This window comes from Sphingobacterium sp. UME9, assembly GCF_014170215.1.
Taxonomy (GTDB): domain Bacteria; phylum Bacteroidota; class Bacteroidia; order Sphingobacteriales; family Sphingobacteriaceae; genus Sphingobacterium; species Sphingobacterium paramultivorum.
This window is the reverse complement of sequence record NZ_LZZP01000003.1, coordinates 1,095,758-1,153,428: the sequence shown is the minus strand read 5'-3', so window position 1 is coordinate 1,153,428 and position 57,671 is coordinate 1,095,758. Positions and strand designations below refer to the sequence as shown.

Genomic DNA, 57,671 nt, shown 5'->3' with positions numbered 1-57,671 from the left:
CAGTGGAACCCATTCTTCATTTATTTTTTCGTAGAGTACAACGGTGGGGGATTTTACATCATCGAAATTTTTGGAATTACGTTTAAATTCGCGGGTAATTCTAAATGTACGGTCTTCAAAATTGACAAAATCAAGCTCGATATAAGATCGATTGGACTTGAGATTCATCATGTTATAAGCGCGTTTATCCCGTGCATTCAGGCGTTCCGTTTCTCCAAATAAGGCGTAGGTAATCGCTTCCAATATCGATGATTTACCGGAGCCTACAGCACCGAAGATACCAAAAAGCCCCGCTTGAGAAAGCGCGGTAAAGTCGATCGTCTGACGTTCTTGATAAGAGTATATCCCCTCTAGAGTTAGCTTTAATGGAATCATGGATTAAGAGTTTAGGATTTCGCGAAAAAGATCAAGGATGTCATCATTGGGCGCCTGATTGCCATTCTTGGATTTGAAATAATCGTTGAATAAGGTCGACATGTCTTGTGTAAGATTTATTTCTTTGTTGTCCAGAAGCGCTTGCTCATCTTGTTTAACGAGCGGAATGAGATAGATTATTCCCGAATGGCTCTGATAGATTCGTTTACGGTCCTCGGCTTTTAAGAAGGTTTCTGATTTCAGCGTGAGCTCCACCAAAGCATCGGGGTTTTCAGACAACCAGGATATGCACAGTTCAATATCGTCGAACGATTTTCGGATCAGCGGTTTACCCTGAGTTAGTGGAATGCGCTCAACACTTGCTTGCTCGCCGGCCGATACATTGACCAGCGCAACGTATTTTGCTTGCCCAGCCTCCGAAAAACTATAACATAGAGGGGAAGATGCATAAACCACCGGTTTTTCGGCAGAACCGATATTTTTATACCCGTGAAGATGCCCTAATGCGGTGTATTGGACCTGTGGTGGGATGGCCTCTGAATAGATTAAGTCTGCATTGCCAATTTTGACCGGTTTTTCGCCGTCAGGCTCCTCTAAAAGTGGACTGCCCAATTTATTCATGTAAAGATGTGCCGTCAATATATTCACGCCTTTATCATCGCAATAGGTATTGGCTATTTTTTGCCAATTTGCTGCTAAGACCTCATTTAATTTACTTTCTTTCTCTTCGCCTAGATATTGTTTTAAGCGTATTTCATTGGCATAGGCTGTATGAAGAATACGAATCGGGTAGTCAAATTGCGGTAAGCTCAATTCAATGAAGCCCGTATCTGACTGTAAAACGGTGAAACCATCTGTTGCGAAAGGGGTAACCACAGCATGCGGATGCCCGATTAGGATGATGCCCGACGCTCGTGCCAAAGGATCGGGCGCGTCAATCAAATGGGGGGAATCGTGATTGCCCGCGATTGCTATTACTGGGCGTATACCATTCTTGGTAAGACGCATGATTGTTCGGTAGAATAGCTCGATGGCTTCCACACCGGGATTGAATGCATCGAACAGATCTCCCGCGATGATCACGAGATCCACGTTTTCCCGGTCTGCGATATCAACGATTTCATCCATGACCAGTACCTGTTCATCTATCCGGGAGAAACTGTCCAATCGTTTTCCTAAATGCCAATCGGCGGTATGCAATATTTTCATGTGAGAGCTTGGATATTTTGCGCAATGTTACAAACTAAGATAAATTTGGCATGAAATGCAATTATAATTGGATGGAATCTTCGAAATGATCAGTTTGGGCCAATATGGGATGAAGTCTTTGCTTTGTGCTAAAGTGTAATGCTGTCGCAGTTGAAATGTTAAAACATGTTAAATGCGTGCCATAAAAGTCATTTAATTGTATTTTTAGTGCTCCAAAATTAAGCTAGATAGTCATAGACAAGAAATATGCGAAAAGTTTACCTGTATATCTGTTTTTTCTTTATGCTGTTGATGCGCGTAAACGCGCAGGAAATACACGCTATAAAAGGAGAAACTGCTTATCCTTTTTTATTGAAAGATGCCGCACCGGATTCTTTGGAGTCTGAAAAACAGCCTGTATTTGTGTTTTTGCATGGAAGAAGTTTGTCCGGGACAAATTTAGATCGTGTAAAGCGTTATGGTGTATTGTATGCCATCAACAAAGGGCAGGAGGTGCCTGGGATAATTGTTGCGCCACAGTCCCGGGGAGGATGGGATCCGGACAAAGTAATCGAAATTATTGACTATGTTATTGAACATTATAATGCTGACCCCGACCGTATTTACGTTTGCGGCATGAGTATGGGGGGCTATGGTACCATGGATGTGGCTGGTAAATATCCCGAAAGGGTGGCTGCTGCAGTAGCAATATGTGGCGGCGGATCGAGTCAGTATGCATCTAACCTGACGCAGGTGCCGATATGGCTTCATCATGGTACCGCTGATCGTGCCGTGCCAATTTCGGAATCCAGAAAAATTATGAATGCGATCAAAAGAGAAGATCCGGATGCAAATGTGAGCTTAAATGTGATAAAAGGGGGGACGCATGGAAGTGTGGAGCGATTGTTCCATGATGATGCAATTTACAATTGGATGTTGAAATTTAAGAAAAAGCATAAATCTTAGAATCGTGTTGGTCCGGTAGCGGTGTATCGAAAGACAATTTATAAATAAAAAAAGCCTGATGAAGTATTTCCATCAGGCTTTTTTTATTTATTAGCCTTCGTGATCAAATGCAGGCGGTCTTTTTTGAAATTGCGCCATCAATATATTGGGTTGATGGATCAAGTGTGTCTTTGTGAGATACTCGGAGTTGTCGGCATAAATAAACAACAACGTTCCATCTTTGATGGTGTTAATGATAGGGCCTGCAAATTCCCTTGGTACTGCGGGGCAGCCGTAGCTTTTACCGAGTCTGCCTAAGTTTGCTATTGTTCCTGTGCTACAGTAATCGGCGCCATGCATCACAACATATCTTGCTTTTGCATTGTCATTTATACCTTCTTCAAGACCATTTAATACCAAGGAGTAACCATTCTCGCCGTTGTACGTGTTTTCTGTTGTGAAGAACCCTAAAGAACTTTTAAGTGACTCCTGTTGATTTGAAAAATTGACAGCATAGTTTTCTCCGCTATTTTTTCCATGCGCAACCAGTGTGTTGAAAAGTACTCTTTTGTGCGCAAGGTCGAGTACCACAAGCCTTTTTTCCGTTGATGCCAATGAAAAGTCAATGACGGTCATGATGTCCTTGTTGTGGATCGGAAGTTCTTTTCTGCCTTCCATTGCTTGACGAAACGCTTCGTATTTTAATACTTTGCCTAGATTCATTTCATCATACAACGAGTCAACTTCGGTGCGTTGACGTTCGACATTGATACGATGAGTGCTGGTGGTTTGTTGATCTGTTGTTTTTAATTCTTCTTGTGAAGACAATGCTGTATTGAGTGCCATCAAAAGAAACATAAACGTATTTCCCATTCTTCTCCCTTTTCTGTGTAGATGTTTACAAAATTAATTATTAAAGTTAATACATATTTGATTTACAGAATGTTAAATATTGTTAATCAATAACAACGACCAGTGAAGCGAGGTCTTTTGACCGTTTATAGACAAATTGAGCGTGAGATGACGCATTTCTGACGCACATATGCGACTTGGGTATTGTGCCTAGGCTCTCACTATATTCGATAATGCTACCATTGGGATTGTTGACTGGAACTCCATGTATATAGGCCCCGGCGGTAAATCGGGTGGCATAAGGTGCGAATCCGGCGTAAGTTTTGGTGCCGTCTTCATAATAAAACATCTTGGATTTGTGTTCCTGGACAACAAAGAGGCCTATTGGTGTTTCCTGGGCATGGGGAGGTTTGTGCCGACCACTCGTCACGGGATTCATGCTTCGGACAAGCCATTCGTTTCCGACTTTTTCCAAGGTGCAGATATTTTGGTTCTTCACATCGACGACATTGATGATCTTGAACTGCACGGTATCGCTAATAATACGCAGATATCTTTTGGGAACCGTATATTTTCCTTCGAATGAAATACCTTCAATCGGAATTCGAGCTATGCTGTCGGGGCCTTGTATGCGGACGAGCCAGCCGTCGCGACCGTAACGAACAGCTTTGGCGCCGTTAAGATCGTAGAGTGGTGCCGCTTGATAGCGTTCGACATTGAAACTGTCAGATACGCGTTTATAAGAGTCCCGTTTATAGTCCTGTATTGTTGGGGCTTCGCCTTTTTCATTTTGATAATTCTGTAGAACCCCATACAGCGATGGTGTCTGTTGAAAATTTTCGATAAAGGCCAGGCGTTCTTTGATCTTTTCCCATTGAAAACCGCGTGTGGTGTCTTTGTAAGGATAGCTGTCTTCCAGGGTGTATTTGTTGTAAAGCAGCTCTTTTTTTAGAATAATATCCTCAGCGGTAAATATTTTTTTCTGCTCAACCTGCTCTTTAGGTGGAGTAGGTTTTTGCTGCTCAGTTTGCTGATTGGTTTTTGCTGTGTTTTTCTTGTCCTGCTGGCATCCCGGCAATAGAAACAATATGCTTAGTATTAAACAGGTTAATCTTCGATTCATATATGGAAGTATAGATTATCGTTTTATTCCTTAAACTTAGATAATTAGTTTATTATTTGCAATTTTATTGCAGTTGAAGGAAATAGAATTGCTGTTAAACCTTACTATTCGTTTTGTGAACTGTAACAGATTTTTAATGATGAGGTGTTTATTGGGGTAAAATTTTATTTTAAAGAGCTGTCTTGAATGCAGAGGAGATATTTCTTCGATGATGGATAAAAAGTTAGTTTTGTGATCTGAAATAAATGATATGGACAAAATTGTTATTTGCTCGGCGGTGATGCTTGCTCCGGAAGGAGATTTGCTAATGGTTCGTAAAAAAGGGTCTAGCTATTTTCAGCTACCTGGGGGGAAGGTAGGGCCGGAAGAAAGCCGTGAGCAGACCTTAATTCGTGAACTGAAAGAGGAGCTTCGGTATGATGTGAGCAGCATGGAAATAAGCTTTATTGGTAGCCACAGTACACAGGCTGTAAATGAGTTAAATACGGAGGTCGTGGGCTATATCTATTTAATTAAACTGGCAGAGCGTCATGCATTTGAGGCTTACGAAGAACTGGAAGAAGTGCTGTGGATCAGTAGAGCTGATTGGCAAAGTTGCCAATGGGCCCACCTGGCATCCGAGTTTGTTCTACCAAAATGGCTTTCGGGTGATTTTGATCGTTAAATCGTGTAAGGTAAACAAATTAAACCTTTGTTTGTTAGAGTTTTATATAAACTATAAATAAATAAAGATTATGGAAAATCAGCTTTTAAAAGGGGCGAAGGACTTTTTTGACGAAGGGGCGGTCGCTCAGATAGGGCAAGTTTTAAATCAGGATAAAGAGGGGGTAAAGCAGGGTTTGAATGTAACAATTCCCGCCTTGTTTTTAGGTTTAAGCCAACATTCCGATTCCGGTAGTGGGATTTCGGCGATACTTGAAAGGGCTAAGCAGCACTTTGCGAATTTTGATTTCCAGGAGCTTCTCGGTAGTGTAAGCAAAGCAGATGGGCCCGCAGCGGATCCTGCTGTGAAAGGTGAGAATGCTCAGGGTTTATTGGGATCAATATTTGGTGGCGGTCTGGATACTGTTTTGAGTACTGTTGCCGGTTATTTGGGGTATGATGGCAGCTCCATTGGGAAATTAATGAATTTTTCTTTGCCAGCGATATTCTCCAGTCTAACAAATAAGGGCCAAAATTGGGATTTTGATCGTATCGGTCATGTTTTGGAGGAAAATAAAACCGCTTTTGCTGCTGCTGTTCCAGCTGGGTTAGGCTTAGGCGCCTTTGGGAAGCTTTTTGATGGTGCACATTTTTCTGCGCCGGCAGAATCCGCGACTGAACATGCAATTCCTGCTGATGTCGCCAAGGAGGTGGATAGTCATAAGTCAACATTCATTAATCCGGCAAATGAACTGGAAGCACATAAAGAGCCCTTGTCATTGCCAAGAGCGGAAGATTCCAGGGCAGCAATCGCTGGAGCCGGTTCTGGAAGCGGCTCCGGCGGCGGTTGGTGGAAGATTTTAATCGCCCTGGTCGTATTGGCTGCGCTTTGGTTTTTATTTGGAAAAGGCTGTAGTGGAAGTAAGCAAGACGGTGCTACCGACACCAGTGTAAACAATACAAAGGTAGAGTCAGATACTATGAAAACGGGTTCCAGTATGGTGGAGCGCGAGCCGACGGAGGTCATCTTACCCAACGGTGTCAAACTCGCTGCTTTTAAAGGCGGGATAGAGGATCACTTGGTCCAATTTTTAAAATCCGATTATAAATCGATGGGCGAAGATTCCCTGAAAAATACCTGGTTTGATTTCGATAACTTGAATTTCAAAACAGGTACAGCCGAGGTATTGCCTGAAAGTCAGGTACAATTAAGTAATCTTGCTGCGATATTAAAGGCTTTTCCTGCAGCTAATATTAAAATCGGTGGATATACAGACAAAACGGGCAATGAGGATTTTAATAAAAAGTTATCGCTTGAGCGGGCAACAGCTGTAAAGGATTACCTGGGTAAAGAGCAGCTTTCCAAACAGGTGATAGGTGCAGAGGGTTACGGCTCACAGTTTGCCAAGTATATGGCAGATGCGCCCGAATCCGATCGTATTATGGATCGTCATGTTTCGGTAAGTGTTCGATAATTGCTTTTTGCAACGCAGCTAGACCGCTTCGAAAATAAAAGGAAAGAGCAGATTCCACTGGAATCTGCTCTTTCCTTTTATGTGTAATGTAATGCTATTTAGAAACTGTAGACACAGGCCAATAGAAATTGTCCTGCAGATTTGGTCGGGCTTAGGTCATTCTTGATGAATCGTTCGGTATTTCCTTTGTCAATTCTGATTTCGGGAATAAATTTGAATCCATGGTAATTGTATTCTGCGGTCAAGGTGGTTGCGAGAATATTGGAACTAGGGATTCCATTTTCTTCCTCTTTATGCGTTTGGAAAAACTCTTCGCGTAATCCTAGTCCAAAATGTTCTGAAAAATGAATTCTTGGATAAAGTGCTACTCCAGAGTAACCCCCACCATCTCTCTTTTTATAATTTGTAGCATTTAAACCAAGAAAAAATTTGGGGGTGAAGTCATAATTAGCTACAAGATCGACCAATGTTCCAGAACTGTAATTGGTTTTACCGCCAGCAGAGGATCCTGTTAGAAAATTGAGATAAAAGCTGCTTTTATCGTTGGGGGTATAGGCCAGTTGTGATCCGACATGTGAAACTCCATTCATATCTTGATAGACATTCCAGTCGTTAAATAGTCCGACCATTAAAGCCACTTTGTCTGAGAAACTATAAGTAGCTTTTAAACCAGCGTCTTGAAATGGACCGGCACCGAATAAATAAGAAGTTGAATAATGGAAATTGTAGGTTGGTGATATCACTTCAAAACCCACAAATGTTCCCATGAAACCTGCAGTAAGATTGAGTTTTTCGGTCAGATCATAGCCTACATATAGATTTTGGATATGGAAACTGTTTTTGTCATCGCCGGCCTGGCCATCACCATTCATAATGGATCGATACTGCCCTCTAGGGCCAAAAGACAATTCTCCGACAAATGATGCTTTTTTAAACTTCTTTTTTACAGCCAAATCCACCATCCCAATAGAGACGGAGTTGTTGTCTTCGGTGAAATAGGTGTTGATGTTAGGTTTGTTTTGAAAATCATATTTCCAATAGGTATCCACTGATCCGGATATTTCTACTCCTTTTTCTTTGGTTTCTTCTTGTGATGTCGCTGTTTTTATTATAAATAATGATAAAAAGATGATTGTTAGAAGTTTTTTCATGTTTTTTTTGGTTTAAGTTTGATTTGTTTGATTTTTTAAGGCTTAATTCTTTTGTTTTGTATGTTTTGTATTGGTTTTTGTTTAAAAATTAATTGGTAATTATGGTTTTTGTGTTTGTTTCTGTGAAATTATGTAAAAAAAATCATAAAAAATAAAATAACATAGTATTTTTTTAACAAAAAGACTTTATATTTGAAAAAATTATAAGGGAAAGTAGGTTTTTGTTTTGTTCTTGTATTTTTTTAACAATTTTATTAATATATTGAAAACACTAATCAGTTTAAACAAATGAAAAAAATTATTCCACTCATTGTTCTAGTTCTTTTAGGAGTATTGGGACTTGTATTTCCGTCCATTGACTTGTCTGACTTAAACAAGGCAGAATTTGATACGGGAGATACGGCCTGGTTGTTAACTTCTTCTGCATTGGTGTTGATTATGACACCTGGACTTGCGTTTTTTTATGGCGGTATGGTTAGCAAGAAGAATGTAATTTCAACGATGATGCAAAGCTTTATATGTATGTGTTTAATGACAATCCTCTGGGTCATTGTTGGCTTCAGTTTGGCTTTCGGTGATGATATCGGTGGTATTGTAGGCGATCCGCGTACATTTTTTATGATGAAAGGTACATTAGGGAATGTTGCTTGGGGAGCGCTTCCCACTATACCTTTGGTTTTGTTTGCGATGTTTCAATTGAAGTTTGCGATTATCACACCAGCATTGATCACGGGGGCTTTTGCTGAACGTATTCGTTTTAATTCATTTATGCTATTCATTATTCTGTTCAGTATTTTTATTTATATGCCATTGGCACATGCTACTTGGCACCCTGAAGGTATATTGGCAAAATTTGGTGTTCTTGATTTTGCCGGTGGTACAGTTGTGCACATGTCGGCCGGTTGGGCAGCATTGGCAGCAGCGATTTATTTAAAAGGACGTAAACTGCAAATTCATAATCCGGCGCGCATAAGCTACGTGATATTAGGTACAGCACTCTTGTGGTTTGGCTGGTTTGGATTTAACGCAGGTTCTGCTGGTGGAGCAAATTCTTTGGCAGCTTACGCTTTTGCGACCACGACCACAGCATCAGCCATGGCCGCTATGGCATGGATATTTGTTGATATCATACGTGGAAAGAAACCTTCAGCAATGGGGGCATGTATCGGTGCCGTTGTTGGTTTGGTTGCGATTACACCAGCTGCTGGTTTTGTCAGTATTCCACATGCGATGATCATTGGTTTAGTTGGCGCGTTGGTTAGTAATCTGGTTGTATATCTGAGAAGTAAAACAAGTATCGACGATACGTTGGATGTATTTCCTTGTCACGGGGTAGGTGGCATGGTTGGTATGGTACTTACCGGTGTGTTTGCCCATCATAACATTAATCCTGTTGTTGTGGACAATGGTCTATTTTTTGGCGAAACGAAATTGTTTTTTGTTCATATGGTTGCACTATTTGCGGTGTCATTTTTTGCCTTCGTTGGTTCACTTGTGCTATTGAAGATCACCGATATTATAGCTCCATTGCGCGTCGAAGAGACAGATGAAGAGCTTGGTTTGGATGTTTCTCAACATGCAGAAGCATTGTAAACTAGTCGCAGCATAACGCATAGTTTATCCCAAACAATCTACTGCTTAGCGGTACATTGTTTGGGATATTTTTTGCATTTTTGTCCTGCCAGGAGAGGAGTGTATGATGTTATGCGCTATTTCCAGTAATTGTGCCTCTAAAAAGATTTTGATGACTACTGAGATAAAAGATACTTTGCGTTCTGATTTTGAAAAAATGATGCGTTATTGCCTACAGAAAAATGGTGATTTCGGTTTTAACCTGTTTGGCGACTATGCAGTATCCGTATTAAATTTCTATGTCGGGAGTTCAATTTTGCTGCTCAACGAAAAACGTGCAGGTGCCCTGTTCCTTGTAAATCTTTACAATGCAGGTATCAGAAATGCAATCACGCCGGAAGATGTTGAGGAGATAGCTGATGTACTCACACAGGATAAGACGTTAAACTACCAGCTGTTAGCTCCGATCTTCGACTAATGTTTGGTCCATACGAGATCACCGGTTTCATAGCCGCATTGCAGGGCATAGGTTAAAAATTCATTTCTGATTTTATCTGGAATCTCCGTCTCACGGCTCAGAATCCACATATAGTCTAGATTGTCACCAAAAATGAGTGCGTATTTATAATCAGGCGTAATTTTTACAATATTATACCCACTGTAGAAAGGACCAAAGAACGAAACTTTAAGTGCGCCTTCATTGGGGCTGTTGACAAATTTGGCTTTTCCGATAGACTGTTTCCAGCGTTCTTTGTCTTCGGAGTACCCTTGGTTATTGACACGTATCGTACCATTTTTATTTTTGCTATATTCCGCGGAAACTTGACTTAAGCCTTTTTCCCAATAGAAGTCGAGTCTAGCTATTTCAAACCATTTTCCAAGATATTTATCCAAGTCAAAAGGATCCACGACATCAGGTCGCGAGATGACGGGTTTAAAGGCATTATAGGCCACAGCCCCAAGTGCTATGCCAGTTAATAGTAATAGTGATTTTTTCTTATTCATGTTCATCTTCGAATATGTTTATCGTTAAAACAACAATTTTGATACCAATAAGGTTTAGACATACCGAGCTATTTTGCTAATTTTGTTGACTAAAAATTTGTATCGGTGTATTCAAGGGAAGAGATAAAACAATTAAAACAGTTATTCTGGACGAAGTTTGGGCAATTTATGGCTTTACATGCATCGGCAGATGGGGAGAAAGCAAATTGGATTAACTACAAGACAGGTATTAAGCATTTATACTTCAAAATGGATGCGGATAAGAAGGTGGCAACTATTGCGATACAGTGGTCCCAATCTGATGCTGGGCTCAGGGCATTAATGGCAGAACAATTTCTTCAGTTTAAAACGTTGTTGCAGGATCTTCTTGAAGAAGAGTGGATTTGGGACATGGACGGAATGGACGAATATGGAAAGCCGATTTGCCGGATCTATACAAGCTTATCCGGTTACAGTGTTTTTAAAGAGGATGACTGGGCCAAGCTCATTTCTTTTTTTAAGCCTAGAATAATTGCTTTGGATGAGTTTTGGTCTTCGGCGAAGTATACGTTCGATATTTTCAAATAATTAACATTCAGTATAGTAAGATGGGTTATTACAGGTTTGATTCCGCTTTTCAAATCCAGTTGGTGGGAGCGAACGGCGTTTTTCTAACAGGTAGGAGCTTCGTCATCATTTAAAACAACAATCTAATGAAAAAAATGATCAAGGGTTTGCTGGCAATGGCATTATGTTTTCAGCTTTCGTCGGTATTTGCGTGGGGGACAACAGGGCATCGTGTCGTGGCTGAAATTGCGGAACGCCATTTGACTAAAAAAGCCAAAAAGAATATTGGAAAAGTCATTGGACAGCAAAAGCTGGCCTATTGGGCCAACTGGGGAGATTTTATCAAATCAGATCCCAATCCTGAATTTAAAAAACTGGGGAATTCCCATTTTATAAATTTAAACTCAAATTTACCCTGGGCCGATTTTCAGTTGGGTTTAGAAAATTCAGCTGATGAGAATCTGTATAAGACAGCGCTCCGTATTGAGAAGTCCTTTGCAGATAAGACTATTCCAATGGATCAACAAAAACAAAACCTGTATTTCTTGATCCATATTCTGGGCGATGCGCATCAACCCATGCATGTTAGCCGTGCAGAGGATCAAGGTGGCAATAAGATTGAAGTAAGCTGGTTTGGAAAAAAATCAAATATCCACCGTGTTTGGGATAGTGATTTGGTAGACAATGAGAAATATAGTTATACCGAGTTTGCAACTGTTTTAGATGTGAATAACAAAAAAGAGAATGAGCAGCTGACGGCTGGAGAGCTCGCTAACTGGTTGTATGAATCAAATCAATTGGCTGAAAAGATTTACGCTGACGTAGCCAATAACGCCAATTTATCGTACTCCTATGTTTATCAAAACAAGGATATTATGGAGCAATGTATGCTAAAAGGTGGCTTAAGGCTAGCTAAAGTATTAAATCGAATTTTTGGTTAATATTGCGGCTACCGCAAATTGTTGGAAAGGCGTATCATGAAACGATACGCCTTTTTTGTGTTAGTACGTCGTTGTGATCAAATTGATTTTATGCTTTTCATTTAAACAATGTCCCTAGATTAGTTGTTTCCTCTGTATTAAAATCAATTTCAATGACTATCCCGCAATTATTTAAAAAAATTGTTCCCTTTGCCAAACCCTATCGTCAGTTGATTATTTATACCTTGTTATTAACGGTAGTGGGGTCTTTTGCTGCGCAAATAAATGCTTTTATTTTACGGTATACCGTCGATCAAATTAATGACCTGATGGTCGCCAAAGAACCCTTATCAAAAGGCATGTATCTAGTAGGCATGATCAGTATTATTTTGTTAATTAAAGAAATAGTCTATGCTTTTGTTCAGTTTGGTCAGAAATTTTACGGAGAGAAACTTCGAATTTATATCGCACGGGACTTCTCTCAATCCATTGTAAACCGCATTTTAACCTATAAGTTAGCCTTTTATACCTCAACCGATAATGAAAGTGGAAAATTGGCTACCCGGATAGATGCCGGTATTAGTTCGTTGACACGTTTGGTCCAAAATTTCTTTATTGATATTCTGCCTTTGTTTGCAAATGCAATCATTGCATTAATCTGTATGTTCTACGCTAATGTATATGTAGGTCTGGTAGGGGTGGCTGTTATTCCTTTGTATCTTTATATTAGTCAGACCCAAGCCTCCAAGTTGACAGGCTTTAGAAGGCAGATGCGCAATTACCGGGAGTCGAAAAATAACCGAATCATTAGTTTGATCGATTCAATTTTAGTAATTAAATCATTCGTTCGGGAGCCAGAAGAAGCTAAACGTCATGAAAAGATCCAATTTGAAATGACTGAGAATCAAATGGAAACTCGAAAAACGAGTTTTCTTTACGACAGCATTAAAAATTTTGTCGAACAGATTGCTGTTGTCATTATCATTGTTTTAACGGCTTATCTTGTTCTCTCTGGCCAAATCACTATTGGTGCGATTATGTTTCATATCATGTTATTTAATAACGTTTCGGCGCCAATACGTCAGTTGCACCGTATTTATGATGAGGTAAACGATGCCCTGATCTATTCAGAATCTTTCTTCGAAATTTTGGAATCTGACGAGCATATTGAATCAAAAGGTGATTATAAGCCAGCACATATTCAAGGACATTTGGCGTTGCGGAATGTTTTTTTTGAATATCCAAATGGAACCGTTGCTTTAAAGGACGTGAATTTTGAGATCAAGCCGAATGAAATAACGGCTTTAGTGGGGCTGAGTGGGGCCGGGAAAAGCACGATTATCAACTTATTGGACAAATTTTACGAACCCAGCAGCGGCCAAATTTTTTTGGACGGGGTGGATCTGGCAAAGTACGATACAGCGTTTCTCCGTCGACATATCGGTATGGTATTGCAGCGTAATCATATTTTTAAAGGGACTATCTTTGAAAATATTGAATATGGTAAAATGGGAAGTTCTAGGGAAGAAATCATTGAAGCAGCCAAGAAAGCCTATATTCATGAGCAGATTATGGATCTGCCCAAGGGTTACGATTCGGATGCGCAGTCACTATCAGGGGGCCAACAGCAGCGGATCGCCATAGCCCGTTTGTTTTTAAAAAATCCACCCATTATTTTTCTCGACGAGCCTACGGCTAATTTGGACGCCATCGCGACCGAACAGATTAAAAATAGTTTGGATGCCATAAAGAAAGATCGTACAGTAATTATCGTTTCCCATAGTATCTCTCAAATCATCGATTCCAATGCCATTGTGGTCATGGAAAAGGGAATGGTGGTAGAGAAAGGACAACATGAAGATCTATACGCACATAAAGGAACCTATTATGATATTTTCTCAGCAATGGCCAACAGTTTAAATCTGAGTAAAATAAGCAGAACATTACAATCAGATGAAAGGTGAGCGTATTATTAACTTGTGCGACTATGTAAAATCATGCCAATAACCACCATGACAATACCAATACAGGAATATACATTTGGAAGCGCCGCCTGCAGGATAAGAATTTCGCCAACCAACGTAAAAATAACTTCCATGGCCTGTGTTGCCTCTACAGCTGCCAATGCTTTATGGTCCTGATGAACGAAATCGGTAGCTGAGAAAAATAAAAGTGTTGCAATCACTCCTGAAAAAATGGCTACCAAAAAGGTTTGGAAAAGTTGACTATCAGTAGGTAGGCCATTATCAAAATAGCCAAATAGGCTCAGGATAATCCAAAATGGCATACTACAGAGTGTCATGCCGAGTGTACGTTGAAAAGCATCCAATCTATTGTTCGATATTTTCATCATTTTACGGTTGCCTAAGGGGTAGGCAATAGCGCCGATCAATACAGGGATGGTTCCCAATAACATTGTGTTTAAAGAGGTTGACTGGGCCTCTGAAATTTGCATCAAAAGAATACCTAAAAAAATAAGGATGGAGAAGAGGAGTGAAGCTTTTGATATGCCTTTTCGTTGCCCTTTCTTATCGAGCAGCGGACCAATGAACATGCCGGCTATAATAGTGAATTCGAAGGTGCTGGCTACGAGCCAAGATGGTCCATAATTTGCGCCATAGGTAAGTGCTGCATAGAATAGCCCGAATCCGATAGTGCTCCAAAGAAGCCATTGCCAAAGGTTGGATCTGATTTCTTTGAGTAAATCGATGAGGTTTCCTCTTATGGCAACAATGAGAAGTAATATTGGGAGCATCCAAATAAAACGTAAAGAGGCTGTCCATTGCCAACTTCCGCCGGAGATTGCCATAATACGGTTTAGAACGAAGGTGCTAGCAAAAAATAGCGCAGCTAGCGTTCCTAAAAAAAGTGCATTTTTTTTATTCTTTTTTATTGTAAATTGGATTGGCATAAATAAAAGGAGTGCGATGTATACTTAACTTTGTGAAAGTAAGCAAATGTCCGTTCAAATGGAAATGAAACAAAAACTAATTGATTTTTATCGCGATTTTCTCATTTAAAATTCCTTATTTTGCCTAATCAATAAAACAAGTAGTAAGAAAATTAATCAAGATGATTATACAACCAAGAACTAGAGGTTTTATTTGTTTAACCTCGCATCCACAAGGGGCTGCGCAAAACATTAAAAATCAAATTGAATACGTGAAATCCAAAGGTGAGATCGCGAATGGTCCAAAGAAAGTATTGGTAATCGGTGCTTCTACTGGATTTGGTATTGCATCTCGGATTTCTGCAGCATTTGGTTCTGGAGCTGCTACAATCGGTGTATTTTTTGAAAAACCTGCAGCAGAAGGCAAGCCAGGAACTGCTGGATGGTACAATTCGGCAGCTTTTGAGAAAGAAGCCCATGAGGCGGGATTATATGCCAAAAGTATCAATGGCGATGCTTTTTCGGACGAAGTGAAAAAACAAACTATTGAGCTTATTAAAAAGGATCTAGGACAGGTTGATTTAGTGGTTTATAGTTTGGCATCACCACGCCGTACGCATCCAAAAACGGGCGTAGCACATGCTTCTGTTTTGAAACCTATACAAGAGCCTTTTACCAATAAAACGGTGGATTTTCATACGGGTGTAATTTCAGACATTACCATTCAGCCTGTTGAAAATGAAGAAGATATTGCGAATACCGTAGCTGTTATGGGTGGAGAAGACTGGAAGTTTTGGATCGAAGATCTTAAAGCTGCTGGTGTGTTAGCTGAGGGAGCAAAAACAGTTGCCTATTCTTACATAGGTCCTGAACTTACTTATCCAATTTACCGTAATGGTACAATTGGTCGTGCAAAGGATAATTTAGAAGGAACAGTGCCTGCAATAAACGCGATTTTGAGCGATATTAATGGTGTATCCTATGTATCGGTGAATAAAGCCTTGGTTACACAATCAAGTTCAGCTATTCCAGTTGTTCCTTTATACATTTCTTTATTGTATAAAGTCATGAAGGAAAAAGGCATTCACGAAGGTACAATTGAACAAATGCAACGTTTGTTTGCTGAGCGACTTTATACCGCTGACGGAAAGGTATTGCTTGATGACAAAGGTCGTATCCGTGTTGATGACTTAGAAATGCGTGAAGATGTTCAGGCTGAAGTTGCAGCATTGTGGGAGAAAGCAACAACTGAAAATTTAGCCGAAATTTCAGATATTGAAGGTTACCGTAACGAGTTTTTCAATTTGTTCGGTTTCAATTTCGACGGTATCGATTACAACGCTGATACCAATGAAGTTGTTGGAGTACCGAGTATTGAAGGTTAATTTTAACGGATATACCTACAAAAAGAGCGGTGAATGTATAAACATTCACCGCTCTTTTTGTAGGTATATCTTTGATGCTATGATTTATGTTTAGGGGAGACTATGGTGTCAGCTCACGCCGTTTTTGATAGAGTAGGTTGCCAACAACGGCAAAACCAATGGAGACCATAATGGTACTAAATGGGTATATCGCTGTCATACCCATATTATTGGCCACAAAGCCAATTAAAGGGCCTGTGATTCCTAGTGAAATGTCAATAAATAGCCCGTAAGCAGCCAGAGCAGAGCCTTGTTGACTTTGATCTACCCGCTTAATGGCTTCGACACCGAGCGCTGGAAATACAAGTGAGAAACCAAAACCCGTTAATGCGGCGCCCAATAGGGTCCACAATGGATCCATAGCCACAGCAATAACCGTGAGACCTAATGTTTCAACGAAAAGACTCACTAAAGCAACTTTAAGGCCACCATATTGGTCGATAACCTTATTGAAAATAAGCCGTGTTAAAATGAAGAATACGCCAAATATAGTTAAGCAAGCTGCGCCATTTTGCCAATTGAAATGTTCATAGTAAAGCGTCATAAAAGTGGAGATACTGCCAAAGCCTAGACCTCCTAAAGCAAGGCAAATCCCAAAGGGCGCTACTAAAAGCAATACACGTTTAAAACTCACTTTTTCAGCCTTTTTACGTGCCACTTGATAGGGTGTTTTAGTGCGGCAATAAAAATAACCAAGGAGGCCAACTGCACTGGTAAGTAGAGCCAAAGCTTCGTAATTGATATGATTCACCATCAAAACACCTAAGGGTGCACCAATAGCCAATGCACCATAGCTGGCTATTCCGTTGAAAGAAATCGCTTTTGCGGCATGTTCATCGCCGAGTTCCATTAATGCCCAATTTATAGGGCTCGCACCCACAAGCCCCTCTCCAATTCCAGTAAACAAACGGGTAATAAGCAGGAGACCCAAGCTTAGAAGAGGCTGAGAACGGAATAGAAACACAAGCAGTAGAAGGAGTCCAGATAATGCAAAAAATAACATGCTGCGCAAAACTGAAATCTTGGGACCCTTGGTGTCCACAATTTTTCCTGCATAACCACGGAGTAGGAATGTAGCAATATGCTGAACGCTAATGACCAATCCCGCAATAATTGTATTAAATCCTAAAGTTTGATGAATAAAGATGGGAAGGGTAGCAAGCGATAGGCCGATTGTGAAATAACCAAGGAAAGTTAAAGAGACATAGCCTAAAATCTTTTGACTGACCTCCCGAAGAGAAATTGTCATTATAAAAAATTTTAGGCGAAATTACGTCTTTATGCTTGTTTTTAGAAATAAAATCAATAAACAACTGTCTCTTTAATATCACAATTCTTTTCGAGCCATTGCTGATCAAATTGTTTTGGGGAAACTCTTTTGCCCTGATAGATGTAATAAATTTTTTCTATCTCGCCTTTCACCGGTGGACCGGGTATTTTGTTTACAATTTTTTCTTCCGGGCAGTCTTGTATTAAGGCCTGCTCCTTAACTTGGCGAGTTTTACATGATGTGAAGGCAGCTACAATGATAAAAAGATACAATAGTTTATTCATGAGTTTAGTTTTAATAAAATATTAACGTATTACTTGCGTGGAATGCGACATTAATTTGTGAAATAGCATACAACTTTTTGAACGACTATTTGTTCTATAAAAGATACCTGAAAGGCTAGAAGCCTGACAGGAGAAATTGACATGAGAAAAGTTAAATTGAATAATTGATTGTAGAAAACATGAGAAGAAAAGCAACAGCCCAATGGAATGGCAATCTGAAAGAAGGAAAAGGTAGTCTGACTACAGACAGTACAGCGTTGGATCATACGCAATATTCATTTTCAACCCGGTTTGAAAATGGTGTTGGAACAAATCCTGAGGAATTATTGGCAGCAGCACATGCCGGATGTTTTACGATGCAATTGAGCGCTTATCTTTCTGAAGCTGGTTTTGTTCCCGAAGAATTAACAACCGTATCGACAATCGTTTTCGAAAATGGTTCAATTGTACGGTCCGAACTTGAGCTGAAAGGAAAGGTCTCAACGATAACCGAAGCTGAGTTTCAAACAATAGCGCATAAAGCGAAGGAAAACTGTCCTGTGAGTAAAGCGTTCAGTTTCGAGAAAACCTTAGATGCAAAGCTAAGCTGATAAAGGTACTATATTGAACAAAAACTTGGTCTTTTTTCGTAAAAAGGAGAAAAAGCTGTTATTTTGAGGATATCTTAAATAATTAGCAATATTGAATTTTAATCAATTGAGTTTTGGTTCAGAGAAAGAAAAATAAGTTAAGTTTAGCAGCGCTTTCGGAAAAGAATCTGGAGGCGGGAAAGGTCTTCTTGGAAAAGTATGCACAGCAAGAAGGAGCAGTTGTATGTGCATCGGGTTTGCACTATAAGGTATTAACAAAAGGGGCGGGGCAGATTCCCAAAAAGTCTGCGAAGGTTATCTGTCATTATAAAGGTGAGCTTTTAGACGGAACCGTATTCGATAGTTCGTATAAGCGGAAGCGTCCCGAAACTTTTTATATCAATGAACTCATAGTCGGTTGGCAAGAAGCAATTTCAATGATGCCTGTTGGGTCAATCTGGGAAGTGTGTCTTCCACCAAAGCTGGCTTATGGAAAGGAAGAATTGTTACCTCGAAAAGGAGGGGAATGTACGTTGATATTTCAGATTGAGTTGATTGCCATTTTAGCTTAACACAAAAAAGACTTTCATAAAAAAGCCCGCATAACAAGATGCGGGCTTTTTTATGAAAGTTTATTTTTTTATTCTACTTCTTTGATCTTAGCATTGATTTCGGCAGTTTTAGCTTCGTCTTGCATAAAAATATAGTAGTTCTTTAAATTCGTTAAAGCATCTACATTTTTGGGCTGCAAAGAAACTGCTTTCTCTAAGTAAGGAAGCACTGGCTTTAATTCTGCTTTAATCTTATTTAATTCTGCATCATATTGTGCCTGCGTCAATTTTCTGTTATTATTAACAACATTTAATTTTTCACGTGTTTTGTTCATCAACGTGATCGCCAAATTTGTGTTTGCTTCAAAGAAGTTAGGATCGATTTCCAATGCTTTTTTGTATGCTGCAACCGCTGCATCCTCATTTTTCGCTGAAGATTGGGCAATACCTAAGTAATAATTTAAGCTTTTATTGTTTGGATCTTTTGCTAATTGTGCAGTAATGGCATCAATTGTTTCTTTTTCGTGACCTGTAATCAGATTCAATTCGATGTTTTGAGTCATTGCTGCATTGTCATCCGGATAAGCTTCAGCCGCTTTTTTTGCATATTCAAGTGCTGAAGTCGTATCTTGCATAGAGAGGTACAATTTTGGTAGATCGACCATAATCGTTTTATGCGAAGAGAAATCTTTTCTTGGAATTAGTTCTTTATAACGTTCCACAGCATTCTTATAATCTTTGTTAGATAGTGCTGCAACGCCACTGTAATAAGTAACTAATGTATCTCCAGGAAGATAGGTCAATGCTTTTGTAAAGGAACTGTAAGACTCAGCATATTTTTGTGCTTGATATGCTTCTGCACCCAAATTGAAATTATATTGTCCCAGAATTTGTTCCGCAACAGTAATATTCGCTTTATTCGCACCGTCTGTATCCAGCTGTTTTGCTCTGGCAATTCCGTCCTCAGCCAATTTCGCTAATTCAGAAGACTTATCTATTGTTGATAGGTTTGCATTTACCAATGCGTATACTGTCCATGCCTCAGCATTATCTTTTGTTTTGTCATTGACAACAGCTGCGTCAATAGCTTCTTTTGCCGATTTCAAATTGGAGATACCCAATTGAACTGTACCAGCGTCTTTCAATTCTTGGAATTTCGCTAGGGCTGATTTCGCCTTTTTAACATTACCCGTCTGCGCAAAAGAAACTGAGGTAGATACAGTACCTATTGCTGCTAATAATAATAGAGATTTTAAATTCATATCTATTTAACTGTTAATTGATTCAATAATAAATTCACTCTGTCTAATTGTGATGCGTCATCAATAAGCTTATAATATTTAGCCAAAGCTTTAAGCGCATTGACATCATAAGGCTTAATCTCATTTGCCTTCAACAGATACTCGATGGTTAACTCTTGTATATCTTGGTTGGAAGGTTCCTTTAATAAAGTCTCCAGATTGATTAGCCCTAATGCAAGATTAGATTCATAATTATTCGGATCCAATCGCAATACATTGTTATAATATTCTTTCGCTCGTTTTATATCATTGGCATTTTCATAAGAATAGCCCGCAATATAGTTCAGTTCGACATTTTCAGGTTCTAAACGAATGGCATCAGCAATGACATTTAAAATAGCGTCATAAGAATTATTGGCCGAATACACATCAATTAATCTAAAAAGTATCTGTTTATTTTCAGGAAATATAGCATGTCCTTTTTCAAGAACGTTCAAGACATCCTGTTTAGTACCTCCGAGCGAATAAATCTGTGCCAATTCAAGAAAGTAATTAGGCTTTGGATGTTCACTTTTAATGAGTTCGTCATAATATTTGATCGAATTCATATAATCTTTATTCTTGCCAGAGAGTACGGCCAGATTATATTTGAGATCATTATTTTTGAAGCCAAGTGAATCTATTCGAAGGTAAGCTTTATAAGCTTTGTCAAATTTACCATCTTTTAAAGCCAAAGCTCCCTGATAGGAGATGGCTCCAGCAAGATTTTGACGAATATAGTCCATCTCTGCAGGAAAGTTTCGACGTGCTTTTTTTTGATCCAGAAGCTTAAGTGATTTGATGGATACGTCGATAGGATCCATTTTATATGGCTGCTTCCTTGTTGAATCTGCAACTGCCAAGGAGCTATATACCAATGCTCTTAAAAGGTTATTGTTGACAGAAGCTGAATCTTTCTTCGATTGGAAGGAAGCGTCTGCAAACTTTCGCGCATTTTCAAGATTTTTAAACTCGCCAGTTTTGGTATATAAAGCAAAACTGTTGCTGCCCTCCTTCAGATTGGATTGGGCAACAACAGTTAAACTACTTGCAGATATTAACAATGATATCAGTAAGTTTTTCATTAGACTATTTATTCTTCGTTTGAGTCCGTGTTTTCTTCAGAAGTCGAATCGCCATTTTCCGTTGACTCTTCGGTCAGTTCAGACTCTTCTTCAGATTCTTCTTCACGATCGACTTTCGTAATAGAAGCGATCTCGTCGTTATCTTTTAAATTAATGAGTCTTACACCTTGCGTTGCACGTCCCATTACTCTTAATTCTTCCACAGCAATACGGATAACAATACCAGACTTGTTGATGATCATTAAATCTTCGTTGTCTGTAACGCCTTTTATCGCAACGAGTTCGCCTGTCTTATCTGTGACGTTGATTGTTTTCACACCTTTACCACCACGATTCGTTACGCGATAATCCTCGATATCTGTCCGTTTTCCGTATCCTTTTTCAGAAACGACCAACACGGTAGTTTCCGAATCATTCACACTAATCATGCCAATCACTTCGTCACTTTCAGCTCCCAAGGTGATACCACGTACACCTGTTGCCGTTCTGCCCATTGGACGAACCGTAGATTCATTGAAACGAATTGCTCGACCAGAACGGAGAGCCATGACAATTTCACTGCTTCCTGTAGTCAAACAAGCTTCAATTAATTGATCGCCTTCATTAATATTGATGGCATTGATACCGTTTGCTCTTGGACGAGAATAGGCTTCCAAAGACGTCTTCTTAATCGTGCCTTTTTTGGTACACATAATAATGAAGTTGTTTTCCAAATATTCTTGGTCTTTCAAGTTCTTCACCAGGATGAAGGCCTTGATTTTTTCTTCTTTTGGAACATTGATGATATTCTGAAGGGCACGACCTCTAGAAGTACGGCTTCCTTCAGGAATCTCAAATGCACGCAGCCAGAAACAGCGACCTGCCTCTGTAAATAGCAGCATATAATTATGCGCCGAGGCTGTGATGATATGTTCGGTAAAATCTTCTTCGCGTGTGTTTGTGCCAATTGATCCTCGACCTCCGCGGCCCTGGCGTTTGTATTCGGATAATGGTGTACGTTTTACGTAACTATTGTGGGAGATTGTGATAACGATTTCTTCATCATCAATAAAATCTTCCATACGCATATCTTCAGCAGAGTGTACAATCTGAGATCTACGTTCGTCACCGTATTTTTCCTTGATTTCAATCAACTCGTCTTTGATAATTTTCATACGAAGCTCTTCGTCTTCCAATATCGATTTCAAATAGTCAATTGTTTTCATCAATTCAGCATATTCCTCTTTAATCTTATCACGTTCCAGTCCTGTTAGACGACGTAATGTCATATCGAGGATCGCGCGAGCCTGAAGGTCGGACAGGCCAAATTTTTCCATTAATCCAACGCGTGCATCTTCTGGTGTATCCGAATTACGAATCAATTTGATGACTTCATCCAAATGATCTAAGGCAATTAAATACCCTTCTAGAATATGAGCCCGTTTTTCAGCCTCCGCCAGTTCATAGCGTGTACGTCTAACGATTACATCATGTCTATGCTCCACAAATTCATGAATCATATCTTTCAGATTCAACAGTATTGGCCTTCCTTTAACTAAAGCAATGTTGTTTACTGAAAATGAAGTTTGTAGGGCTGTATATTTAAACAAATTGTTTAAAACAACATTTGCATTTGCATCACGTTTGATGTCGTACACAATACGCATACCCGTACGGTCAGATTCATCACGGATGGCAGAGATACCTTCTAATTTCTTTTCGTTAACCAGTTCGGCTGTACGCTCGATCATATTCGCCTTGTTCACCTGATAGGGAATTTCGGTAACAATAATCTGCTCTCTTCCAGACTTGGTTGCTTCTATTTCAGCTTTTGCACGCATAACAATACGGCCACGTCCTGTATTACAAGCATCTTGAACCCCGGCATAGCCGTAGATTAACGCACCTGTAGGGAAGTCTGGACCCTTGATGTGCTGCATCAATTCTGGAACCTCAATATCACGATTATCAATAAAAGCGATTGTACCATCAATAACCTCAGATAGGTTATGTGGAGCCATATTTGTAGCCATACCCACAGCGATCCCCGAAGCTCCGTTTACCAGGAGGTTTGGAATACGCGTAGGAAGGACTGTTGGTTCTTGTAAGGAATCGTCAAAGTTATTTTGGAAATCAACAGTATCTTTGTTGATATCGGATAGCATTTCCTCGGCAATTTTCTTTAATCTTGCCTCAGTATAACGCATCGCCGCAGGTGGATCGCCATCAATGGAACCGTAGTTACCTTGACCATCTACCAAAGGGTAGCGTAAACTCCAATCTTGAGCCATACGAACCATGGTGTCATAAACGGATGAATCACCATGTGGGTGATACTTACCTAATACGTCACCGACGATACGGGCAGACTTTTTGTAAGGCTTGCCACTGGTAACCCCTAAGTCCAGCATACCATAAAGAACACGTCTGTGTACTGGTTTCATGCCATCACGGGCATCAGGAAGTGCTCTTGATACAATGACAGACATGGAATAGTCAATGTAGGCAGACTTCATCTGATCCTCGATGTTGATTGGGATAATCCGGTCGTTTGCCGGAACAAGATTGTTGTCGTTTTCTGTTTCTTCAGCCATATGAATTTGGTTTCAATAAAACTAGTAAGCAAGCCCTCTAAACTGGCTTGCTACGCATGCGAAGTTACAAAAATTTAACCTCAAAAGCGAATGATTTAAGCCCTAATATACACAAAAAAGACAATCTTTTATGGATTGTCTTGGTACTTATGGAGTATCGTTTTTATTTGATTTTTTTAAAGCGGAGCCGAATCGAATTACCTATGACAATTAAGTCTGAAAAGGCCATGCTTAAGGCTGCAAGCATAGGTCCGAGAAAGCCAACAGCGGCAAGCGGTATGGCCACAATATTGTACGCGAAGGCCCAAAATAGATTTTGTTTTATTGTCAATAGGGTATGGTGACCAATCTTTAATAGTTTTTCAATGGATTTGAGATCATTGTTTAATAAAACCACCTTTGCCGATTGAATAGCAATATGTGTCGAATCACCAAGCGAGATGCCAACATCGGCAGCTGCTAATGCCGGAGCGTCATTGATGCCGTCGCCAACCATTGCAGTAGGGCCATTCTTTTTGAGCTTGAACAATATCTCTAGTTTTTCTTCTGGCGACTTATCCCAGTATACATCAGCAATACCAAGCTTTTGTGCTGTGCGTTCACATTTACTTTGTCGATCCCCACTCAAAAGAATAGGGCGTATCCCTTTATCTTTGAGGTATTGGATGAGTTCCTTTGCATAAGGCTTAATCTGATCTTCCAATACAATGCCAGCAATTACAACGCCATTGATTGTTAAGGCAAGATCATAGCGATTGGAGTAATCCTTTTCACCAAGTTTTGCATTACAAATGGAATAGTTATTGCCATTTGTGTCTGTAGCAAATATCCCTTTCCCTTTTATTTCATTGACTTCCTTAAAGATAATGCGGTAAGATTTTATCTCCTTGAGTTGTTTTCGGATCGACTTGGCAATCGGATGACTCGAATAACTCTCCAATTGTGCTATGATCGATTCGACCTGCGATTGTTCAATACCAAAGGTCTGAATCGCTTTGATATTAAAATCGCCAGTTGTTAAGGTGCCCGTTTTGTCAAATACCATCTGTTTAAGATCGGACATCTCCTCAATGGTGCTTCCGCCTTTGATCAGTATTCCTTTTTTTGCAGCTCTTCCCAGACCAACCATAACAGCTGTAGGTGTTGCTAGCCCCATAGCACATGGGCAAGATACTACAAGTGTAGCTATGGCATTCATGAGGGATTGTTGCAGCGGTAATTGTGCAATAAAGTAAGTAATAAAAAAAGTGAAAAACGATATTGTAACAACGATTGGAACGAAATAAGCAGCTACTTTATCACCGAATTTTTGAATAGGCGGCTTTTTACTTTGGGCATCTTTAATTAATTGAATAATTTGATACAGTACACTTTTAGACCCAACTTTGGTCGCCACGATTCTGATATTTCCTTCGGTTAGTAACGTACCACCAATCACTGCATCATATTTGAGTTTTTCAATAGGTACACTTTCTCCGGTTAGCATAGATTCGTCCACCCAAGCCTGTCCTTCCAAAATATCGCCATCAGCAGGTATCTGATTTCCTGAATTTACCTTTAAAATATCACCTGATTTAATTTCTCGGGCTAGTATCTCTACTTCTTGGTCGTCTTCAATTTTAATAGCTGGTATATCTTGATATTTAACCAACTCTTTGATTGCTGATGTGGTTTTGGTAACGGCTCTTTTTTCGAGGACATTCCCCAAAAATACCAATGTTATGATTGTTGCACATGTTTCGTAGAACTGGTAATCATGCCCTAGATTATAATATGTTCCAATGAGGCTATAGCTAAAAGCAGCTGTAGATCCAACAAAGATGAGCACATCCATATTGGGCATTTTGTTCCAGATGGAACGAAATGCGCTGATTCCAAAATAGGAAAAACCAATGATATAAACGGGGACACATAGCGCAAGTTGGATATAGGGATCATGCAGAATGGGTAAGTCCGTAAACATGTGGCTCCACAAAGGTATGGTAAAGATGAGGCAGCAAAGGAACTTAAACTCAATAGATTTCCAAAAGCTAGGCTTCTTATCCTTACCCTCAATAACTTTGTAGCCCAAAGACTCGATACCTTTGACCAGCACAGGTATTTGTTCCAGAGGGATTTCCGAAAATTTCACTTCATCTGAGGCAAAATCGACGTAGATATCCTTAGCGCCGTTGTTTTCTAGGTATTTGTGGATTGAAATAGCACAATTTGCACAATGCATTCCGCTTACGTTAAGTTCAGTTTGCACGTTCGATTCCTTCATTTAATAGCATGTAATGTCTTTAGGCAAAGATAGCTATTTCCTGATAATGCTTTTTACGTAAAGTAAAATTGTTTAGTTTAGCAAGCCTGTTTGTAGCCGTTTTACATGAAATATCGTGAATAGTGAATGGGGAAACATTAAAATTTGACTAGATAGACAACTTAAGCTTGTGTGAAAAATGACAAAACCAATTTCAATTTCTTTTATTGTACGGATTATACTGCTGATTGCACTAACGGCATCATTTGTTCAATTTGAAACCTTTTATATGCAGCGGGAGATCATCCGGAATATGGCTTACGGCTTAAATACTTTTCTAACAGCTAGTGTCCTGATCTCAATTGGTCATTTTATCCTTGTAAAACTATACAACAGTCGAAATGAACAGCAGGTTGTCCGGGGTAATTTTGTGCTCGGAATTACGCGTGTAGCTACAGTAGGCAATGTTTTTTTTATTATTGTCAGCCTAATGATAGCGGTTGGTATTAATCCAAAAGATTTTATCACCAGCATGACAATTGTCGCAATGGCGATTGCTGTAATTTTTAGAGAATATATCACGAATATGATATCCGGTTTAATTATTATGTTTTCGGATCAATTTTCGGTAGGAGATCGCATAAAAATAGGTGAATATCAAGGGAAAATTGTTGACATCACATTGGCCAATCTGGTTGTGCGGGATGAAGATGACGATGCTGTAATGATTCCCAATAATTTGGTGTTTACAGCGACGTTAGTTAATAAGACCTCGCAAAAGTCAAATAAAATTGTTGTAAAGTTTGAATTGCCGATTGATCGCTCTTTTACAGTGGCGGAATTGGAACAGTATTTAAGCCCATTATTTCAGAAAAATCCAAATTTAGATCATTCCCAAGGCTTTACAATTAAGGTCGCCGACATGACCAAAGACTATATCAAGTATAAAGTTGAGGTTAGTGCAATCTCGTCCAGTAACAAAATACATCAACAGGTCCAAAGCAACATATTAAATGAAATCCTGCAGTTCACAAAAATGTAGGTTAAATCTTTCTTACTTTCACATTTTTAACAAAGTGGTGGCTTCCTTTTTCTAAAATGAGATCCGCACGATATCTAGTCGGCAAAATGTTTTTAAGTAGATTGGGCTTATTAATTTCGTTCCAGATATTTACAGCCATGGTATTGCTTTCATCAGCTGTCATATTTGCATATTTATGGAAAAATGAAGCCGGATTTTGAAATGCCGTAGCACGTAGTGACTCAAATCGATTGGTATACCATTCAATAAGATTTTTCTCGCTGGCATGTACATAGATTGAATAATCAAAAAAGTCGGAAACGAATACGCTATGTCCCTTTCGTGGTCGTTGGGAGTTGACTTGCAATACATTTATCCCTTCTACAATGAGGATGTCGGGTTGTTCAATCACTTGTTGCTGTTCGTCTGGCAATACGTCATAGACCAAGTGGCTGTATACTGGCACCGCAATTTTTGGAGCCCCTGATTTCACGGCTGAAAGGAAATGAATCAATCTTTTGGCATCATAGCTTTCAGGAAAACCTTTTCGGTTTAGAATACCACGTTCGATAAGTTGTTGATTCGGGTATAGAAAACCGTCTGTGGTCACCAAATCGACCTTTGGTTTGGATGGGAGTAAACTAAGGACGCGCTGCAAAACCCGGGCTGTAGTACTTTTTCCGACAGCGACCGACCCAGCTATACCGATGATGTAAGGCAATTTGCTCACTTCTTTGCCAAAGAAGCGGTTTGTACGCTGGTGAAGACTTTGGAAACGGTCAATATGAATCTCAAGTAGATGACTTAAGGGAAAGTAGACTTCTTCTATTTCCTGATTTGTCAAGGGTTCATTCAGTGCATGTAGATTTTCCAGGTCTTCGACACTGAAATTGTGCAATACTTTCCCGTTTAAATTTTTCCAGTCTTCACGTTTGATCGATCTAAAAGGCGAGTCTATTGCTATTTGAGGATCCAATTGCATCGTTTGCTTTTTTTTATTACAAATATCTATATTGCAGGACAAGTAAACCTTCGCTATTCGATTCTATCGGCTATTAAGGTCTTTTTTGCGCGGACAAATATAAATAGTGTTATCCGTTATCCCAAGAAACATTACAAATGATTTGAAGTTATTACAATAGGATTTGATAATATTTTATGAACAGGACACTTTTCAGCAATTTTAAACAACCGCTGCTTTTGAACTTCATCTAAATCTCCTTTAAAGCTGATAAAGCATTGTATATAGGTCGTTTGCTGCTGCTCACTTGTTTGCACCTCATAAGATAAACGCACCAATACTTCTTCCAGGGGCCAGCTTTTGCGGTCCGCATACATTTTGACTGTAATAGCTTTGCAGCTCCCTAAAGAGGATAGTAATAATGGAGTAGGGTTTATGCCCTGATCTTCACCGCCTACATCTTCAGGTTCATCAACCGTTATTTGATGCTTACCGTATTGTACCGTAGTTGTATAGGGTATTTTCCCTATTGAAACGATTACTTCATTGTCCATAAGCGATTAAATTATGATTCAACGTCTTCTAATAGTCCTTCAATGATGAGGCTTCCTGTTGCAGGGTTTGTTGCCAAAGGGACATTATAAAGATCACATACACGCATGAGCATTTGAATATCTGGTTCATGTGCATGTTTTCCGAGTGGATCGCGAAAGAAAATAATGCCATCAACTTTTCTTTCGGCGGCTAAAGCTGCGATTTGTGCATCACCACCCATGGGGCCACTCAATTTCAATTCCACAGGCAAGCCTGTCTGTCTAACATAAGAGCCTGTAGTACCAGTGGCAATGATGTTGGCGCGCTCCAATAATTCCTGGTGGTCTTTGACAAATGCGACCATTTCAGGTTTTTTGCCGTCGTGGGCTATTAATGCAATTGTTTTTTTCATCACAATATAATAATTTGTAAATATCGGACACTGTTATAAAGGCAGGCCTTTCTGCAATATACGTATGTTATTTAAAAAATATGTATGAGATAATTATTGCTGCGATTACACCTGCTAATTCCGCTAATAATGCACATGGTAATGCATGCCGTGTACGCTTTATTCCCACTGCACCAAAATATACAGCGAGGACATAAAAAGTAGTTTCCGTTGATCCCTGAATAACACAAGCAACCCTCGCCGCGAAGTCCATTGGCCCCTTGGCATTCATCAAATCGACCATAAGTCCACGTGCACCGGATCCACTGAGCGGTTTCATAAAGGCTACAGGTAAAGCGTCTACAAATGATGTATCTAGACCACATAGCGCGATAGCTTTGGAAATTCCAGCGACCATATAATCCATGGTTCCTGATGCTCTAAATACCGCGATACCAACGAGCATCGCGACGAGATAGGGTATTATTTTTACAGAAACTTCGAAGCCCTCTTTGGCACCTTCTATAAATGAATCGTACACATTTACTTTACGGAAAAGAGCCAAACCTATAAAGGAGGTAAATAAACTAAATAAAATAACATTACCGAATACTTTGCTGAATATTTCGATTTCTGTTTGTTGGAGTCCCGAAAAGTAGTAAAGTAGTCCACCGATAAATAATCCCATTGCTCCCAGGTATCCTAGAATTACACGGTTAAATAAATTGATTTTTTGATAAATGGAAACGAGAATCAATGCCACCAATGTGGAAAAGAAGGTTGCGATTAGAATTGGTAGAAATACATCTGAAGGATCTGGTGCACCAGCTTCCTTCCGATAAGCCATAATTGAAATAGGCAAGAGGGTTAAGCTAGATGCATTGAGCACAATAAACATGATTTGTGCATTGGTAGCTGTTTCCTTATTGGGATTGAGCTCCTGGAGTTCCTTCATGGCTTTAAGTCCTAATGGCGTTGCCGCATTATCTAATCCTAGGGCATTAGCCGAGAAATTCATAAGAATAGAGCCAAGCGCAGGATGATTTTTGGGTATCTCCGGGAATAATTTATGAAAAAAAGGACCCACTATTTTTGCGAAGATATTGATCATACCGCCTTTTTCGCCAATTTTCATAATCCCAAGTGCAAAACTCATCATACCGATTAGTCCTAAAGAGATTTCGGCTCCTGTTTTTGCACTGTCAAAGATTGAATTTACAATTTGCTGAAAGATTTCTGTATCTCCGAAAAAGATTAGTTTTACAAGGGCTACGGCAAATGTGATTAAGAAAAATGCAACCCAAACGTAGTTTAATGCCATATAGATTTAAAATATGCGTAAAAGTAATCTTTTAGAACTTATCCATCAACTGGCTCCATGGATTTTTCTTCTTATTTTGGCTCTTTTCTTTAATGAGATGCGCAACGATATAATCCAATGTATCTTCATGCTCACTGATCATTTTATCGGATAAGGAAATCAACTTCTGTATATTATTGGGCGAGGCTGCGTCTAATGATGCATTTATACTCGATAGATTGGCTGGTTCTATGCGGAGATAATTTTGTTGCTTACCGTTACTTTGAAATAGTTGCCGAATAAAAAATTCGGTACTCTCGGAAGATGCACTTGTCATAATGTCAACTAAAGCGGGACCGATTTGTATAGCAAGTTTCTTCTTAAAATGTTCGTAATTATAAGCTGTTTTTGACATTCCTGTACCTAAGGATACCATAAACATGTCGTTTATCTGCGTGCTGTTAAAAGCCTTTAAAACTTCAAGTAAACCACATATGGAGGGGTTTTGAGCGAACACACCGCCATCGATCAAAGGATATCTTGTTTTTGAAAGGGAGTAGATCTCTGCAACAGGAAAAAATGTGGGTGCAGCGGACGTAGCCTTACAAACATCTTTGAGGTAGAAATCCCTTGCTTCGCCATGCGTAATTGCCTTTTGTTGTCTAAAAAAATGATTCTTCCGTAATTCAATGTTATACGCAGTGATGATACAGGGTTTGATAAGATGGCTCAATCGTGCATTTTGAAAATACTCATCCAAAACGTCTGATAATGTATTTGACGAGTAGAGCTCGCTGACAAGACCAAATCCACCTAAAAAACGCCGCCATTTGGAAGCGTTGAAAATTTCAGTGCCATGATTAACAAATAGATTTAAGGCATCTCGCGCAGAAAATTTCGGATGGGCGGGATTACCTTCTTCCGGATACAAAAGAATGCTAGTCAGAATTCCGCCGCTGCTTGTACCTGCAATAAAGTCAAAGTAGGAGGCAATCCGTGCATTGGGATCCATGGTCTGCTTTTGTAACTTCTCTTCTAGAGCGACGAGAACCATTGCCGGAATGATACCCCGGATACCACCACCATCAAGCGCGAGAATATTCTTCATATGCTAAAAACTGATTTAGTTAACGATATGTAAATATAATAAATGTCTACAATTGGCAGGAGTCATATATTGGTGACAATTGTGTCATATATCCCGTGATTAAAAGCTATTCAATATTTTTCGTAGATCACCTTGGTCAGCATATCACTATCTTCTCACTAGATTCTAGACTAATAGAGAGCTAGCAGTACTTTTATAGGGATATAACAGGGGGTTAACTTGGGTTTACCCCTGTTATACCCCTGTTAACCCCCTGTTAACCCCGAGTAATACCCCTGTTAATATAGAGGCTGATGAGCGGATCATACAAATCTGATAGGATCGGAGATACTACAGAAAGGAATCTCGGGGTTCGTGGGTCGTATTGGATCATTGTAAACATTTTTACAAGATCACTTTAAACAAAAAAAGCTGCCTCAAATTTTATTGAGGCAGCTTTTTTAGCTAGCATAGATGCCGATTTAATTGAACCAAGCAAATACTTCGTCTTTCGTTGGCATATTGATATCTAGTTTCATTTTTTTACGCATACCACCAAGGTCATTAAAAACCTTGTTCGGATTCGCTTCTTTTAAAGCTTCAATGGTTGTAAAGCCCATTTTTTGTAAGGCAGGAACCCAAGCTGCAGGAATACCTTGTTCCTCATAATCTTTCACTTCAGCTACTTTGGCGACTTTTTCAGGTCTCATTTGTGGGAAGAAAAGAACTTCTTGGATTGACGCATTATCGGTCAAGAACATGATTAAACGGTCCATACCGATTCCAAGTCCAGAGGTCGGCGGCATTCCATATTCCAATGAACGAAGGAAATCCTGATCAATAAACATGGCTTCATCATCACCTTTTTCAGAAAGACGTAATTGATCTTCAAATCGTTCACGTTGATCAATTGGATCATTAAGCTCTGAATAGGCATTGGCAATCTCTTTTCCGCAAACCATCAGCTCAAAACGCTCGGTTAAATCAGGATTATCTCTGTGTTTCTTCGTTAAAGGAGACATTTCTTTTGGATAATCTGTAATGAATGTTGGTTGGATGTAGTTTCCTTCACATTTTGCACCAAAAATTTCATCGATCAATTTGCCTTTACCCATGGTTTCGTTTACGTCGATGCCCATTCCTTTGGCAGCAATACGGATTTCGTCTTCAGATTTTCCAGTAATATCAAATCCAGTAAATTCCTTAATGGAATCTGTCATCGATATCCGTTTATACGGTGCTCTAAAGTCAATTTTATGTTCTCCGAAGGTGGCTTCAGTCGTACCGTTTACAGCCAACGCACAATGTTCTAACAGACGTTCTGTAAAGTCCATCATCCAGTTGTAGTCTTTATAGGCTACATAAATTTCCATTGCGGTGAACTCTGGATTGTGGGTACGATCCATTCCTTCATTACGGAAGTTTTTAGAAAATTCGTATACACCATCAAATCCACCAACGATTAGTCTTTTTAAATAAAGCTCGTTGGCGATACGAAGATATAATGGAATATCTAAAGCATTATGGTGTGTAATAAACGGACGTGCTGCAGCACCGCCTGGAATGGATTGCAGGACAGGTGTTTCTACTTCCATATACCCCGCGTCGTTAAAGAACTGACGCATCGCATTGAAAAGCTTTGTACGTTTGATAAATATGTCTTTGTTACTTGGATTTACGATCAAATCTACATAACGCATTCTATAGCGTTGCTCTGGGTCTGTAAAGGCATCAAAAGTTTTACCTTCTGCAGATTTAACGACAGGTAGGGGACGTAGCGATTTGGATAAAACGGTAAGTTCTTCTACGTGTACTGCAATAGCCTCGGTTTGTGTTGTGAAGACATAGCCTTTGATACCAACGATATCTCCGATATCCAATAGCTTTTTGAAAACGACATTGTATAGGTCTTTATTCTCATCAGGACATACATCGTCACGCTTAATATAAGCTTGAATACGTCCGGTAGAGTCTTGAATTTCAAAGAATGAAGCACTACCCATCACACGACGACTCATGATACGTCCAGCAATGGTAATGTTCTTATAATTCAATTTATCTCTATCGTAATTTTCTAAAATATCAGCAGCATGTGCATTGACGACAAATTCGTTTGCTGGAAATGGATCAATTCCCATATCCAACAACGATTGCATCGCTTGTCTTCTAAGTTGTTCCTGTTCGGATAATACAGTACTCATTCGGTATGAATAATATTTAAAATGTGAAAATCACGCAAAAATAGCCATTTTTTTCAATTCTTTTTATGGATTTTTTTTGAAAACGCTGTAGCGAAAGGAAATGGCATTCCGTTATATGGGATAAAAATAGTTAAATAGTGATATTATTACAAGGGGACATTCGACTATTTGATTTTGAGTTTTATAATTTTAATTTCGTTATCTCCTCGAAAAAAACGTTCATAATGAAGGGGAGAATTCGATAGATTGTTTACATAGCATGTGTTATTGATTGCATATGAAAGGCAATTTGTCTAAGTTTGAAACTTAATAATTAAATGGTTTAAGTGGGTATAATTCGGTCATATTTTTATAACAAGAAGCTATCATCTTTACATGATGCCTTAGAGCGTTGCTTGCGCGATCGTGAGGACGGCAAGGCTTTCGTTTATAAGAAGTATTATGGTTATCTCATGGCTATTATTATTCGTTATGTAAAACAGGATGTGGACGCGGAAGAGCTCGTGAATGAAAGCTTTGTTCGGGTATTTCGAAAATTGGAATCATTTAATAGGGATATTGAAGATGAAAATCTCGAAAAATCGTTTAGAGCATGGATAGGACGAATTGCTGCCAATATTTCGATTGATTTTTTACGAAGTAAAAAGCAGTTTTATTCGGTTGAAGATTTGGGAGAAGGGGATATGCATACACCGGCAGTACAATTGGACAGTCGACTGGAGGTCAATGAGATTATGCGTCTGCTCGATCAGCTCCCTGAAATTCAAAAAACTATTTTTAATCTCTATGAAATTGAGGGGTATTCACATGATGAAATTGCCCGGATGCTTAACATACCAGATAGTACGTCAAGGACTTATCTGACTAGAGCGAAACAAAAACTTAGAAAATTATACTTGGATTATACAGGCGTAGTTCAAGAAATAAGATAAATATTGTTGTTACGATGAAAGACAATAAGAAAAAGGAATTGATAGAAGAGATCATTGGACAATTAAAAGACCATGAACTACCTTATAAAGAAGGTTCCTGGGAGAAATTTGCCTCAAATTATGGCGTTTCAGCACATCGTTCCTCTAATTGGAAGTATTGGAGTGCTGCTGCGGCTGTGTTATTGTGTTTTGGTGTAGGATATTGGGGGCTAAAGACGAATGTGGAGACTGATATACCTGCTGTCGTTTTAACACATCTGCCGGAACGCGAAGATGTTTTAGGTGATCATAACGATTTAAAAGAATCGATACAGCGGTCGTTATCGGATGTTACGGGCGATAGGATTGTGAGTGCAGAGGTATTATCGGCGAAGAAGCCCTATACCTATTCTGTGCCAGCGGACCATTCAACTGAAAATTTGGACAATCACCACTTGGTATTGAGTACTGGGCAATTAATGCGGGGCCACGATGTGGCTGTATCAGCCGATTTAAGAAGGCTGCAGTCCATGCAATTGAAAAATAATTCATTTTCAGCGCAGGTTGGTTTAACGGAAAGTGAAGTGGAACGAGTAAGCGCTTCAACAAATACCACTGTGACGAATAGTAGTGCCGTTATTGCTTCGGCCAATTCAGGGTTTATGTCGCCTGTTAATCAAACGCAACGCGATGCTGCAAAACTATCACAATTGTATGCTGCGCAACAAGGGGGGGCAAGGAATAGTGTTGTACACACGAACGTTAACCAAGATAAGAAATGGGAAATGGGCGCTTTTGTATCACCTGCCTCTACGTCAGAAAGTATAACGCTGGGGGGCGGGGTCGCACTAGCCTATAATATTTCGAGTAAGGTAAGTCTTCGCTCAGGAGCTTCCATTCAACATTATGGAGCTGTTTCGGGTAATTCACCCATTACTCCTGCAATGGGATCAAATTCTCTTAATGCAGATGCGCCAAATTATATTTCTCAATCGAATTTGAATAATTCCTTTGCGATGCGGGCAGCAGATGCAAAAGATGCAAAGAGTAATGAACGGGTTTCAGGTAAAATCTTAACAGTTGATATCCCATTGGATGTTAGATACGCGATCAACAAGAATTTCTATACCTCAGTCGGTGTATCCTATGTTGGTGTATTGGATCAGGAACGGGCAACGATCTATGAAACAAATAATACGGAGTACAGACAAAAATCCCAAGACAAAAATGTTGATGATAAAGGTGTGAACGGCTTTATTAATTTTTCAGTTGGTCGGAAACAGAAAGTTGGAAAATTATCCATTTCTGTAGAGCCTTATTATAAAGCTCCAATCGGAAATTTGAAATCATCCGATTTGAACTATAGCAACGGGGGAGTGAAAATAATTACTAGTTTTTAAATAGCATAATGCTATAAAAAAGCCGCAGTAAGCTTGAAGTTTACTGCGGCTTTTTTTTATAGTCTGCAAATCGGGGTTTATTAAATTTCATCAACGCGAACCCAACCCATCCCTGCGGCTTTCGCACCTTCAACTCCGGGGATCCCGTCTTCGTAGACCAGGCATCTTTCCGGAGCAATATTCAATTGAGCAGCTGCCAAAAGAAAGGGTTGTGGTGAAGGTTTTCCCTCCGCTGTATCTCCAGCACAAACCAGTGTTTCCAAATCATCCCACACACCAATGGTGGTTAAGGTCATGGATAAGGTTGTTCTGGTTCCTCCTGAAACGGCAGCGATATGTTTTTTACCTTTCTGATATTTTAGATGCTCAACAACGTAATCTACAGGCTTAGTCTTGAAGACATATTCGTCTCGAAAAATGGTAGACTTTAGTGTGGAAAATTCTTGATAATCGAAATCTACCCCATAGCGTTTGCTGATTTCCTCTGCAACAGCAACAGTGGGCCATCCGGCAGTTTCATCAATCAAATTGACGTCCAACTCGACCCCGTATTGTTGAGCTGCGGCCTTATACGATTGCTTGTGTGCGTCCATATTATCTGCCAGGGTACCATCGACATCAAATAATAGCGCGTCATAGGATTCGGCAAGAAGGTTTAGTAATTCAAATTTTCGTTGTGATTCAGGTGACATATACTTTTAATAGTGAGCGGTAAAAATAAAAAAATATAATTGGACGAGCAAAAAAGAAGCCCTTCCTTTGTTACAAGGAAAGGCTTCTTGCTGTTAGCTCCGTGTGGATTTTTACAACGGAGACAGCGTATAATTAGTGTGAACTTAAATTTTTCGCTTTCTCTTCATCGAAATTAGCTTCTAATTCAGCCAATTTTTTCTTACCGTATGCCATACGTGTAATCACAACGAATAGCACGGGAACGATAAAGATCGCTAGGAGTGTGGCTGCAGTCATACCACCAAATACCGTCCAACCGATTGTTTGGCGAGAAATTGCTCCAGCTCCATGGGATAACATCAATGGAATAATCCCCAAGATGAAGGCAAAGGAAGTCATGATAATTGGGCGTAAACGCAATTTTACAGCATCTAATGTCGCTTCATAAAGGTTCATCCCGATATCAACCCGTTCCTTAGCAAACTCTACGATTAGAATCGCATTCTTAGCAGCAAGTCCAATGATGGTGACCAGACCAATCTGTGCATAGATGTTATTATCCAATGTAGGGATTAATGTTAGGGTTAATATAGCCCCAAATACACCTAGTGGTACAGATAACAAAATGGAGAAAGGTACAGACCAACTTTCGTATAAGGCAGCCAATAGTAAGAATACAAATAGGATACACAAAGCAAAAATTTGAATGGTCTTTGACCCGGATTGCATCTCTTGAAGAGATAGACCGGAGAACTGATAGTCAAAACCTTCTGGTAATGTTTGTGCAGCCACTTCTTGCAAAGCTTTCAATGCATCTCCTGATGAGAAACCGGGAGCCGAACTACCATTGATCTCGATACTTCTAAAGATATTGTAGTGGTTGATGATTGAAGGCATTGTCATTAATTCATACTTGACCAGTGTACCCATCGGTACAGGGTTCCCTGAAACATTGTTGACATACAATTTGTTGATGTCTTCAATATTCATACGGTACGGAATATCAGCTTGTGTCACGACACGGTAGCTACGACCATACTTTGTAAAGTCATTGACATAGCTACTTCCCAAATAGGATGATATTGTCGAATAAATACTTGAGATAGGTACCCCCATACGTTTTGCCTGTTCACGATTGACTTCCAATTTGTAGTTTGGAGAATTGGTATTAAACATCGTGTAGGCCATTCCAATTTCTGGACGTTGGTTGGCAGCCATCAAGAATTTACCTACTGTTGCTTCGAAATCTTTGATATTTACAGTTTGTAAATCCTGTACCTGCATAGAGAAACCACCAGATGTACCTAGACCCGGAATTGCCGGTGGTGTTACCGCCAATACCCTTGCTTTGGTATAACCCATGTATTTACCCATAATCATTCCCGCGATATCGTTTGCAGTACGTGTACGGGTTTCCCAAGGCTTAAGAGAAACGAACACTGTTGCACCATTGGATTTAAACGCGCGGTTTAGGATATTGATACCAGAAATTGCGGTAACATACTTGATTTCAGGGAAAGTCTTGTGTAGATCGGCTTCAATCTCTTTAAGGACTTCATTTGTACGTGCAGAAGAAGAACCTTCAGGTAAAGTAATACCTGCAAAAAATGCACCACCATCTTCCGAAGGAATAAATCCTGTCGGTTTGGTTGTAAACATCCAACCTGTTCCGATAAAAATACACAACAGAATGATCAATACCAGTGGTGCTTTTTTGATCGCTTGTTTTACACCATTGGAGTATCTGATGGTCACCTTTTCAAACCATACATTAAATTTGTAGAAAAATTTATTCAAACCTTTGGCACCTTCATGTACTGCTGTTGGTTTTAATAAAATCGAACATAATGCTGGAGTTAACGAAAGTGCAATAAATGCCGACAACATAACGGACACAGCGATCGTGATGGCAAATTGTTGGTACAATTTACCGACCATTCCAGGGATAAAACCTACGGGAACGAATACGGCAGCCAAAATTAATGCAATTGCAATAACCGGAGCGGTGATATCGCCCATGGCGCGACGTGTCGCTTCTTTAGCATCCAGTTTATAATGGTCGATATAATGCTGGACAGCTTCCACCACAACGATGGCATCATCCACCACAATACCGATGGCCAATACAAAGGCGAGCATGGTCAGGTTGTTGACCGAAAAGCCAAACATCAGGAAGAAGATGAATGTACCAATAATGGATACCGGAATTGCCAATACGGGGATTAATGTTGCCCTCCAGCTTTGAAGGAAGAAAAATACCACCACTGTTACCAGGATCAATGCTTCAACTAGGGTATGGATAACCGAAGAAATTGAGGCATTTACTACCGAAACTGTCTCGTAACTGATTGTATAATCTACATCAGTTGGAAAAGATTTCTTTAATTTTTCTAAAGCAGCGACGATACCGTCTGCAGACTCTACAGCGTTTCCTCCCGGGGTCTGGTTAATCATCATCGCAGATGAGGTCATACCATTTACCGTAGATGATGTACCATAATTAAATTGACCTAATTCAACACGTGCAACATCCTTTAAAAGTACGATAGATCCATCTTTGTTGGTTTTTACAACGATGTTTTCAAAGTCTTCCGGATTTGAAAGGTCACTATCGGTAATGATTGGATATTCAAATACTGTCGAAGACTCTTGCGGACGTCCACCAACACTACCACCAGGTATACGGGAGTTTTGTTCCGCAATTGCTGTTGATACATCGGCCGGAGTCATGCTTAGATTAGCTAATTTGTTTGCGTCTAGCCATACACGCATTGAAAACGGCTGCCCAAAAGCGGTTACGTCACCGACACCTTTCACACGTAAGAGCGCGTCTTTAATGTATAAGTTGTTGTAATTGGCCAAGAAATTTTCATCTCTCGTTCCTTTTGGTGAAGTTAAGGCAACCAACATCAGGATATCGTTATTGGCTTTACGGGTCGTAATTCCCAGACGTCTCACAGCTTCGGGAAGGGCTGGTTCAGCGATTCCCACGCGGTTTTGTACGTCTAAGGTCGCAATATCGATATCCGTACCTACTTCAAATGTCACCGTAATTGTTGCTTGACCATTTGACGTACTATTGGACGACATATAAATCATGCCAGGTGTACCATTGATCTGACTCTCGATAAGAGTTGTCACGGTTTGTTCAACCGTCTGTGCATCAGCTCCGGTGTAATTGGCCGTAACCGTTACTGTTGGAGGTGCAATAGAAGGATACTGGCTAATTGGCAACGTGGATACTGCAATGATCCCGATAATTGAAATCAATATCGAAATAACGATTGCGGTAACTGGCCTCTTAATAAATACTTCTGAAATCATTCTATATCTTTTAGATTCTCTTTAAAAAATTAATGGTGTTATTTTCCTTGAGGTGCTCCTTTCGCAGCCTGTTGGGCAGCGACAGCAGCATCAACTACTTTAACTCCATTTTGGACATTCATGGTACCGTCGACGATAATCTTTTCACCGTCTTTGACACCTTCTTTAATCACAATTTTATCACCAGCTTTAATACCCAATTTTACTTGACGTATTTCGGCTTTACTGCTATCATTCACAGCATAGAGGTTAAATACCCCGAGCTGTTCAAAGACAGCTTTGTAAGGCACAACAACTTCTTCTGTAGCCGAGGTTGTTGATACATTCATCGTAATATTCATACCAGCCCGCAATTCGTTGGCATTGTTCGGGAAAGTAGCGCGCACTTTGATTGTTCCGGTAGCAGGGTCAACTGCGCGGTCAATGGTTGTGATCGTTCCTTTTCCTTCATAAGTACTTCCATTTGGCAATAAAAGAGAAAGGTCCGAAGATGAATGGCTGCTTTGCAATTGGGTAAATTTGGCAATATCCTTTTCGTTTACCTGAAACTCAACAGCAATTGGGCTGGTTGAAGACAAAGTATTCAATAGGGTTGTACCTGGGTTAACCAAGGCTCCCAAACGTACCTGTGATATCCCTACAGTACCACTGAAAGGAGCGCGAATCGTCGAACGTGATAAGTTTGTATTTGCAGTGACCAATGCCGCACGAGCCGACTCTACCTGTGCCTGAGAAGCCGCTACATTTGATACTGCATTGTCAAAAACCTGCTTTGCAATCGCATCTTTATCGGCCAATGTTTGGTAACGTGCTAAATCTCTTTTTTGTCGGTCCAAATCAGTTTGTGCGACCTGTAAGCTTGCTTTAGCTTGTTGGACAGCTGCGTTGTAGCGCGTTCCATCAATTTCATAAAGAGCTTGTCCTGCGGAAACTACTGCACCGTCAGAAACATATATTTTTGTGATATAGCCGCTTACTTCCGCATATAGATCTGCTTCGTTCAACGGTTTGACTGTTGCTGGATAACTGATTGTACCTGTAACAGTCTCATGTGATGCGACACCAAAGCTGACAGGGACAACTTTTTCAGCCTGAGCCTGTGCTGCACCTTGCTTTTTTGCATCTTTATTTCCACAAGAGGTCCATACTAATGCCGTCCCAAGGAAGAAAGCGAATAATAATTGTCTTTTATTCATGATTTGTATTAGTTTCCGTTTATTGATTAATTTGTGTGGATTGCCCCAACTGCTTTCTGAACATCCAATTTACTTGATAATAGCGCGTAAAGAGAGTTCAAATAATTGAGCTGTGTTGTTTTGAGATCAGTCTCTGCTGTCATTAAATCGAGGTAAGTTTTGATACCTTCGTCATATTGAAGTTTGATTGTCTCGTATACTTCTTTGGAGAGATCCACATTTTCTTTAGCTGTTTTCCAGTCATTTAAATTCGCATTATAGGTTGCCTTTGCCAACGAATATTCTGTGTTAATGCTGTTTTCTAAATTTTTGATGTCCCAGTCAATTCTTTCTTCCTGCAATCTGGATTTATTGATTTGTTTTTTACGTTTAAATCCGTCGAAAATTGAAAAAGAAACATTTAGGCCAGCTACTGAACCCGGGAAATTGTCGGAATAAAGCTTACTGAATTTATCATTTCTATAGTTGAATGCGTAATTATAAAAAGCACTTACGCTCGGTAAATATGTCCATTTATAATACTGTGTGCTCAACTGTTGAATCTTTTTCGATGTTTCCAATTGTTGGAATTCAATTCGATTAGAGATAGTCATTCCTGCAGTTGTATCAAGTAGAATCTCTGATTCCATACTGCTATTATCAAATGAAAGCGTCAAATTTTTGCTTTTATCCAAAGCTAGCAATTGTTTAAGGTATTCGTATTTATATTTACGAAGCTCAACCGTTCTTTTCTCGTCCGCATTCGAATTTGCCAAAGCAATTTGCGCTCTCTTATAGTCGGTTTTATCAACTAAACCCACATCATATTGTGACTTTGCATCTTTCAATTGTTTTTGGAGGCGAGCGATATTTTCGCGTACAATCTTGATTTGCTCTTCCGAGGTCAGGATGTCATAATAAGCTTTACTTACCTCTACAACAGCTGTTATTTTTTTGTTCTCCGTATTTTGTTTATTACCGAGACGTACGAGCTCAGCGGCTTTTTTCGCTTGCATTAGCTCAGGATTGAGGATCTGTTGGTCTGCTTGAAGCGTTAAGGCACTCGCATTGTTCTGCCCCATTTTGATATTATTTCCGCCAATATTTGCTAATGGAACAATGACATTATAATTATAACTTCCTTTTAGACCCAATTGTGGGTACCAACCTGAAAGGGAGATGTCGATATCTTTTTCACCGATGGCCTCGTCCAATTGTGCTTGTTTTACAGAGATTTGATTACGTAAGGCGTAATCAATCAGCTGCTGAAGTGTTGCATTTGCCGGCAAGTTTTCAGATTGCTGTTGTGCAAATCCTGTATTACTCAAAAGCGACAGGGCCGCCAAGGAATAAACGATTTTATTAAACTTCATATATGTAATTAATTATTTTTTTCTCTATTAATAGCTCCATCCCAAATAATCCCAATTAAATCTTCTACATTCTGTTCAGAGAATTTGAGATCTTTAAATTTGATACTGTGAACAGTCGATAAGGCTACACCAATATAACTGGCCACCAAAAGATGGACGTCTACCTGTTTCAATATTTTTCGATCAATGCCTTCCTGTAAAAAATCAACTACTTTATTTTGTCCACCTACAGGTTCTTGTATCTCAGCTTTGTTTTTCTCGTAATAAGGAGACGAAAAAAACTGTTCAAAAAAACTGAAGATATGCCCATTTTCTAAATAGAACTTGACAAAGTTGCGCCAGATATGAATAAAGGAATCTTTATAATCGAAATCATCTTTTATACCATCAAAAATATAATCATTCAGTAATGTTCTACAATGTTTGAACAGTGCAAAGATTAGGTCATCTTTTGATGGAAAATAATGGTAGATAGTTCCTATTGCTACATCAGAATCTTGTGCGATTTTGCTCATCGGCGTTCCATGGAAGCCGTTTGTTTGTATAAGTTTTAGTGTGCTGGCAAGTACTGCCGCAATTTTTTCATTGGAATTCATCAATCGAACGTTCATTCGGTTGCAAAATTAACGATTAATTTGGATCCAAAATGTCAGAATATTGTTATAAATCAATAAATATAAAACGATTTGAATCAATAATACAATAAGGAAAAAAAGGTGAAATTGTTTTCAACTTTTTATTTTTTTTGATGGATGGAGGGGAGGTACCATCAAGAAGGTCAAGGTTGTAGCGTGGGTTTCGCTAGCAAATTGGCCTGAAGATCTTTATTAAAGGAGGTGGAGCGGTGCATAGAAAAAGCGTTGGTTTTATAAAACCAACACTTTTTCTATTTACAGTTTTTTAAATTTTTCTCCACTTCTTCCAGAGGATATAGATTCTTCCCTTTATTGATCTTGGTATTGATATATGTTAATACATAAGCGATATCAATTGCGGAAAGATTTGAAGCGGGCATGGTATTATTAAACTTTTTGCCTGCTACTTCAAGTTCTCCTGAAGTCCCGTTCTTGATAATGCAAGCAAGATCTTGACGATGGGTTTGCAGAAAGGTGGTATCGGTTAGGGGAGGATAGAGATTCCCCAATCCTTCACCTTTCTCTCCGTGGCAATTTTGGCAATGTGTCCGGTATACCTTTTGACCATTAACAGCATATTGTGCCGTTTTGATATCGACTTCATGCTGACAGCCTATCAAGATGGATAGAATAACCCCGATCGTTATACCTGTTGTTAAGAGAATGCGCATGTTATTTTTTAGCCCCACTCAAGAGTAAAGGTAAATCGTTCATCAATTTTTTTACTTGCTCATCGTTTGTGCCGTCGTAGGCACCCCGAATTCTTTTATCCTTGTCTATTAAGACAAGGTACCCTTGATGATCGTAACCTCCAGGTGCATTTTTATCTTCAGCGGTATAAACCAGGTATTGATTGGCTAGACCATATATTTCTGCTTTAGTCCCCGAAACAAATTGCCAGTGATTATTGGTTACGCCCAATTTATTGGCATAATCTTTCAGTACGTAGGGTTGATCGTATTTAAAGTCTATACTATGGGACAGGAAACGAACTTCTTCATTATCCTTATATTGCTGGTATATCTTTAATAGGTTGCGATTCATCGTCGGACAGATACTTGGACAATGGGTAAAGAAGAAGTTGGCGATATATACTTTACCCTCAAAATCTTTGTCTGAAATCATTGTACTATCCTGATTGAGCAGTTTAAAAGGCGGAATAGTATGATAGACTGTATCTACGATTTGTTTTCCATCAACTGTTTTTTCTACAGCTTCTCTTTCGCCATAGATGGGTAAGCTTGTCTGGCTATTGTTTTTACAGGAAAATAAACCGAGTAAAAGGCCAGTTGCGCAGTAAAATTTAGTTATGGATCTCATGTGTTTAATAGTTTTGTTTGTTAAGCTTGATCCCATCTTTTTGATTAACAATTTAATGTTACTTGCAAAATTGGAGGGCTTAGTTATTTGAATTTTTAGATTTAAAAATTCTTTAATTTGTCTTGGCTTTCTTTAGAAACACTATCAAATATCTTTTTCATATCACTTACTTTTTGAAGCTCTGTTTCAAAATATTTAACATCTGTTGAATCGGGGTTATATCCTTTCATCCAGTCCATCATATGGTCTGTAGCGCTTTCTAAATTAGCTTTCAATGTACCTAGCTCTTTTCTTGTTAAATTGGTATCTAAATCAGCCTTAGCTGTTTTTAGGTTTTTTAAATTTGCCAAAATGGAATCTATCTTAACAGCATCGCGGTCGAAATGAGCGATTTGAGGCATGATTTCATCATGTATCTTAATTGTTGAATCTTGCAAGGCTTTTGCACCTGTTGCACCATTTCCCTGAGTTCCACATGCCGCTATTGCCAAGGATGCGATAGCTACAAACGCGATTTTATTCATGTTTCTTATTTTTTGGTAATTGGACAAATATATTAATTTCTTATGGCTCAATATTTCGATTTCTGGAAGGGAATGTAAAATTCAAGTCACGAATATACGTTTCACAGCGCACCGTGGCACAGAGGTCGCCAGACTTATCTTTAATTTCCAGGGTAAAATCCTTTACTACTTTGCCTTTTGTTCGAATAATATGGGCACATTCTTCAAGGATTTCCTCGGAGAGTTGCACAGAATATTCCACGCTGGTTTTGCCAGGTTTCTTAAAAATGATCTGTGATGATTTTAACCAGGCCACCGTTTTCTTAAATCCAATCTTTTGAAGATACTGATCAATGAGGATAGGGAAGATAGGATCTGCTGCAGAAAAGATCGTTCCTCCAAATAATGTTTTGTTGGTATTGATATTGAATGGTGTCTTATAAATTTTTACTTTGGCGCCTTGGAAGCCCGGGCTAATTTTTTTAACCCAGATTCCCTGAAATAGAAACGGTGGGTAAATACGTAATAGCCATGTTAAGGCAAGTGGACTATATCTCATGATACAAAAATAAAACAATGTGTCGGATTATTTTTCGAAATCTTGGTTTTATAGCTTCACTATGGTATTTTTACAGATCAAAAAACCTAAAATGTCAACAATAAAAGAAAAACAATCCAGTAGAAAAGTATGGTTACTGGTTATGATTGCGTCATTGGGCTATTTCGTCGATATCTACGATTTGATTATTTTCTCCATAGTCCGTATTCAGTCCTTCACGGATATTGGCGTCCCTGCGGAAGAAATGCGGATAAAAGGTGAATTTGTGCTCAATATGCAAATGGGCGGTTTGCTGTTGGGTGGAATTCTCTGGGGGATTATAGGGGATAAATTTGGACGTTTAAAGGTGCTTTTTGGATCGATTCTTTTATACTCTGTAGCGAATATTGCAAATGGTTTTGTTCATGATGTGCTTATGTATGGTATTATTCGTTTTATAGCGGGAGTTGGTTTGGCCGGAGAACTGGGGGCGGGAATTACCTTGGTTTCTGAAAGCATGCATAAATCAAAACGTGGTTATGGGACCATGTTGGTTGCCGGTGTCGGTGTTTTAGGCGCCATATTGGCCTATTTTGTCTCGGAAGAATTTGACTGGCGGACGGCCTACTTTGTCGGTGGTGGAATGGGCTTGCTGTTGCTACTGTTGCGCATTGGCTCTTTTGAATCAGGACTCTTTAAGGATCAAGATAAATCGGATATTGTGAAAGGGGATATCCGTATGCTTTTTACAAATAAAAGCCGGTTAAAACGGTATGTCAACTGTCTATGCATTGGTCTTCCAATCTGGTTTGTTGTTGGTGTTTTGGTTACACAGGCTCCGGAAATAGGCAAGGCCTTGGGGGCTACAGGTACGCTGAGTGCTGGTCAAGGGGTGATGTTTACCTATATCGGTATTTCTATCGGGGATGTATTGGCGGGGATATTTGCGCAGGTTTTAAAATCCCGCAAAAAAGTTGTGTTTATATGTCAATTAATTATCATTGGAAGTTCACTATGGTATTTATTGAGTGATGGTATTACAGCGACAAAGTTTTTAAGTCTTGCCTTTATAATGGGCTTAGGAGTGGGGTATTGGGCAACTTTTGTAACTATTTCTGCCGAGCAATTTGGTACAAATCTCAGAGCAACTGTTGCAACGACGGCTCCCAACTTCGTGCGCGGTGCGCTTATTCCGTCAACGATGCTATATGGACTTCTAGTAAATGCATTTGGAATCGTGCCAGCGGCAATTACAATGGTTTTAGTTCTTTCAGGTATAGCAATTTATTCGTTGACCCAGTTAGAAGAAAGCTTTGATAAAGATTTAGATTACCTGGAGGAGTAGTCAATAAATGGCTATTTTTTTCGTCCCGGACATTTTTTACAGCGTTTGCCTTCTTTATATTTTTTGCAACACTTTTTAAAGCAGGCACAGGAAAAGTCAGAAAAAGGATTCATAGCCGTATTTCGAAACTGAAACAACCCGGCTTTGTTTTCTGACTCATCTAGCTCCAACACAGATTCAATAACTTCGTTCATGAGGCAAAGTTACAATTTGTTTAAAACAATTCTAAATAATAGAGTTGTTTTTACATTTTTTTGATAAGATTTTCAATTACTTTAGGGAAGTGCTGATGTTCGAGTTGCTGCCCTTTAAATTTAATAATGTCTAAAGTATCATTGGGATCGACTTTGAATCGTGCTTGGTATATAATTTCACCCTCGTCGAAATGCTCATTTGCGAAGTGGATCGTTATCCCGTGTTCTTCTTCCTTATTGGCCAAAACGGCCTTGTGTACATGGTCACCATACATCCCTTTGCCACCATATTTTGGTAGGAGAGCAGGGTGTATATTTATAATCTGATTCGGAAAAGCTTTCAGAAGGTTATTGGGAACAAGCCAAAGAAAACCCGCCAAAACAACCAGATCAATATTTAAGTTTTTAAGAATATTGACAACGTTGTCTGTTTTATAAAATTCGTCGCGATCAAATATATGTGCAGGTATTTCAAAATTGTCGGCTCGCTGAATAACGTAAGCATCAGGGTTATTGGATAAAATCAAGGCAACCTCAGCTTCATCTGAATACTTGAAATGTTCCATTATTTTTTGAGCATTGGACCCTGAACCTGAAGCAAAAATAGCAATTCGTTTTTTCACGATTAATAAGTATTAATAGATTTGATCGATTTAAAAATTAGCCCAAACTTACGGATTTTTTGTAAAAAAACTAAAATAATAGTTGACTGAAGCGCATTTTTAAGTATTATTGATTAAAATTAATTGAATAGTCACTGTTGGTTTAAATTTCTTTAACATGAGGTTCCTTTATTCCCTATTTTTTGTAAGTGTATTTTTCTTATTTCAACCTGTTTTTGCACAGGCACCCAAAACGCTTCCATCGTTTACTTTTGATGAGGTCTATCAGGCTAACAAGTTTAATTCGGACAAGCTTCCAAAATCGGGCTATATTGTGTTAGATTTTTACGACCCGGGTTGTGGCCATTGTCAGAAAATGGGGGCTGGTATCGCACAGCACTTGTCCAAATTCAAGAATGTATCCTTCTATTTTATCTCCATGAATGACAAGCCTTATGTCGATGGATTTATTAATATGCATGCGAAGGCATTGAAAAGTGCCCCAAATGTGAAATTCTTGTTTGATGCTGGAACTCAATTTATTGAGAAATTTAAGCCAAGCAATTATCCTTCGCTCTATATCTATGATGCAAAAACTAAAGTATTGGTACAGCATCTGGACGGGGAAGACGATGTAAACAAGTTGTTAAAAGCTTTAGGTATTACAGGTTAAATGTCTAAAAATTAATGATAAAAAGAGAACGTCCGATAGTCATATCGGACGTTCAGCTTTTTTATTGTTCTTGTTTATTGATGAACACAAATTTACCGTCGAATACATCTAGACGAATAATCGAATCGCGATTTACTTTTCCGGATAAAATTTCCTTTGATAGTTCATTTAAAATTCGTTTTTGAATAACACGTTTTAATGGCCTAGCCCCATAAATAGGATCGTAACCAAGTTGTGCCAGCCAATCCATTGCTTCATCAGAAGCTGTAATAAATATATTTTGTTCGGCCAGCTGTTTCTGAACATGTGCAAATTGTAAACGAACAATATCTCCAATTTCGTCTCGACTTAATGGCGTAAACATAATCACTTCATCGATACGGTTCAAAAACTCGGGACGAATCGACTGTTTTAAAAGATCGAAGACCTCATTGCGTGTTTTGGCGATAATTTCATCCCTATTATCATCGGTCAGATGACTGAAATTCTCCTGTATAATGGTCGACCCCGTATTGGAGGTCATAATGATAATGGTGTTTTTGAAGTTTACCGTACGACCTTTGTTGTCTGTAAGATGGCCATCATCCAATACCTGCAATAGGATATTGAATACATCGGGATGAGCTTTTTCAATTTCATCTAACAAAACAACAGAATAGGGTCTTCTTCGGACTGCTTCAGTCAATTGTCCGCCTTCATCATAGCCGACATATCCCGGAGGCGCTCCGATTAAACGAGACACTGCGTGTCGTTCTTGATATTCCGACATATCAATACGAACCATGGATTGTTCGTCGTCAAATAAGAACTCGGCAAGTGCTTTTGCAAGTTCGGTTTTTCCGACTCCGGTAGTCCCCAAAAATATGAACGATCCTATTGGCCTTTTCGCATCATTTAATCCAGCGCGTGATCGACGAATGGCATCGGAAATAGCTTCTATCGCTTCATCCTGACCGGCGACACGTTTATGAAGCTCTTCCTCAAGATTCAATAATTTTTCGCGTTCTGATTGAATCATTTTGCTCACAGGTATTCCCGTCCATTTTGCAACAACATCGGCAATGTCTTCTGAAGTAACTTCTTCTTTGAGCATACGCTTGCTTTCTTGTTTTTCAGCGAGTTCAGCCTTTAGTTTGTCAACTTTTTCTTGCGCTTCTTTAATCCGTCCATAACGAAGCTCTGCTACCTTTCCATAGTCTCCGGAACGTTCGGCCTGCTCCGCTTCGAGTTTGTAGTTTTCAATATTCTCAATCTCTTGATTAACATTGTCAACAAGACTCTTTTCTTCTTGCCAGGATGCTCTCAACGTATCTCTTTCTGCTGATAGATTGGCGATACTTTCCGAAAGTTCTGCGACTTTTTTGTCGTCATTTTCACGTTTCAAAGCTTCACGCTCGATCTCCAATTGCATGATACGACGTTCAAGCTCATCGACAGCTTCCGGTACAGAGTCCATTTCAAGGCGTAATTTGGATGCTGCCTCATCAATTAAATCAATCGCTTTATCTGGTAGAAAACGATCGGAAATATAGCGCTGTGATAATTCCACGGCGGCAATGATAGACTCATCCAGAATGCGTACCTTATGGTGTGTTTCGTAGCGTTCTTTTAGGCCACGGAGAATAGAAATAGCATCTTGTGTGTCGGGTTCTTCAACCATGACTTTCTGGAACCTGCGTTCCAATGCTTTATCTTTCTCAAAATATTTTTGATATTCGTTTAAGGTTGTCGCTCCAATTGCACGGAGCTCACCTCTAGCTAAAGCCGGTTTGAGGATATTAGCCGCATCCATGGCACCTTCACCACCTCCAGCACCCACCAGTGTATGGATTTCGTCGATAAAGAGTATAATGTCTCCATTGGAATCGGTAACTTCTTTTACAACCGCTTTTAAACGTTCTTCAAATTCCCCTTTATATTTGGCGCCGGCAACCAAAGCGCCCATATCTAAGGAAAATACAATCTTAGATTTTAAGTTTTCAGGTGCGTCGCCTTTTATAATTCGGTAAGCAATACCTTCCGCAATAGCCGTTTTACCGACCCCAGGTTCACCGACGAGTATGGGGTTGTTTTTGGTACGACGGGAGAGTATCTGCATCACACGTCGAATTTCCTCATCACGGCCGATAACAGGATCCAATTTGCCGGATTCGGCATATTCATTTAAATTTCGAGCATATTTCCCCAAAGCGTTGTAGGTGGCTTCAGCATTTTGATCTGTTACCCGACTGTTTCCGCGCAATTCTTTTATGGCGGTCTTTAAGTCTTTTTCTGTAACGCCCTGTGATTTAAGTAATGTTGAGGTCTTATCAGAAGTTGCCAGGATACCCAATAGTAAATGCTCTACCGAGACAAATTCATCATTGAATTCTTTGAGATAACTCTGTGCTTTCTGAAGAGCATTGTTGGCATCGCTACTTAAATAAATATTGCTGCCACTGACCTTCGGAAAACCTTCAATTTGTTTGTCAAGTTCAGTTCCGAGGTAGCTGATGTTGACATTTAACTTTTTTAATAAGTGGCTGACAACATTTTCATCCACTGTAAGTAAAGCTTTTAAAATATGCGCTGTCTCAATAGCCTGTTGTTGATGGCCTGCAGCAATTTCGGAAGCTTTTTGTATAGCCTCTTGGGCTTTGATGGTATAATTGTTAAAATTCATTTTTATTGTCTTATTTAAAGTTTCGTTGATACATATTGGTTATAACAATTGAAGTGCCATTCGGGTTTTAAGCCACACTTCGGAAAAAATGGCAATAATTTTTATTGAATCATGACAAATTTTCAGTTGTTGAAAATAATGCGCTTGATTTTTAAATAATTGGCTTAGCAGGGGAGAAAATTCTTGAAATCGACTTGCATTTTTGGTTTAAGCTTTCGATATTTGCAGCATCTTAAAACGGTCAGACGTTATAAGATTGAAAAGAAGTAACGCCTCTTTAGCTCAGCTGGTAGAGCAACTGACTTGTAATCAGTAGGTCATTGGTTCGATTCCGATAAGAGGCTCTTTTAAGCAACATGCGTTAATAAACTTCTTTAAAAGCCTCTTTAGCTCAGCTGGTAGAGCAACTGACTTGTAATCAGTAGGTCATTGGTTCGATTCCGATAAGAGGCTCTTTGAGCGACACTCATTAAAATTCATTTGAAAGCCTCTTTAGCTCAGCTGGTAGAGCAACTGACTTGTAATCAGTAGGTCATTGGTTCGATTCCGATAAGAGGCTCATAAAAAAGATCCCCAAGATTTCTTGGGGATCTTTTTTGTTTAGTCTAAACTAAGTTTTGCTGCTGTAGCGATTTTCTTTGGTATATCTGTGTTATCCATTTTCTGATTGAATTGTTCGGAGCCAACTCCGATGGCATATACCGGTGCATAGGCGGCCGAATGGTTATTAGAGGCCCAGCTTATTGATCCCATCCGATTTAAGATTGAAATACTCAATGCGGCTATTTTGTCGTCGCTTGCGTAAAGGCTTTTTGCGGTTTCATTTTGATGATCGACAAAGCTTTTTTGATAGGCAGCTTCTAAAGCACTACGATCAGTTTCATTCATGGTAATTTTGGAAAATAAACCAGTTTGAGCAGCAATAAGATTCTTGAGATCGTCCCATGTTGCATTTGGATTATTCTTACGAAGGTTGCCAATTGCGTTCGAAAGTTCTGCATGCGAGATTTTTTGGTGGGACAAGAATTTCGTTTTCAGCGAAGAACTTCCATTACCGACACCTAATCCTCCTGTTTCATGGTCCGCTGTCACGACTATAAGTGTTTCATTTGGGAACTTTTTATAAAAATCATAGGCAAGTTGTGCAGAGGTATTGAAATCCAACACTTCCTGAATCGTTGTAGCTGCATCATTTGCATGGCATGCCCAATCAATTTTTCCACCTTCAATCATTAAAAAGAAACCATTTGTATTGTCTTGATGCAATGAAGTGATAGCTGCAGATGTGATATCCGCCAATTTTAAATCACTTGGCTTTTGGTCTATAGCATATTTAAGGGCATCTATGGGGCCGCCATCTGAATTCATCAATATGATCTTATCTGATTTATTTGGTAGTTGTGCATAAGCATCTTTTCCTTTAAGCACTTTATAGCCGGCTTTTTCTAATATGGGGAAAAGCGATGGCGCCTTTTTATGATCAAATGTTGTTTCGGGTTTGAGAAAATTGGACCCGCCAAAAAAATCAAAATTGGAAGTGACAATTTCTTTGCCGATTTCGTAATACATGTCGCGGTCTGCTTGGTGCGCATAAAATGAAGCCGGGGTAGCGTGGTCTATGCTGACGCTTGTAATAATACCGACTTTTTTCCCTTTTTGCTTCGTGGCATAAGCTATACTCTTATAGGGGACTGTTCCTGTACTGTCCATACCGATAACACCATTTTTGGTTTTTTTTCCAACGGCTAATGCGGTACCTCCGGCGCCAGAGTCCGTTACACCATTGGACAGTGAATGTGTGGAGGCAAATCCAACGTGAGGAAATTGAGTAAACACAAGTGGGATCGGGTTATCTTTATGCTGTACTTCAGCTTGATGAATTTCAGTGAGATTAACTTGGTTGAGCCCCATGCCATCACCAATTAAGTAAAAGATGTATTTTGCTTCTTGGCCAAAAGAGGGGAAAACATGTACAAAAACGAGGAGGAACAGAAATAAAACGTGTTTTTTCATTTGAATAGTTGTTATTTTAAAAAAACACAAATTAAAGCCTTAGGATTAGCTTACTGTTAATTCAATGTTATGAATTGTTTTTTTAGTTGTTTCAACTGGTTTCTGCAGTTAATTCCTTGATATCTTTAACGGTTACTGTATGGATACCTGTTGTATAGTTATTGATTGCCTGTAACATTGCCATAGCAACTTGTGCTACTGAAAGTGGTTCATATGATTTGAATAATCCTATCGTATTAAAGATACGAAGGGCAGTAAGGGCAGTTTTTTCACCGAAGCGATCTGTATTTGGTCGGATTAATCCTCCAGGCTGGAAAATAATAAGCCGATTGAAATCAAGTGCTTTAACATCTTGTTCAAGGCTTCCTTTCATGCGGTTATAAAAAATTTTTGATGCAGGATCCGCAAGAACAGCCGATAATAAGAGAAAGGTAGGAAAACCATTTTTTTTGGCCATTGCCGCAAATTGCAAATTAAGATCATGATCTATTTTCCATTGTGCATCTTTACTGCCTGCGTCTTTTAATGTGGTGCCAAGGCAGGAAATTGCGACATCGCCCTGTATCACTTGCTCAAAATCTGTTAGATTTTCGAAATCTACGACAACCTGTTTCAATTTAATGTGCTCCTCAAACGAGACACGTCTTAAAAGCACAACGATTTCCGTAATTTCCTTAGATTTTAACATCAATTGAACGAGTGCCCTTCCTGTAGCGCCAGAACCGCCTATTAAAACTACCTTCATTATTCCCTTACTTATTTTCTTTACCAATTATCTTGAATTAATTGCTTTACTGAGAGTTATTTGCCTAGATGATTGAGCATATAATTAATCTTTATAATTAGGCTTGCCAGGAGTAAAGCGAACAATAGATTGATCCAATCTGAGTGTATCTGCTACAGTGATTAGATCTTCTTCGACAATAAAATTTTGATCAATAGCGGTTTTTATTGTTGTAAAATCCTCTTGATCGGCATCCTGAAAATAGAGGAGGGATTGAATCGTAGATACTGCCACCAGTTCGAGTAATTCGTCTTCACCTTCAAATCCAACATAGAAAAAATCTGCCATAATAATGATATTTGATGTTATACGAATATACTTTTTTATTTTTAAAATTTGTCAATTAGCAAGAGAACTTCTTGAAGAGCGATAGTCACTATGTCAAAAAGTTGTTGAAATTTTAGTTTCTTTGAAACAGTTTTGGGTAGCCATAGTAAAATATATTATATTTGATATAGTCATTTTAAAGATAATTAACAATAAGTTTTAATAACGATGGATAAAGAGCAGATACAAAATTGGTTAGATAATGGGTATGATATACTTCATCATGGAAGACCAGTGAAGGTTGAAGGTGATTTGTGGGACTACATCGACGGATTGGGAAGCTATGAAAATGTATATGTTTTGCGCGAATTGATCTACTGGACAGAAGAAGAATTGGCAAATATTGGTAAGTAGTGTGGAGATCCTGAAATAGATGTTCAGGATCCCATGTATGTTTTTCTTGTACTAGAATATAATATTACGTTTGAAAGCACAGCCTAATTCAATCAGGGAATCTGTTTTTGCGATTCCCGGAATACTATCGATTTTTTCATAGAGTAATTGTCGCATATGTTCGTGGTTCTTAGCAATAATTTTTACATATAGCGTGTAATTGCCGGTAATATAATAGCATTCTGTAACTTCTGGTATTTTTTTAAGTTCTTCAATAATTCGGCTCGAGTCATGATCTTTTTCTAAACTTAGCCCCGTAAAAGCACCCCAATCATAGCCTAGCTTTTTTTCATTTAATACAGGCTTTATACCGGCCAGTATCCCTTGTTCCGTTAATCGGTTGATTCGTTGATGGATCATCGTATTGGATACGCCCATAGCTGTTGCTATTGCAGAATAGGCCATCCGTCCATCTTCGTCTAAATATTTTAAAATCTGTAGATCAAAATCATCGATACTATTCATTATATAAAGTGGTTTAAAAGTTAATTTTAATATTTTTACGCTAATTTAGTGTTAAATTTTATTTTTAAACCAATAAAAAAGTAAATATTGTATATTTGTTATTATTTGAAAAAATCTGAATTATGAGTACAGTAGCTAAACATGGTAAGGGCGAGATGTTCATTGCCAAAGAAGAAAAATATGGAGCGCACAATTATCATCCTCTTCCGGTCGTCTTGGAAAGAGCTGAAGGAGTGATGGTGTGGGATGTTGATGGAAAGTCTTATTTTGATTTCTTGTCTGCATATTCTGCTGTCAATCAAGGACACTGCCATCCGCGGATTATACATGCTTTAAAAGAGCAAGCTGCAAAATTGACACTTACATCGAGAGCATTTTATAATAATAAATTGGGCGATTTTGAAGAAATGCTTTGTCAGTTATTTGGATTTGATAAGGCTTTGGTGATGAATTCGGGAGTTGAAGCGGTAGAAACGGCAATGAAGCTTTGTCGTAAATGGGCCTATCAGGTGAAAGGTGTAGCGGCCAATCAAGCGAAAATTGTCTTTGCCAAGGACAATTTCCATGGTAGAACAATCTCTGTTATATCGGCATCCAATGATCGTACTGCAACACATGAATTTGGCCCCTTTTTAGATGGCATAGTACTCGTTCCCTATAATGACGTTGATGCGCTAGAACAATTATTCATAGCAGATAAAAATATCGCCGGTTTTATCGTTGAGCCGATTCAAGGCGAAGCGGGTATTGTCGTTCCTGACGAGGATTATCTAATGCGAGTGAGACAATTATGTACAAAATACAACGTATTGTTTATTGCAGACGAAATCCAAACCGGTATTGCTCGGACGGGAAGTATGTTGGCGTCTTATGATATTGATGATACGAAAAGTCAAAGCAAACCAGATGTTCTGATTTTAGGAAAAGCTTTATCGGGCGGTGTATTGCCGGTATCGGCAGTGTTGGCAAATGATTCCATAATGTTGTGCATTAAACCGGGCGAACATGGTTCTACCTATGGCGGGAATCCATTAGCCTGTGCAGTAGCTATGGAAGCGCTAAATGTGGTGCGGGATGAAAATTTGACTCAACGGGCGTTTCAGATGGGTGCATTGTTTTTGGATGGATTGCGTCAGATTGCTGCTAAGTGCACGTTAATTACAGAAGTGCGAGGAAAGGGGCTCTTGACAGCCATTGTAATTGATGCGGATGAAGAAAGTGATTTGGCATGGAGTATCTGTCTCAAATTTAAAGAAAATGGACTTTTAGCGAAGCCTACACATGGTAACAAAATTCGATTGGCTCCGCCGTTGGTTATTACAAAAGAGCAAGTCGAGACTTGCTTAGGGATTATTGAGCGATCGTTGACTAATTTGAAATAGTGTATGGAGAAAATGATTGAATTGATCAAAAACAGATCGGACATCGGAGCAGGGACTAGGGGGTCAGATCTGGGAATCGACGCCATCGAGATAGCTGCAATTAATAAAGGAAGTCAATATTTCATTAACTATCCATTTGTTGATGTGCCGACTCGAAATAGCTCCATTTATCAGAATGATAATCATCCTTTTGCGAAACATATTCAGCAGATTTATGAACAATGCAAACAAGTAGCTTCCACCGTTGAAGATAGCTTATCTTCCGGCAATTTTCCATTGGTGTTTTCAGGGGATCATTCCTCCGCAATGGGGACGATCAGTGGTATAAAGTCCGCTTATCCCGATAAACAACTCGGTGTGATCTGGGTAGATGCACATGCCGATATTCATTCTCCGCACACAACTCCCTCTGGTAATATGCATGGAATGCCTTTAGCGGCGATGTTGAATGAGGATAATATGCCATGTAAAATCAATGAAATAGACGAATCGACACAAGAATTTTGGAATAAACTAAAACGAATAGCTGGCCCAGTAGGTAAAATACAATCCAATCATTTGATTTATTTTGGTGTAAGGGATACGGAAGAACCGGAAGATCTGGTCATTGAACGACTTGGCATTAAGAACTATCGTGTGGAAGATACGAGACAGCGAGGAATAACCGATTGTGTGGCTGAGGCATTGAAAATCCTAGAAGCATGTGATATGGTTTATATCTCTTTTGATGTGGATAGCATGGATAGTGAATTGATCTCGGATGGAACGGGAACACCAGTACCTAAGGGTTTTTTGCCAAGGGAGATTGTGTTGATTTTAGAAGAGATCATCCGATCTGGAAAGGTAATTTGTTTTGAAATTGTTGAAGTTAATCCGTTATTGGACAATAAAGGTAATAAAATGGCAGAGGTGGCATTTGATATATTAGAACGGATCACCCCGCTCATTGAATTTAAATCGGTTAATTAACCAGTTTTGGGATTGTCTATTAAAAAAGCCCTTTTATTGATGTGTATCATCAATAAAAGGGCTTTTTTAATAGCATATCGTTGAGCTTGGTGGATAAAAATAAGGCAGCCTTCCTTATGTTAAAACTCATGTTGCTTTATGTGATTTAATATTGTGTTAACATGTTTCATGTACATTTGCAACTCGATTATTTACGTTAAATATGAGGATTTCTGATAAAATTATTTTGTTTCTACTTTTTTTTATACAGCTTTTTTTGTGGCACCCAGGTACTGCGCAGGTTGAATCCTTTAAGGATATTAGGGGGTTAAGTCAAAACCATCCTGATTCTGCAATTATGCTCGTCAAAAAACGTTATGCAAAAGCTGTTACGGATAAAGATCTATTGTTACAAGCCAATTGTTTACAGGCGATTGGATGGTTATGTGTCAATCAGGGACATTATGGACAGGCGCAGGACTACTATTTTCAGGCCGATCGACTCTATACGCAATTAAATTCAAAGCAGCATCTTGCTTCGAATTGGAGTGATATCGGGGAACTCAATATTTTCA

Annotated in this window: 54 protein-coding genes and 3 tRNA genes (2 of these 57 running past the window's edge); 23 read left to right on the top strand and 34 right to left on the bottom strand. The window is 39.2% G+C overall.

The annotated features are described in order from the left end of the window. Both A9970_RS06460 and A9970_RS06455 read right to left on the bottom strand, forming a co-directional pair. A protein-coding gene (locus tag A9970_RS06460) for an SbcC/MukB-like Walker B domain-containing protein (RefSeq protein ID WP_182981696.1) crosses the window boundary here: on the bottom strand, positions 1-375 show its 5' end (the start). It extends 2,664 nt beyond the left edge of the window; only the first 375 of its 3,039 coding nucleotides appear in the window; it begins with the start codon at positions 373-375; its stop codon lies off the left edge, out of view. A 3-nt stretch (positions 376-378) separates the two neighbouring features. Continuing rightward, positions 379-1,584 (bottom strand): exonuclease SbcCD subunit D, encoded by a 1,206-nt coding sequence (locus A9970_RS06455; RefSeq protein WP_182981695.1) that lies wholly within the window; start codon positions 1,582-1,584, stop codon positions 379-381. A gap of 246 nt (positions 1,585-1,830) precedes the next feature. Here A9970_RS06455 and A9970_RS06450 point away from each other — a divergent pair, with 246 nt between their 5' ends. Beyond that, a complete protein-coding gene (locus A9970_RS06450; RefSeq protein ID WP_088161705.1) occupies positions 1,831-2,529 on the top strand; it encodes a prolyl oligopeptidase family serine peptidase in 699 nt (232 codons plus the stop codon). Positions 2,530-2,619: 90 nt separating this feature from the next. Here the strand turns inward: A9970_RS06450 and A9970_RS06445 are convergent, their stop codons facing one another. Further along, a complete protein-coding gene (locus tag A9970_RS06445) occupies positions 2,620-3,381 on the bottom strand; it encodes a murein L,D-transpeptidase catalytic domain family protein (RefSeq protein ID WP_232475537.1) in 762 nt (253 codons plus the stop codon). 82 nt (positions 3,382-3,463) lie between these two features. Next, the gene (locus tag A9970_RS06440) at positions 3,464-4,483 is read right to left on the bottom strand and encodes a L,D-transpeptidase (RefSeq protein WP_182981694.1); all 1,020 of its coding nucleotides are present in this window, start codon (positions 4,481-4,483) and stop codon (positions 3,464-3,466) included. A 250-nt stretch (positions 4,484-4,733) separates the two neighbouring features. Between A9970_RS06440 and A9970_RS06435 the strand changes: the two genes are divergently transcribed. Further along, positions 4,734-5,147 carry an NUDIX domain-containing protein gene (locus A9970_RS06435; RefSeq protein WP_182981693.1) on the top strand — a complete coding sequence of 138 codons (414 nt, stop codon included), beginning with the start codon at positions 4,734-4,736 and terminating at the stop codon, positions 5,145-5,147. Positions 5,148-5,217: 70 nt separating this feature from the next. Further along, positions 5,218-6,600, top strand: a complete 1,383-nt coding sequence (locus A9970_RS06430) for an OmpA family protein (protein ID WP_182981692.1) — start codon at positions 5,218-5,220, stop codon at positions 6,598-6,600. Between the two features lie 98 nt (positions 6,601-6,698). Here the strand turns inward: A9970_RS06430 and A9970_RS06425 are convergent, their stop codons facing one another. Next, a complete protein-coding gene (locus A9970_RS06425) occupies positions 6,699-7,751 on the bottom strand; it encodes an outer membrane beta-barrel protein (RefSeq protein ID WP_182981691.1) in 1,053 nt (350 codons plus the stop codon). Positions 7,752-8,039: 288 nt separating this feature from the next. Between A9970_RS06425 and A9970_RS06420 the strand changes: the two genes are divergently transcribed. Together A9970_RS06420 and A9970_RS06415 are read left to right on the top strand one after the other, a co-directional pair. Beyond that, the gene (locus tag A9970_RS06420; RefSeq protein WP_153844608.1) at positions 8,040-9,344 is read left to right on the top strand and encodes an ammonium transporter; all 1,305 of its coding nucleotides are present in this window, start codon (positions 8,040-8,042) and stop codon (positions 9,342-9,344) included. Between the two features lie 151 nt (positions 9,345-9,495). Continuing rightward, the gene (locus A9970_RS06415; protein WP_153844607.1) at positions 9,496-9,801 is read left to right on the top strand and encodes a hypothetical protein; all 306 of its coding nucleotides are present in this window, start codon (positions 9,496-9,498) and stop codon (positions 9,799-9,801) included. On the opposite strand, the gene A9970_RS06410 is transcribed toward A9970_RS06415, so the two are convergent. Then, a complete protein-coding gene (locus A9970_RS06410; RefSeq protein ID WP_259655337.1) occupies positions 9,798-10,334 on the bottom strand; it encodes a lipocalin family protein in 537 nt (178 codons plus the stop codon). The genes A9970_RS06415 and A9970_RS06410 overlap by 4 nt on opposite strands. Positions 10,335-10,433: 99 nt before the next feature. Between A9970_RS06410 and A9970_RS06405 the strand changes: the two genes are divergently transcribed. From A9970_RS06405 to A9970_RS06395, 3 genes are all read left to right on the top strand, one after another. After that, complete coding sequence (locus A9970_RS06405) at positions 10,434-10,895, top strand: DUF4268 domain-containing protein (protein WP_182981690.1); 462 nt, start codon at positions 10,434-10,436, stop codon at positions 10,893-10,895. Positions 10,896-11,020: 125 nt separating this feature from the next. Continuing rightward, a complete protein-coding gene (locus tag A9970_RS06400; protein ID WP_182981689.1) occupies positions 11,021-11,815 on the top strand; it encodes a S1/P1 nuclease in 795 nt (264 codons plus the stop codon). Positions 11,816-11,967: 152 nt separating this feature from the next. Beyond that, positions 11,968-13,758, top strand: a complete 1,791-nt coding sequence (locus A9970_RS06395; protein ID WP_153844606.1) for an ABC transporter ATP-binding protein — start codon at positions 11,968-11,970, stop codon at positions 13,756-13,758. An 8-nt stretch (positions 13,759-13,766) separates the two neighbouring features. Here A9970_RS06395 and A9970_RS06390 read toward each other — a convergent pair whose 3' ends face one another. Next, positions 13,767-14,603 carry a multidrug resistance efflux transporter family protein gene (locus A9970_RS06390; RefSeq protein WP_235032736.1) on the bottom strand — a complete coding sequence of 279 codons (837 nt, stop codon included), beginning with the start codon at positions 14,601-14,603 and terminating at the stop codon, positions 13,767-13,769. A 263-nt stretch (positions 14,604-14,866) separates the two neighbouring features. Here A9970_RS06390 and fabV point away from each other — a divergent pair, with 263 nt between their 5' ends. Beyond that, on the top strand, positions 14,867-16,069 hold the full coding sequence (gene fabV, locus A9970_RS06385; protein WP_153844604.1) for an enoyl-ACP reductase FabV: 1,203 nt from the start codon (positions 14,867-14,869) through the stop codon (positions 16,067-16,069). Positions 16,070-16,169: 100 nt separating this feature from the next. On the opposite strand, the gene A9970_RS06380 is transcribed toward fabV, so the two are convergent. Both A9970_RS06380 and A9970_RS06375 read right to left on the bottom strand, forming a co-directional pair. After that, on the bottom strand, positions 16,170-17,357 hold the full coding sequence (locus tag A9970_RS06380) for an MFS transporter (protein ID WP_182981688.1): 1,188 nt from the start codon (positions 17,355-17,357) through the stop codon (positions 16,170-16,172). Positions 17,358-17,410: 53 nt separating this feature from the next. Next, positions 17,411-17,662 carry a hypothetical protein gene (locus A9970_RS06375; RefSeq protein WP_153844602.1) on the bottom strand — a complete coding sequence of 84 codons (252 nt, stop codon included), beginning with the start codon at positions 17,660-17,662 and terminating at the stop codon, positions 17,411-17,413. Positions 17,663-17,841: 179 nt separating this feature from the next. On the opposite strand from A9970_RS06375, the gene A9970_RS06370 reads away from it, so the two are divergent. Both A9970_RS06370 and A9970_RS06365 read left to right on the top strand, forming a co-directional pair. Beyond that, positions 17,842-18,252 (top strand): OsmC family peroxiredoxin, encoded by a 411-nt coding sequence (locus A9970_RS06370; protein ID WP_182981687.1) that lies wholly within the window; start codon positions 17,842-17,844, stop codon positions 18,250-18,252. A gap of 113 nt (positions 18,253-18,365) precedes the next feature. Continuing rightward, the gene (locus A9970_RS06365; RefSeq protein ID WP_153844600.1) at positions 18,366-18,803 is read left to right on the top strand and encodes an FKBP-type peptidyl-prolyl cis-trans isomerase; all 438 of its coding nucleotides are present in this window, start codon (positions 18,366-18,368) and stop codon (positions 18,801-18,803) included. A 68-nt stretch (positions 18,804-18,871) separates the two neighbouring features. Here the strand turns inward: A9970_RS06365 and A9970_RS06360 are convergent, their stop codons facing one another. The 4 genes from A9970_RS06360 to A9970_RS06345 all read right to left on the bottom strand — a co-directional run bounded on the left by A9970_RS06360 (position 18,872) and on the right by A9970_RS06345 (position 25,983). Further along, a complete protein-coding gene (locus tag A9970_RS06360; protein WP_075992766.1) occupies positions 18,872-20,044 on the bottom strand; it encodes a lipopolysaccharide assembly protein LapB in 1,173 nt (390 codons plus the stop codon). Positions 20,045-20,046: 2 nt separating this feature from the next. Beyond that, positions 20,047-21,147 (bottom strand): lipopolysaccharide assembly protein LapB, encoded by a 1,101-nt coding sequence (locus tag A9970_RS06355; protein ID WP_153844599.1) that lies wholly within the window; start codon positions 21,145-21,147, stop codon positions 20,047-20,049. A gap of 8 nt (positions 21,148-21,155) precedes the next feature. Next, complete coding sequence (gene gyrA / locus A9970_RS06350) at positions 21,156-23,720, bottom strand: DNA gyrase subunit A (protein ID WP_153844598.1); 2,565 nt, start codon at positions 23,718-23,720, stop codon at positions 21,156-21,158. 163 nt (positions 23,721-23,883) lie between these two features. Beyond that, on the bottom strand, positions 23,884-25,983 hold the full coding sequence (locus A9970_RS06345; protein WP_153844597.1) for a cation-translocating P-type ATPase: 2,100 nt from the start codon (positions 25,981-25,983) through the stop codon (positions 23,884-23,886). A 178-nt stretch (positions 25,984-26,161) separates the two neighbouring features. Here A9970_RS06345 and A9970_RS06340 point away from each other — a divergent pair, with 178 nt between their 5' ends. Beyond that, complete coding sequence (locus tag A9970_RS06340; protein WP_159726563.1) at positions 26,162-27,004, top strand: mechanosensitive ion channel family protein; 843 nt, start codon at positions 26,162-26,164, stop codon at positions 27,002-27,004. Between the two features lies 1 nt (position 27,005). Here A9970_RS06340 and coaA read toward each other — a convergent pair whose 3' ends face one another. The 6 genes from coaA to lysS form a co-directional block, all read right to left on the bottom strand. After that, entirely contained in the window at positions 27,006-27,965 is a 960-nt protein-coding gene (gene coaA, locus A9970_RS06335; RefSeq protein WP_153844595.1) for a type I pantothenate kinase, read from the bottom strand. 131 nt (positions 27,966-28,096) lie between these two features. Beyond that, positions 28,097-28,498 (bottom strand): OsmC family protein, encoded by a 402-nt coding sequence (locus A9970_RS06330; RefSeq protein ID WP_182981686.1) that lies wholly within the window; start codon positions 28,496-28,498, stop codon positions 28,097-28,099. An 11-nt stretch (positions 28,499-28,509) separates the two neighbouring features. Further along, positions 28,510-28,890 (bottom strand): methylglyoxal synthase, encoded by a 381-nt coding sequence (locus A9970_RS06325; protein WP_046673562.1) that lies wholly within the window; start codon positions 28,888-28,890, stop codon positions 28,510-28,512. A 67-nt stretch (positions 28,891-28,957) separates the two neighbouring features. After that, on the bottom strand, positions 28,958-30,190 hold the full coding sequence (locus A9970_RS06320; RefSeq protein ID WP_153844593.1) for a nucleoside recognition domain-containing protein: 1,233 nt from the start codon (positions 30,188-30,190) through the stop codon (positions 28,958-28,960). A 31-nt stretch (positions 30,191-30,221) separates the two neighbouring features. After that, positions 30,222-31,277, bottom strand: a complete 1,056-nt coding sequence (locus tag A9970_RS06315; protein ID WP_153844592.1) for a patatin-like phospholipase family protein — start codon at positions 31,275-31,277, stop codon at positions 30,222-30,224. Positions 31,278-31,738: 461 nt separating this feature from the next. Then, the gene (gene lysS, locus A9970_RS06310) at positions 31,739-33,457 is read right to left on the bottom strand and encodes a lysine--tRNA ligase (protein ID WP_153844591.1); all 1,719 of its coding nucleotides are present in this window, start codon (positions 33,455-33,457) and stop codon (positions 31,739-31,741) included. 326 nt (positions 33,458-33,783) lie between these two features. On the opposite strand from lysS, the gene A9970_RS06305 reads away from it, so the two are divergent. Both A9970_RS06305 and A9970_RS06300 read left to right on the top strand, forming a co-directional pair. Further along, positions 33,784-34,389: an RNA polymerase sigma factor gene (locus A9970_RS06305; RefSeq protein ID WP_182981685.1), complete on the top strand. Its 606-nt coding sequence runs from the start codon at positions 33,784-33,786 to the stop codon at positions 34,387-34,389. A gap of 14 nt (positions 34,390-34,403) precedes the next feature. Next, positions 34,404-35,768, top strand: a complete 1,365-nt coding sequence (locus tag A9970_RS06300; protein WP_182981684.1) for a hypothetical protein — start codon at positions 34,404-34,406, stop codon at positions 35,766-35,768. Positions 35,769-35,848: 80 nt separating this feature from the next. Here A9970_RS06300 and A9970_RS06295 read toward each other — a convergent pair whose 3' ends face one another. From A9970_RS06295 to A9970_RS06255, 9 genes are all read right to left on the bottom strand, one after another. Further along, on the bottom strand, positions 35,849-36,460 hold the full coding sequence (locus tag A9970_RS06295; RefSeq protein ID WP_153844589.1) for an HAD family phosphatase: 612 nt from the start codon (positions 36,458-36,460) through the stop codon (positions 35,849-35,851). A gap of 133 nt (positions 36,461-36,593) precedes the next feature. Next, entirely contained in the window at positions 36,594-39,764 is a 3,171-nt protein-coding gene (locus tag A9970_RS06290; RefSeq protein WP_182981683.1) for an efflux RND transporter permease subunit, read from the bottom strand. Positions 39,765-39,802: 38 nt separating this feature from the next. After that, positions 39,803-40,960, bottom strand: a complete 1,158-nt coding sequence (locus A9970_RS06285; protein ID WP_075992753.1) for an efflux RND transporter periplasmic adaptor subunit — start codon at positions 40,958-40,960, stop codon at positions 39,803-39,805. Between the two features lie 26 nt (positions 40,961-40,986). Then, positions 40,987-42,312 (bottom strand): TolC family protein, encoded by a 1,326-nt coding sequence (locus tag A9970_RS06280; protein ID WP_153844587.1) that lies wholly within the window; start codon positions 42,310-42,312, stop codon positions 40,987-40,989. An 8-nt stretch (positions 42,313-42,320) separates the two neighbouring features. Continuing rightward, on the bottom strand, positions 42,321-42,923 hold the full coding sequence (locus A9970_RS06275) for a TetR/AcrR family transcriptional regulator (RefSeq protein ID WP_075992751.1): 603 nt from the start codon (positions 42,921-42,923) through the stop codon (positions 42,321-42,323). A 275-nt stretch (positions 42,924-43,198) separates the two neighbouring features. Continuing rightward, a complete protein-coding gene (locus A9970_RS06270) occupies positions 43,199-43,618 on the bottom strand; it encodes a cytochrome c (RefSeq protein ID WP_153844586.1) in 420 nt (139 codons plus the stop codon). Position 43,619: 1 nt separating this feature from the next. Continuing rightward, on the bottom strand, positions 43,620-44,267 hold the full coding sequence (locus tag A9970_RS06265) for an SCO family protein (protein WP_120334303.1): 648 nt from the start codon (positions 44,265-44,267) through the stop codon (positions 43,620-43,622). Positions 44,268-44,368: 101 nt separating this feature from the next. After that, positions 44,369-44,791, bottom strand: coding sequence for a transposase (locus A9970_RS06260; protein ID WP_182981682.1), 423 nt, complete (start codon positions 44,789-44,791; stop codon positions 44,369-44,371). 40 nt (positions 44,792-44,831) lie between these two features. Next, entirely contained in the window at positions 44,832-45,329 is a 498-nt protein-coding gene (locus tag A9970_RS06255) for a DUF4442 domain-containing protein (RefSeq protein WP_153844584.1), read from the bottom strand. A gap of 91 nt (positions 45,330-45,420) precedes the next feature. On the opposite strand from A9970_RS06255, the gene A9970_RS06250 reads away from it, so the two are divergent. Continuing rightward, on the top strand, positions 45,421-46,653 hold the full coding sequence (locus A9970_RS06250; protein WP_153844583.1) for an MFS transporter: 1,233 nt from the start codon (positions 45,421-45,423) through the stop codon (positions 46,651-46,653). Between the two features lie 244 nt (positions 46,654-46,897). Here A9970_RS06250 and purN read toward each other — a convergent pair whose 3' ends face one another. Beyond that, positions 46,898-47,470, bottom strand: coding sequence for a phosphoribosylglycinamide formyltransferase (purN, locus tag A9970_RS06245; RefSeq protein ID WP_182981681.1), 573 nt, complete (start codon positions 47,468-47,470; stop codon positions 46,898-46,900). 157 nt (positions 47,471-47,627) lie between these two features. On the opposite strand from purN, the gene A9970_RS06240 reads away from it, so the two are divergent. After that, positions 47,628-48,122 carry a thioredoxin family protein gene (locus A9970_RS06240; protein WP_182981680.1) on the top strand — a complete coding sequence of 165 codons (495 nt, stop codon included), beginning with the start codon at positions 47,628-47,630 and terminating at the stop codon, positions 48,120-48,122. Between the two features lie 61 nt (positions 48,123-48,183). On the opposite strand, the gene clpB is transcribed toward A9970_RS06240, so the two are convergent. Continuing rightward, positions 48,184-50,784 carry an ATP-dependent chaperone ClpB gene (gene clpB, locus A9970_RS06235; RefSeq protein ID WP_182981679.1) on the bottom strand — a complete coding sequence of 867 codons (2,601 nt, stop codon included), beginning with the start codon at positions 50,782-50,784 and terminating at the stop codon, positions 48,184-48,186. A 271-nt stretch (positions 50,785-51,055) separates the two neighbouring features. Here clpB and A9970_RS06230 point away from each other — a divergent pair. The 3 genes from A9970_RS06230 (at position 51,056) to A9970_RS06220 (ending at position 51,343) form a co-directional block, all read left to right on the top strand. Beyond that, positions 51,056-51,128: transfer RNA gene (locus A9970_RS06230), tRNA-Thr, on the top strand. Between the two features lie 36 nt (positions 51,129-51,164). Further along, a tRNA-Thr gene (locus tag A9970_RS06225) sits at positions 51,165-51,237 on the top strand. Between the two features lie 33 nt (positions 51,238-51,270). Further along, positions 51,271-51,343 (top strand) — tRNA-Thr (locus A9970_RS06220). Between the two features lie 41 nt (positions 51,344-51,384). Here the strand turns inward: A9970_RS06220 and A9970_RS06215 are convergent. The 3 genes from A9970_RS06215 to A9970_RS06205 form a co-directional block, all read right to left on the bottom strand. Further along, on the bottom strand, positions 51,385-52,797 hold the full coding sequence (locus tag A9970_RS06215; protein WP_182981678.1) for an alkaline phosphatase: 1,413 nt from the start codon (positions 52,795-52,797) through the stop codon (positions 51,385-51,387). Between the two features lie 91 nt (positions 52,798-52,888). Continuing rightward, positions 52,889-53,542, bottom strand: coding sequence for an NAD(P)H-binding protein (locus A9970_RS06210; protein ID WP_159726575.1), 654 nt, complete (start codon positions 53,540-53,542; stop codon positions 52,889-52,891). Between the two features lie 84 nt (positions 53,543-53,626). Continuing rightward, complete coding sequence (locus tag A9970_RS06205; protein WP_153844578.1) at positions 53,627-53,869, bottom strand: hypothetical protein; 243 nt, start codon at positions 53,867-53,869, stop codon at positions 53,627-53,629. Positions 53,870-54,076: 207 nt separating this feature from the next. Between A9970_RS06205 and A9970_RS06200 the strand changes: the two genes are divergently transcribed. Then, complete coding sequence (locus A9970_RS06200; RefSeq protein WP_046673540.1) at positions 54,077-54,262, top strand: hypothetical protein; 186 nt, start codon at positions 54,077-54,079, stop codon at positions 54,260-54,262. A 51-nt stretch (positions 54,263-54,313) separates the two neighbouring features. Here A9970_RS06200 and A9970_RS06195 read toward each other — a convergent pair whose 3' ends face one another. After that, positions 54,314-54,766 (bottom strand): Lrp/AsnC family transcriptional regulator, encoded by a 453-nt coding sequence (locus A9970_RS06195; protein WP_088161676.1) that lies wholly within the window; start codon positions 54,764-54,766, stop codon positions 54,314-54,316. Between the two features lie 122 nt (positions 54,767-54,888). On the opposite strand from A9970_RS06195, the gene rocD reads away from it, so the two are divergent. From rocD to A9970_RS06180, 3 genes are all read left to right on the top strand, one after another. Next, complete coding sequence (gene rocD / locus A9970_RS06190) at positions 54,889-56,148, top strand: ornithine--oxo-acid transaminase (RefSeq protein WP_259655336.1); 1,260 nt, start codon at positions 54,889-54,891, stop codon at positions 56,146-56,148. Between the two features lie 3 nt (positions 56,149-56,151). Then, positions 56,152-57,117: an arginase gene (locus tag A9970_RS06185; RefSeq protein ID WP_153844575.1), complete on the top strand. Its 966-nt coding sequence runs from the start codon at positions 56,152-56,154 to the stop codon at positions 57,115-57,117. A 202-nt stretch (positions 57,118-57,319) separates the two neighbouring features. Then, on the top strand, positions 57,320-57,671 hold the start of the coding sequence (locus tag A9970_RS06180; protein WP_182981677.1) for a tetratricopeptide repeat protein. Its footprint extends 1,271 nt past the window's final position; the window shows 352 of its 1,623 coding nt (coding positions 1-352); its start codon is at positions 57,320-57,322; its stop codon lies off the right edge, out of view.

Excerpts from the sequence above, each read along its gene's own strand:
- A9970_RS06455 (WP_182981695.1), bottom strand. The coding sequence starts at position 1,584 with ATGAAAATATTGCATACCGCCGATTGGCATTTAGGAAAACGATTGGAC.
- A9970_RS06450 (WP_088161705.1), top strand. The coding sequence starts at position 1,831 with ATGCGAAAAGTTTACCTGTATATCTGTTTTTTCTTTATGCTGTTGATG.
- A9970_RS06445 (WP_232475537.1), bottom strand. The coding sequence starts at position 3,381 with ATGGGAAATACGTTTATGTTTCTTTTGATGGCACTCAATACAGCATTG.
- A9970_RS06440 (WP_182981694.1), bottom strand. The coding sequence starts at position 4,483 with ATGAATCGAAGATTAACCTGTTTAATACTAAGCATATTGTTTCTATTG.
- A9970_RS06435 (WP_182981693.1), top strand. The coding sequence starts at position 4,734 with ATGGACAAAATTGTTATTTGCTCGGCGGTGATGCTTGCTCCGGAAGGA.
- A9970_RS06430 (WP_182981692.1), top strand. The coding sequence starts at position 5,218 with ATGGAAAATCAGCTTTTAAAAGGGGCGAAGGACTTTTTTGACGAAGGG.
- A9970_RS06425 (WP_182981691.1), bottom strand. The coding sequence starts at position 7,751 with ATGAAAAAACTTCTAACAATCATCTTTTTATCATTATTTATAATAAAA.
- A9970_RS06420 (WP_153844608.1), top strand. The coding sequence starts at position 8,040 with ATGAAAAAAATTATTCCACTCATTGTTCTAGTTCTTTTAGGAGTATTG.
- A9970_RS06415 (WP_153844607.1), top strand. The coding sequence starts at position 9,496 with ATGACTACTGAGATAAAAGATACTTTGCGTTCTGATTTTGAAAAAATG.
- A9970_RS06410 (WP_259655337.1), bottom strand. The coding sequence starts at position 10,334 with ATGAACATGAATAAGAAAAAATCACTATTACTATTAACTGGCATAGCA.
- A9970_RS06400 (WP_182981689.1), top strand. The coding sequence starts at position 11,021 with ATGAAAAAAATGATCAAGGGTTTGCTGGCAATGGCATTATGTTTTCAG.
- A9970_RS06395 (WP_153844606.1), top strand. The coding sequence starts at position 11,968 with ATGACTATCCCGCAATTATTTAAAAAAATTGTTCCCTTTGCCAAACCC.
- A9970_RS06390 (WP_235032736.1), bottom strand. The coding sequence starts at position 14,603 with ATGGCAATCTCCGGCGGAAGTTGGCAATGGACAGCCTCTTTACGTTTT.
- fabV (WP_153844604.1), top strand. The coding sequence starts at position 14,867 with ATGATTATACAACCAAGAACTAGAGGTTTTATTTGTTTAACCTCGCAT.
- A9970_RS06380 (WP_182981688.1), bottom strand. The coding sequence starts at position 17,357 with ATGACAATTTCTCTTCGGGAGGTCAGTCAAAAGATTTTAGGCTATGTC.
- A9970_RS06375 (WP_153844602.1), bottom strand. The coding sequence starts at position 17,662 with ATGAATAAACTATTGTATCTTTTTATCATTGTAGCTGCCTTCACATCA.
- A9970_RS06370 (WP_182981687.1), top strand. The coding sequence starts at position 17,842 with ATGAGAAGAAAAGCAACAGCCCAATGGAATGGCAATCTGAAAGAAGGA.
- A9970_RS06360 (WP_075992766.1), bottom strand. The coding sequence starts at position 20,044 with ATGAATTTAAAATCTCTATTATTATTAGCAGCAATAGGTACTGTATCT.
- A9970_RS06355 (WP_153844599.1), bottom strand. The coding sequence starts at position 21,147 with ATGAAAAACTTACTGATATCATTGTTAATATCTGCAAGTAGTTTAACT.
- gyrA (WP_153844598.1), bottom strand. The coding sequence starts at position 23,720 with ATGGCTGAAGAAACAGAAAACGACAACAATCTTGTTCCGGCAAACGAC.
- A9970_RS06345 (WP_153844597.1), bottom strand. The coding sequence starts at position 25,983 with ATGAAGGAATCGAACGTGCAAACTGAACTTAACGTAAGCGGAATGCAT.
- A9970_RS06340 (WP_159726563.1), top strand. The coding sequence starts at position 26,162 with ATGACAAAACCAATTTCAATTTCTTTTATTGTACGGATTATACTGCTG.
- coaA (WP_153844595.1), bottom strand. The coding sequence starts at position 27,965 with ATGCAATTGGATCCTCAAATAGCAATAGACTCGCCTTTTAGATCGATC.
- A9970_RS06330 (WP_182981686.1), bottom strand. The coding sequence starts at position 28,498 with ATGGACAATGAAGTAATCGTTTCAATAGGGAAAATACCCTATACAACT.
- A9970_RS06325 (WP_046673562.1), bottom strand. The coding sequence starts at position 28,890 with ATGAAAAAAACAATTGCATTAATAGCCCACGACGGCAAAAAACCTGAA.
- A9970_RS06320 (WP_153844593.1), bottom strand. The coding sequence starts at position 30,190 with ATGGCATTAAACTACGTTTGGGTTGCATTTTTCTTAATCACATTTGCC.
- A9970_RS06315 (WP_153844592.1), bottom strand. The coding sequence starts at position 31,277 with ATGAAGAATATTCTCGCGCTTGATGGTGGTGGTATCCGGGGTATCATT.
- lysS (WP_153844591.1), bottom strand. The coding sequence starts at position 33,457 with ATGAGTACTGTATTATCCGAACAGGAACAACTTAGAAGACAAGCGATG.
- A9970_RS06300 (WP_182981684.1), top strand. The coding sequence starts at position 34,404 with ATGAAAGACAATAAGAAAAAGGAATTGATAGAAGAGATCATTGGACAA.
- A9970_RS06295 (WP_153844589.1), bottom strand. The coding sequence starts at position 36,460 with ATGTCACCTGAATCACAACGAAAATTTGAATTACTAAACCTTCTTGCC.
- A9970_RS06290 (WP_182981683.1), bottom strand. The coding sequence starts at position 39,764 with ATGATTTCAGAAGTATTTATTAAGAGGCCAGTTACCGCAATCGTTATT.
- A9970_RS06285 (WP_075992753.1), bottom strand. The coding sequence starts at position 40,960 with ATGAATAAAAGACAATTATTATTCGCTTTCTTCCTTGGGACGGCATTA.
- A9970_RS06280 (WP_153844587.1), bottom strand. The coding sequence starts at position 42,312 with ATGAAGTTTAATAAAATCGTTTATTCCTTGGCGGCCCTGTCGCTTTTG.
- A9970_RS06275 (WP_075992751.1), bottom strand. The coding sequence starts at position 42,923 with ATGAACGTTCGATTGATGAATTCCAATGAAAAAATTGCGGCAGTACTT.
- A9970_RS06270 (WP_153844586.1), bottom strand. The coding sequence starts at position 43,618 with ATGCGCATTCTCTTAACAACAGGTATAACGATCGGGGTTATTCTATCC.
- A9970_RS06265 (WP_120334303.1), bottom strand. The coding sequence starts at position 44,267 with ATGAGATCCATAACTAAATTTTACTGCGCAACTGGCCTTTTACTCGGT.
- A9970_RS06260 (WP_182981682.1), bottom strand. The coding sequence starts at position 44,791 with ATGAATAAAATCGCGTTTGTAGCTATCGCATCCTTGGCAATAGCGGCA.
- A9970_RS06255 (WP_153844584.1), bottom strand. The coding sequence starts at position 45,329 with ATGAGATATAGTCCACTTGCCTTAACATGGCTATTACGTATTTACCCA.
- A9970_RS06250 (WP_153844583.1), top strand. The coding sequence starts at position 45,421 with ATGTCAACAATAAAAGAAAAACAATCCAGTAGAAAAGTATGGTTACTG.
- A9970_RS06240 (WP_182981680.1), top strand. The coding sequence starts at position 47,628 with ATGAGGTTCCTTTATTCCCTATTTTTTGTAAGTGTATTTTTCTTATTT.
- clpB (WP_182981679.1), bottom strand. The coding sequence starts at position 50,784 with ATGAATTTTAACAATTATACCATCAAAGCCCAAGAGGCTATACAAAAA.
- A9970_RS06215 (WP_182981678.1), bottom strand. The coding sequence starts at position 52,797 with ATGAAAAAACACGTTTTATTTCTGTTCCTCCTCGTTTTTGTACATGTT.
- A9970_RS06210 (WP_159726575.1), bottom strand. The coding sequence starts at position 53,542 with ATGAAGGTAGTTTTAATAGGCGGTTCTGGCGCTACAGGAAGGGCACTC.
- A9970_RS06205 (WP_153844578.1), bottom strand. The coding sequence starts at position 53,869 with ATGGCAGATTTTTTCTATGTTGGATTTGAAGGTGAAGACGAATTACTC.
- A9970_RS06200 (WP_046673540.1), top strand. The coding sequence starts at position 54,077 with ATGGATAAAGAGCAGATACAAAATTGGTTAGATAATGGGTATGATATA.
- A9970_RS06195 (WP_088161676.1), bottom strand. The coding sequence starts at position 54,766 with ATGAATAGTATCGATGATTTTGATCTACAGATTTTAAAATATTTAGAC.
- rocD (WP_259655336.1), top strand. The coding sequence starts at position 54,889 with ATGAGTACAGTAGCTAAACATGGTAAGGGCGAGATGTTCATTGCCAAA.
- A9970_RS06185 (WP_153844575.1), top strand. The coding sequence starts at position 56,152 with ATGGAGAAAATGATTGAATTGATCAAAAACAGATCGGACATCGGAGCA.